Below are 54,918 nucleotides of genomic sequence, written 5' to 3'. Positions count from 1 at the left end.
AGACCCAGAAGCGGTTGCGGGTGCCGTGGAAGACCGCGAAGTCCGAGCGCCGCCCGCCGGTCGAGGCCGAGCCGACATGGCGCACCACGGCGTCGGGGACCAGCAGGGTCGGCTCGCCGATCAGCCGCAGGCGATAGCCCAGGTCGACGTCCTCGCAGTAGCAGAACAGCCGCTCGTCGAAGCCGCCGAGGCTCAGGAACAGCTCGCGGTCGATCATCATCGCCCCGCCGCAGGCCGAGAACACCCAGCCGGGCCCGATGGGGCCTGGGTCCTTGTGGGTGTAGCCGCCGCGGAACGGATAGCCGGCCAGGGCCATGACGTCGCCCAGGCCGTCGAGCCGCGTGGGGTCCTCGGCCATGAGCTGGCGGGAGGTGAAGCAGCGGACGGCGGGGTTGGCCTTGGTCGCCGCGACCAGCCGCTCCAGCCAGGCCGGATCGGCATAGGCGTCGGGATTGAGGAGGGCGAGCCAGCGGCCGGTCGCGGCCGTCGCCCCCTGGTTCACCGCCGCGGCGAAGCCCAGGTTCTCGGCATTCTCGATCAGGCGCAGGCCGGGGTCGGCCGCCGCCGCGGCCTGGGCCGTGCGGTCGCTGGAGGCGTTGTCGACCAGGATCACCTCATAGCGGGCGAAGGTCTGGGCGCGCAGCGCCGCCAGGCACTCCGCCAGGGTCGGGCCGCTCTCGTAGACGACGATGAGGACGCTGACCTCTGGGCTGACCGCGGGCGCCACGGCCTTCGAGGGCTTGCCATTCGCCGCGGCGCGCGCCATCCGAAAGGTAACTCCCACGTTTCCGAGCCGACATGACGACGATCACGCCCCTGGCCCTCGCCGAGGTCCTGCTTATCACGCCCAAGCGCCATGGCGATGCGCGCGGCTGGTTCGCCGAGACCTGGAGCCGCAAGGCGATGCTGGCCGCCGGCGTCGACACGGTTTTCGTGCAGGACAACCAGGCCTTCAACGCCAGGAAGGGCACGGTGCGCGGCCTGCACTTCCAGAAGGCGCCGCACGCCCAGGGCAAGCTGGTGCGGGTGCTGAAAGGCGCGATCTTCGACGTGGCGGTGGATGTGCGCCCCGGTTCGGCCACCTACGGCCGGTGGGTGGGCGCGACCCTCACCGCCGAGGCGGGCGAGCAGATCTGGGTGCCGCGCGGCTTCGCCCACGGCTACATGACCCTCGCCGACGACACCGAGCTTTTCTACAAGGTCGACGGCGACTACGCGCCTCAGCTCGAGGGCGGCCTGATCTGGAACGACCCCGACATCGGCGTCGCCTGGCCGCTGGATGTGGAGCCGGTGCTGTCGGAGAAGGACAAGGTCCTGCCGCGGCTGAAGGACATGCCGGCGGCGGACTTTTAGCCCCAAAATCCCGCTCATCCCCGCGCAGCGTACCTCAACATAAAACGCCTGGGTCCCCGCTTCCGCGGGGACGAGCGGAGTGGGGTGTCGACCACTCCGCCAGGACATCGGCATCTGCCTCATGGCTTGCGCGCCGAAGTCGTTGGAAGTCCTTCAAGCTCACCAGCCGCCCCAGCGCCCACACCGCCGCCCCGCGGACCAGAGGCGAGGGATCGCCCAGCAATCGCTCCGCCGCCCCCGCCAGCGCCGGGTCGCCGGAGTTGCCGACGGCGTACAGCACGTTCCGCACGAACCGATCGCGGCCGATGCGTTTGACGGGGCTCTTGGCGAAGAGGGCGCGGAATTGGGCGTCGTCGAGGCGGGCGAGGTCGGCGAGGGACGGCGAGCGCAGGGCCTCGCGGGCGGCAAGCTTCTGTTCGGCGGCGACGGCGGCGAACTTGTTCCAGGGGCAGACGGCCAGGCAGTCGTCGCAGCCGTAGATGCGGTTTCCCAGGCTTGCGCGGAACTCGCGCGGGATCGGCCCCTTCAGCTCGATGGTCAGGTAGGAGATGCAGCGGCGCGCATCGAGCTGGTAGGGCGCGGGGAACGCCCTGGTGGGGCAGATGTCGAGGCAGGCCTGGCAGGAGCCGCAGTGGTCCGCCTCGGCGGCGTCGGGCGCGAGATCCAAGGTCGTCAAGATCGAGCCCAGGAACAGCCAGGAGCCGAACTCGCGGCTCACCAGATTGGTGTGCTTGCCCTGCCAGCCGAGGCCCGCCTGCTCGGCCAGCGGCTTTTCCAGAAGGGGCGCGGTGTCGACGAACACCTTCAGCTCGCCGCCGAACCGGACCTGCAGCCAGCGGGCCAGCGCCTTCAGGCGGGCCTTGACCAGTTCGTGGTAGTCGTCGCCCTGGGCGTAGACGCTGATCGCGCCCTTGCCGGTCTCGGCCAGCACGGCCAGCGGGTCGCGGTCGGGGCCGTAGTTGACGCCCACCACGATGGCCGAGCGGGCCTCGCCCCACATGGCGCGCGGATGGGATCGGCGCTCCCGCGTGTCGGCCAGCCAGTCCATCTCGCCATGGCGGCCGGCCTCGACGAACTCGCCCAGCCGGGCCGAGGCCGGCCAGGGCGTGGTGACCGCGGTGAAGCGGCAGGCGTCGAAGCCGAGCCCAAGAGCTTCGGCGCGGATCAGGTCTTCGGGGGCGTCAGAAATCGAGGTCGTCATAGTGCCTGGCGGGCGTCAGACCCGGCCAGCGGTCGGCCAGCAGTGGCCTGAAACAGGGCCGGGACTTCAGCTTCATGTACCAGGTCTTCACGGCGGGAAAGTCCGCCCAGGGCATGTCGCCGCAATAGTCGATCACCGACAGGTGGGCGGCGGCCGCGAAATCGGCCAGCGACAGGCGGCGGCCGGCCAGCCACTCGCGCTCCTGCAGCAGCTTGTCGATGTAGAACAGGTGGACGCGCAGGCCGTCGCGGCCCTGGCGCAGGTTGGCGAGGTCCGGCGCGCCCAGGCCCAGCAGCCGCTTTTCCATCTTCTCGTGCAGGATGTAGCCGCCGGCCTCGTACTCGAACTTGCGGTCGAACCAGGTGAGCAGGCGCCGCGCCTCGGCGCGCTCGGCGGCGTCGCGGCCGAGCAGCGGCGGCTCGGGCACGGTCTCCTCCAGATGGTCGAGGATGGCGCGCGCCTCGCACAGCACCAGATGGCGGCCGAGGTCGGTGTCGGTCTCCTCCAGGACCGGGATCATGCCCGACGGGTTCAGCGCCGTCAGCTCCTTCGGCCGCTCCCAGTAGCGGACCTGCACGTCGGTGAAGGGCAGCCGCTTTTCGCCCAGCACCAGGCGCACCTGGCGCGAGGCGGGATCCAGCGGGAAGTGATGCAGAATGCGTTCGAGGCTCATGTCCGGCTAACGCGAAGCGGGGCCACTTCGATCTGAGGCGAATCGTTGGCCCCAATGGACGCCGGACCCCTTAAGGGGCCGTTTACTACGCTTTTGAAACCTGGGCCTCGGCGAAGGCCCCGCCGTGCGGTTCGGCGCGGCCGCGCGGGTCGGCGTGGATGATGATGTCCGCCGCGGGGAAGGCGTCCAGCACCCGGTTTTCCGCGGCGACGATGACGTGGTGGGCGGCTTCCAGGGTCAGCTCGGGGTCCAGGTCCACGTGCATCTGGATGTGGACGTAGGGGCCGGCGGCGCGGGTGCGCAACTGGTGGACGTCGGTCAGGCGGCGGTCCTCGGTCATCAGCTCGACGATGCGGGCGCGCACCTCGTCGGGCAGTTCGTGGTCCATCAGTTGGCCCGAGGCCTCGCGGAACACCCCCACCGCGCCCCAGAGCAGCAGGGCCGCGATGGCCAGCGCTGCGGTCGCGTCGAGCCAGACGATCCCCAGCCAGGCGGTGGCGGCGATGCCGATCAGGGCGATCACGTTGGAGGCGAGGTCCGCGGCGTAGTGGGCGCGGTCGCCCGACACCGCCACCGAGGAGGTCTGCCTCAGCACCCGGCCCTGGGCGACGATCAGCAGGGCGGTCAGCACGATGGAGGCGCCCATCACCGCGAGCGCCCAGGCGCCCTGCTGGATGGGCTTCGGCGCCATCAGGTCGACGATCGCCTGCTGGGCGATGAGCGCGGCGGAGGCGAACACCAGGCCCGCCTGCAGCAGGCTCGCGAACCCCTCGGCCTTGCCGTGGCCGTAGCGATGCTCGGCGTCGGGCGGGGTCACCGCGAACCGGACCGCATAGAAGGTGGTCAGGGACGCCAGGAGGTCGAGGCCGGAATCGGCGGTGGAGGCCAGGAGCGCCAGCGACCCCGAGGCCAGCCAGGCGGCGACCTTGATCGCCACCAGCACCGCCGCCGTCGCCACCGAATAGAGCGTCACGCGCCGGGTCAGGGCGGCGGTCTGCTGCGCGGTCAGGCCATGGACGTCGGTCATGCCGGCGAATCTAGTGGCGCCGCCCCTGCAAGCCAGCGCGAACGACTCTCAATGCGCCTCATCCCTCCTCTTTAGGGGAGGGATGGCGCGATTACGCCGCCACTCTCGGCATTGGCCCCACATAGCGCGACTGGGGCCGGATCAGGCGGCCGCCGGCGAGCTGTTCGCGGGCGTGGGCGATCCAGCCGGAAACGCGGCCTGTGGCGAAGACGCAGGTGAAGGCCGAGGGCGGATAGGCCAGGGCCTCCAACAGGAGGGCGGTGTAGAACTCCACATTGGTCTGCAGCGACCGGTCGGGCTTGCGCGCCTTGAGGATCGCCAGCGCCGCGCTCTCCACCGCTTCGGCGAAGGCCAGGCGGCCGGGCATGGCGTTGGAGCCCTCGGTCAGCTTGCGCACCGCGGCCTTCAGCGCGTCGGCCCGCGGGTCGCGGACCCGGTAGACCCGGTGGCCGAAGCCCATCAGGCGGTCGCCGCGGTCCAGCGCCTCCTCGATCCAGGCGCGGGCATTCTCCGGCCGGCCGATGGCGTCCAGCATGTCGATGATCGGGCCCGGCGCGCCGCCGTGCAGCGGACCCTTCAAGGCGCTGATCCCGCCCAGCACCGCCGAGGTCAGGCCCGCGCGGGTGGAGGCGATGACCCGGGCGGCGAAGGTCGAGGCGTTGAGGCCATGGTCGCTGACCGTGACCAGATAGGTGTCGAGCGCGTCCACCTCGGCGCGGGTCGCGGGCTTGCCGCGCAGCATCCGCAGGGTGTCGGCGGCGTGGCCGAGCGCCAGGTCGGGCCTGACCGGCGCCTCGCCCGCCTGGGCGCGCACCACCGCGGCGGTGAACACCGCCGGCGCGGCCACCAGGCGCAGAGCCACCTTCAGGTCGTCGCCGTCGGCCAGCCGCGCGGTCAGAGCGCGCATGCCCTCGATCGGCGTGCGGTCCAGGAGGCCGGTGTCGAGGGCCGAAACCTCGGCGAACACCTCCAGCCGCGCCGCGGCCAGGGCCGGCGTGAGGTCGGCCGGCAGATTGTCGAAGAAGCCGTCCCAGAGCAGGTGCGTGACCTCCTCATAGGTCGTGCGCCCCGCCAGCTCGTCCAGCGAACGGCCGCGGATGATCAGGCGCCCCGCCTGGCCGTCGACCTCCGACAGCACCGTGTCCGCCGCGACCACGCCTTCCAATCCATCCGACATGGGAAACCCTCCAGATCCGACTTGCCGTCATTCCCGCTTGTTCGCGGGACAGAAATGCCTTCAAACTGGCATCGTCAATCTTGATCAATATAATCAACCTATGGCCGCCGCAGCCGACTGGATCGCCGCCGAGGAAGCCCGGGACCGCCTGGGGGTGCGCCCGCAGACGCTCTACGCCTATGTGAGCCGCGGCCGGGTGCAGGTGCGCGCCGACCCGCGCGATCCGCGCCGCAGCCTCTACCGCGCCGCCGACATCGCCGCGCTCGCCCAGCGCAAGTCGCGCAGCCGCAAGGTCTCGGAAGTCGCGGCCGGCGCCATCGCCTGGGGTGAGCCAGTGCTGGCTTCTGAGATCACCACAGTTTCCGGCGGACGGCTGTTCTATCGCGGCCGCGACGCCATCCGCCTGTCCGACACCGAGACCCTGGAGTCGGTGGCCCGGCTGCTGCGCGGCGGCCACGGGGCGGCGCTGAAGCGCACGGAACGTCCGGAGCCTCCGAAGCATCCCGATATGCGCACGCGGGCCTATCTGGCGCTGGCGCTGCGGGCCGGCGCCGACCCGCCGGCGCGGGGCCGTCACCCCCTGGTCCTGGCGGTGGAGGCCGCGACCCTGCTGGACGTGCTGACCGACGCGGTGGCGGGCGAGGCCTGGGGCGGGGCGATCCACAACCGCCTGGCCCTGGCCTGGGGCGTCGGCCCCGGCGGCCCGGGCGCGGACCTGATCCGGCGCATCCTGGTGCTGGTGGCCGACCACGAGCTGAACGCCTCGGCCTTCGCAGCCCGGGTGGCGGCCTCGACGGGGGCTTCGCTATCGGCCTCGGCCCTGGCGGGGCTGGCGACGCTGTCCGGCCCGCGCCACGGCGGGGCGACGGCGGCGGTGCGCACCTTCGCCGCCGAGGCCGCCCGGCTCGGCCCGCGCCAGGCCATCGCCAACCGGCTGGTGGAGGACCGCCTGCTGCCGGGGTTCGGCCACATGCTCTATCCGGACGACGACCCCCGCGCCGCCGCCCTGCTGGAGCGCTTCACCCCGCCGCCGGACCTCAAGGCGTTGCAGCAGGCGGTGAAGGCGGTCACGGGCCTGGCGCCCAACGTCGACTTCACCCTGGTGGCCGGCTGCGAGGCGTTGAAGCTGCCGGCGGACGCGCCCTACGCCCTGTTCGCCGTGGCCCGCTGCGCCGGCTGGATCGCGCACGCCATCGAGCAGGGGCAGGCCGACACCCTGATCCGCCCGCGGGCCAGGTACGTGGGGCCCGAGCCGGAAATGCTCTGACCCATCCCTCCTCTTTAGGGGAGGGTGGCCGAGGCGAAGCCGAGATCGGGTGGGGGTGTGTGGGCCAGGCTGAGAGTCTGCTGCTTGAACGCGGCTCCCCCACCCTGGCCGCTGCGCGGCCTGTCCCTCCCCTAAAGAGGAGGGATTACGCCTCGTAAAACTCCTTCCGCGCCGCCAGGAGAGCGCGGACCAGCGCCTTCTCGCCTTCGTCGATGAACGGGTTCCAGATGTCGAAGATCAGGATGACGCGCAGTTCGTCGGCGTCGTTCCAGGCCTCGTGCTCGATGGTGTCGTCGAACACCCAGGCCTCGCCCATCTTCCATTCGCGGGTCTCATTGCCCACCCGGAACCGCGCCGGACCGGGCAGGATCAGCGGCAGGTGGCAGAGCAGGCGCACATTGGTCGAGCCGGTGTGCGGCGGAATGTGGGTCTTCGCGTCGAGGGCCGAGAACATGGCGGTCGGCGCATAGCCCGGCTGGTCGGAGAGCGGCAGGGCCTCCAGCAGCGCCGTGGTCTTCGGGCAGAGCCGGCAGGCGTCGGCCTGGCGCTCGCCGTCGCGCCACAGGTGCAGCGAACTCCAGCGCGGCGAGTGGTTCAACTCGCCCCACTGGTTGACCGGGACGCCCTTCGGATAGGCGATATAGGGGGCGAAGTCGCCCCTGGCGGCCTCCAGGGCGCCTTCCAGCTCGCCGCGGATAAGCTCGGTGGCGGCCTCCAGCTCGGCGAACCAGGGGAACAGGGCGCGGTCGTAGAACGGGATGGCCGGCAGCCGCGGATAATGCAGCAGCAGCGGCTCCTGGCTGTAGACCTTGGTGCGGCCGGAAAAAATGCCGAGGCTCTCGTCGAAGCGCCGGCGCGTGGCGTCGGACACCTCCGCCTTCACCGCGTCGGTGCGGGCCTTCAGGTGCGCCTCGAGCGCCTCGCGCGTGCGGGCCACCACCTCTCGGGCGCGCGCCGTAGGGGCGCGCAGCGGCGGCGGCAGCTCGTCGTCCGGCGGGGCGATGGTGAGCGCGTTCTTGTAGATCGCCGCGGCCGCGCGCTCGCCGCCGGTGCGCTCGATGAGCGCCCCCTTCGACAGCAGGGCCACGAAGTCATAGGGGTCGAGGCTGAGCGCCTCGTCGAGCGCCGAAAGCGCGCCCGGCAGGTCGCCCAGGGCGCGGCAGACCATGGCGCGCTGCATCTTCAGCGCCTTGTCGGCGGGCGCCGCGCGCTCGGCCTCCCGGAGCAGGGCCAGGGCGCCCTGCCGGTCGCCCCGTTGCAGCGCCGCCTGCACCGCGGCGCTCATGTCCGATGGGCGGCTGTCCGCCGAAGTCATGCCACAAATCCCCAAGACGCTGGCCTGCGGATGGATATACACCGCCAGGGTGGGCTGCGAGGGCAGAAAGGCGGTAAACGCCTTGTTCACTCTCGTTCCGCATTCCTAAACGGAAGCGTCGGGGGAGCGTCATGGCGGACTGGATCTACGCGATCATCCTTGGGATCGTGGAAGGCCTCACGGAGTTCATCCCGGTCTCCTCGACGGGCATGCTGCTGCTGACCAAGAAGGCGCTCGGCCTGCCGGACGGCTTCTGGGACACCTTCACCGTGCTGATCCAGCTCGGCGCCATCCTGGCGGTCGTGGTGCTCTACTTCGGGCGGCTGTGGAGCGTGGTGATCCGCCTGCCCTATGACGCGCGGGCCCAGAAGTTCGCGCTCAGCGTCATCGTGGCCTTCATTCCCGCGGCGATCGCGGGCCTCCTGCTGCACGACATCATCAAGCAGGTGCTGTTCGAGAGTGAGAAGATGATCTGCATCGCCCTGATCCTGGGCGGCATCGTGCTGCTGCTGATCGACCGGTTCGCGCCCTATCCGACCCGCCAGGACCCCTTGGCCCTGCCGCTCGGCACCTCGCTGATCATCGGCCTCTTCCAGTGCCTGGCCCTGATGCCCGGCGTCTCGCGCTCGGGCGCCACCATCGTCGGCTCCATGCTGATGGGGGTCGAGAAGCGCGCGGCGGCCGAGTTCTCCTTCTTCCTGGCCATACCGGTGATGGCCGGCGCCTTCGTGGTCGACGGCTGGAAAAGCCGCCACGACATCATGAACGCCGGACACGCCGGCCTGATCGCCGTCGGCTTCGTGGTCTCGTTCCTGGTGGCGTTGGGGGTCATCCGGGCCATGCTGACCATCGTCACCCGCCGCGGCTACGCCCCGTTCGGCTGGCTCAGGATCGCCATCGGCGGCATCGGCCTGGCGCTGCTGATGGTTCGCTAGTTAGCGCGCCGAATTCCGTTCCTGCGGCCAGCCCCCGTCAAAACTCCGCTTGAGCCCTGCGCCTGCGGGCGCTACCGCCAGCCCCCATGGCGTCCCACCCCACATTGCATGGCCTCTCCGCCCAGGCGCGCGAGGCCAAGAGCTGGCCGTTCGAGCAGGCGCGCCTGCTTCTCCAGCGCATCGTCCGCCTGCGGCTGAGCGGCGCCGAGCGCGACCTGGCGGCGGCGCTGTTCGCGCAAGGCAAGTTCGCGGAAGCCGCGGCGACCCTGCCGGCGCTGACCCGGCCGGTGATCTTCCAGTGCGGCTACGGCGCCTCGGGCCTGCCGCACATGGGCACCTTCGGCGAGGCGGCGAGGCCGACCATGGTGCGCAATGCCTTCCGCGCCCTGACCGAGGACGCGATCCCGACCCAGCTCATCGTCTACTCCGACGACATGGACGGCTTCCGCAAGATCCCCGACAACGTACCCAACAAGGCGATGCTGGAGGAGGACCGCGACAAGCCGGTGACCTCCGTGCGCGACCCGTTCGGCGAGTACGAGAGCTTCGGGGCGCACAACAACGCGCGCCTGCGCGCCTTCCTCGACGGCTTCGGCTTCGACTACACCTTCATGTCGTCGACGGAGACCTACAGGTCCGGCCGCCTGGACGAGATGCTGCTGCGCATCCTGGAGCGGTTCGACGCCGTCCAGGCGATCATGCTGCCGACGCTTGGCGAGGAGCGGCGCGCCACCTATTCGCCCTTCCTGCCGATCAGCCCGAAGTCGGGCCGCGTGCTGCAGGCCGCCACGCTCAGCCGCGACGTCGCCAAGGGCACGATCACCTACGAGGACGAGGACGGGACGATCACCGAGACGCCGGTCACTGGCGGCCATGTGAAGCTGCAATGGCGGCCGGACTGGGCGGCGCGCTGGGTGGCGCTGGGCGTCGACTTCGAGGCCTCGGGCAAGGACCTGGTGGATAGCGTCCGGGTGTCCAACAAGATCGTCAGGGCGCTCGGCGGCGAGCCGCCGGAGGCCTTCCACTTCGAACTGTTCATGGACGAGAACAACCAGAAGATCTCCAAGTCCAAGGGCAACGGCCTCAGCATGGAGGAGTGGCTGCGCTACGGCACGCCGGAGAGCCTCGCCTACTACATGTACCAGTCGCCGAAGTCGGCGAAGCGGCTCTACTTCGACGTCATCCCCAAGGCGACGGACGAGTACCTCCAGCAGCTCGACGCCTTCAACCGCGCGCGGGCTGACGGCGCCAATGCGCCGGCCATCGACAACCCGGCCTGGCATGTCCACCGCGGCGCCCCGCCGGAGCGCGGCTCGCCGGTGAGCTTCTCGTTGCTTCTGAACCTGGTCTCGGCGGCCGACGCCTCGACCAAGGACATCCTGTGGGCCTTCGTCGAGCGCTATATCCCCGGCGCCACCCCGGCCAGCGAGCCGGTGCTGGACCAGCTCGCCGGCTATGCGATCAACTACTACGAGGACTTCGTGAAGCCCGCGAAGAAGTTCCGCGCGCCCACCGACCAGGAACGCGCGGCCATGGTGGCGCTGGTGGAAAAGCTGAAGGCCCTGCCCGCGGGCGCCGACGCCGAAGCGATCCAGAACGAGGTCTTCGAGGTCGGCAAGGAGGCCGGCTTCGAGCCCCTGCGCGCCTGGTTCTCGGCCCTCTACGAGGTGCTGCTGGGCCAAAGCCAGGGCCCGAGGTTCGGGTCCTTCGTCGCGATCTTCGGCGTGGAGCGGACCGTGGCGCTGATCGAGCGAGCGCTGGCGGGGGAACTGGTCGCGGCCTGACTTCGCATCCGCCTCCTCTCCCCCCGCGAAGCGGAGAGGGAGAGGCCGGGAGAGGGCGGCGCAAGCGTCGGACCCTGCTGAATTTCGATCCACGGGCCGTCGAACAGCCATCGGCGCATGCACGTCGCGCGGCGCCGCCCTCTCCCGACCTCTCCCTCTCGGGCTCCGCCCGGGGGAGAGGAGTTCGATGAGCGATGAACCTAGAAATCCCCGTCGTCGTCTTCGCCGATGGGCATGCCGGGCGGGGTTTCGGGGCGCCATTTGGGGTCGGCGAGGACGCGCTTGAGGTCTTCCTTGTCTTCCAGCAGAGCCGCCAGGTGGAGGCGGTGGGCGCGCTCCGACGGGTCGGTCCCGGGCTGGGCCTTCAGCTTGGCGGCCAGGTCGGCCAGGGCCTGGTCGATTTCCGAGGCCGCGCCGGAGGAGGTCGCGGGCAGGCGCGCGGCGTAGGCGAGCTGCAGCGCCGTGCGGGTCTGGGTGCGCCGGGCGATCTCGGCATAGCGGCCGGTCGCCGGCGCGAAGGCGGCGGCCAGCATCCGGTCGGCCAGTTCGCCGACGCCCGGCTCGTTGGGATCGCGGCGGTGCTGGTCGACCAGGCGGTTGAGGCGCGGCGAGGCGGTCAGCGCATCGACCACGACGCCCGCGCCCACGTCGGCGGCTGCCAGGCTGTCGTAGACCGGCCCGCCGGCGGTGGCGAAGACCTCGATGGTGGTCTGCCGATCCGGGCGGCCGGACTGGCCGGAGGAGAGCAGCGGGATCAGCCGCTCGGGCGTGTCCAGGGCCTCGGGCGTGATCGCGGCGAGCAGCGAGGCGAGCGCCGCGCGCTGGCGATCGGCGGGCACGACCTTGGCGGCCGCGTTGGCGTCGCCCTTCACGCCGTAGCCGTAGTCGACGCCGCCCACCGACTTGGCGGCGGCCTCCACCTGGTAGCGGTGCAGCAGGTAGATCGGCACGAACTTGCGGCGCAGCGCCTCCAGCGCCTCGCCGGGCTTCAGCGCCTTTTCGCCGAACTGGTCGATGGCGACCTTGCGCACCGCCATCATCCGGTCGAGCTCGGCGATGGGGTCGGCGCCGTCGTCCCAGATGGCGCCCGCCGGATGGCCGGACTCCACCGGCCGCGCGTCGTCGTCCTGCACGAAGCGCAGGTGTTCGGCAGCCGCCTTGGCCTTGGCCGCCAGGACCTTCTGACCCGCCGCGCCGGGGGGCACATCGGCGTACATCAGGTCGACGATGAATTTGTCCCAGTCGCCGATGTCCTTTCCGTAGGCGTCGGAGAGGTCGATCTTGCCGCCGGTCAGCTTCACCCGCGGCGGCGGGTAGTCCATCACCGAGGCGCGGCCCTGCGTCGAGGCGCCGAAGTTGTGGGCGAAGCCCAGGGTATGGCCGACCTCGTGCGCCGCCAGCTCGCGCAGGCGGGTGATCGAGACCTGGACGGGGTCGTTGCCGCCGCCCCTGCCCTCCTGGTCTGCGCCGACCAGGCCCTCGAAGATCAGCATGTCCTGGCGCACCCTGAGCGCGCCCAGCAGCACCGAGCCCTTGACGATCTCGCCCGTACGCGGGTCGCTGATCGAGGCGCCGTAGGACCAGCCGCGGGTGGCGCGGTCCACCCAGTTGATGACGTTGTAGCGGACGTCCAGCGGGTCGGCGCCCTCGGGCATGATCTCGACGCGGTAGGCGTCCTTGAAGCCCGCCGCCTCGAAGGCCTTGGCCCACCAGGAGGCGCCCTGCTGCAGGGCCGTGCGGACCGGCTCCGGCGCGGCGCGGTCGACGTAGTAGACGATGGGCTTCTTGACCGGCGAGACGGCCTTCGACGGGTCGGTCTTCTCCAGCCGGAAGCGGTGGGCCAGGCGGACCGCGATGTCCTTGTCCAGCGGCGCGGCGTAGTCGTAGACGATCGAGTCGAAGCCGCCCGAGCGCGGGTCGAAATAGCGCGGGACATAGCCCGGCTCCGGCAGCTTGATCAGGCTGTGGCGGACGGTGAGCGTGATCAGCTTGGCGTCGGGGGCGATGTTGCGCACCTCCGGCCCCGGCGTGTCGGAGGCGAAGGTCTGGCGGGCCTCGAACTCCAGGTTCTCCGGGAACACCTTCACCGCCGCCGGGTCGGCCACCGACAGGTCGGGCACGATCTTGTAGCCGCGCTCGCCGGCGCGTTGCAGGTCGCCGGCGATGTCCTCCACGTCGCGGGTGAGGAAGCCCGAGAGGTCCACCAGCACCCGGCCGTCGGCGGTCAGGCCCTCGACCTTGCCGGCCCAGACGGTGGAGACCGCGAAGGCGTCGTGGGCGGCCGCCTGCTCGTCGGCCGAGGCGTTCGCCGCGACGAAACGCGGGTTCTCATATTCGGCGATCACCTTCTGGCCGATGCGGCGGAAGACGAGGATCTGGCTGCGGCCGAGCCGGGCGCGGTCCAGGCCCACGGGCGCGGAGCCCAGGCCGGTCTTCAGCGAGGTGACATAGAGGAAGCGGCCGCTGACGCCCGCGGCGTCGGCCTTGGGCAGGGCCACCAGGATGCGGCCCTTGTCCCGGTCCACATAGACCGGCAGCAGGCCGTCCTGGCGCGCGAGGCCGGCGACGGGACCTGCCTCGGCCGCCTTCGCCGGCGCCGCCTGGGCCAAAACGCTGGTCGGCCCGACGGCCAACAGGAAGGCGGCCATCGCGGCCGCACCGAACAAAGCCGATTTCACCTACGCATCCCCCGAAACTGCTCGGGCGCGACACTAGGCCGGGTCAGGCGCTCCGGCCAAGCCGTGCGTCGGCAAATCGTGACAGGGCGCCGCAGGGGCAGCCGCCTTGACGCAAACGTAAGCATAGTTTTACGGTGTCAATCACAGATCGCGCACCTGGAGGACTTGAGGATGCCGACAGACCTTCGCCGTCCCAACCGCACATTCACCATCCGCCAGCTCTGCCTGGAGTTCAAATGCACGCCGCGCGCCTTACGCTTCTATGAGGACAAGGGCCTCCTGGCCCCGGCCCGCGACGGCCTGAACCGCGTCTATTCCTACAAGGATCGCGCCCGCCTGCAGCTCATCCTGCGCGGCAAGCGCGTGGGCCTGGCCCTGGCCGAGATCGGCGAGATCCTGGACCTCTACGAGGTCGACGACGGCGGCGCCCAGCAGGCGGCCAAGAGCCTGCGCAAGTTCCAGGAGCGCATCGTCGCGCTGGAGAGCCAGAAGATCGACATCGACAACGCCATCCAGCAACTGAAGGACGGTTGCGTCGCGATGGAGAAGCGGCTGGCCAAGACCCGTCCGGACCTGCTGCCCCGCGCCGCCGACTACGACCAGGTATTGCGCCGGCAGCTAGACGGCGCGGAACTCAGCGAAGCAAAGTAACCGGGACGGCTGACCGCGCGCTCCGGTTCGCCTAAAAGCGTTCGCGACCGGAGACCCCGACATGCCCTATCAGCCGCCCGTCCGCGACTACGCCTTCATCCTGCGCGACGTGCTGGAGCTGGAGCGCTACGCCAACCTGCCCGCCTTCGCCGATGCGTCGATGGACACCGTCGACCAGATCCTGGAGGAGGCCGCGAAGTTCACCTCCGAGGTGCTCGCGCCCCTGAACGGCGTCGGCGACAAGGAGGGCTGCCACTGGGCCCCCGACAATTCGGTGACCACGCCCAAGGGCTTCAAGGAGGCCTACCGCCAACTGGTGGACGGCGGCTGGCCGGGCCTGGGCTCCGACCCGGCCTATGGCGGCCAGGGACTTCCCCACGTCGTGAACCTGGCCTTCTCCGAGATGAGCTCGGCGGCCAACATGGCGTTCTCGATGTACCCGGGCCTGACCCACGGCGCCTATTCGGCGATCCACGCCGCGGGGAGCCAGGCGCAGAAGGACCTCTACCTGCCGAAGCTGGCCTCGTTCCAGTGGGGCGGGACCATGAACCTGACCGAGCCGCAGTGCGGCACGGACCTGGGCCTGCTGCGCACCAAGGCGGTCCCGCAAGGCGACGGGACCTACAGGATTTCCGGCCAGAAGATCTGGATCTCCAGCGGCGAGCACGACCTCACCGAGAACATCGTCCACCTGGTTCTGGCCCGCATCGAAGGCGCGCCGGCGGGCACGCGCGGCATCAGCCTGTTCATCGTGCCCAAGTTCCTGCCCGATGCGGACGGCAACCCGGGCGAGCGCAATGCGGTGAAGTGCCTGGGCCTGGAAGAGAAGATGGGCATCCACGGCAACGCCACCTGCGTGATCAGCCACGAAGAGGCCACCGGCTGGCTGATCGGCGAGGAGAACCGGGGCCTGTCGATCATGTTCATCATGATGAACGAGGCGCGCCTGGGCGTCGGCATGCAGGGGATCGCCCAGGCCGAGGCCGCCTACCAGGCCGCGGCCGCCTTCGCCAAGGACCGCCTGCAGGGCCGCTCGCTCACCGGGCCGAAGAACCCGGACGGGCCGGCCGACCCGATCATCGTCCACCCCGACGTGCGCCGCATGCTGATGGACGCCAAGGCGATCATCGAGGGGGGCCGGGCCTTCCTGTTCTGGACCGCCCTGCACGGGGATCTCGCCGAAGCGAGCCCCGACGAGGCCGTGCGCCGGAAGGGCCAGGACTACATGGCGCTGATGACCCCGGTGCTGAAGGGCTTCCTGACCGACCGCGGATTCCAGGTCTGCTCCGACGCCATGCAGGTTCACGGCGGGTCCGGCTTCACCGAGCACTTCCCGGTCAGCCAGTACCTGCGCGACTGCCGCATCGCGCTGATCTACGAGGGGACCAACGGCATCCAGGCGCTGGACCTCGTCGGCCGCAAGCTGGCCGCCGACGGCGGGCGCGGCGTCATGGGCTTCTTCGCCGAGCTCGACGCCTTCGTCGCCGCCCACGAGGGCGAGGCGCAGATGAAGCCCTTCACCGAGGGCCTCGCCAGGGCCAAGGCCGAACTGCAGGAGGCCACCCTGTGGCTGATGCAGAACGGCCTGGCCAACCCCGACAACGCGGGCGCGGCGTCCACCGACTACCTGCACCTGTTCGGCCTGACGGCGCTCGCCTACATGTGGTCGATGATGGCCAAGACCGCCCAGGGCAAGATCGCCGCCGGGTCGCACGATCCGATCTATGCGGAGAAGCTGGCGGTGGGCCGCTACTACATGGCCCGCGTGCTGCCGGAGACCTCGGGCCGCCTGGCCAAGCTGAAGACCGGGGCGGAGACCCTGATGGCCCTGCCGGCGGACGCTTTCTGAGGAGGGTCCGATGGCGACCTACCGCGCCACCGCCGACTGGAGCCTGAAGGAGGGCGAGGACTTCGCTACGGGCCGCTACAGCCGCGGCCATTCCGTGACGTTCGACTCCGGCTTCGAGGTCCCGGGCACGGCCTCGCCGCATGTGGTGGGGAACAAGTGGTCCGTGCCCGGCGCGGTCGATCCGGAGCAGATGCTGGTGGGCGCCATCGTCACCTGCCACATGCTGAGTTTCCTCCACATCGCCCGCGAAGCCGGTTTCCTGGCGACCCGCTACCGCGACGAGGCGGTGGGCGTGATGACCCGGCGCGAGGACGGAGAGATGTGGGTGAGCCTGGTCACCCTGCACCCGGAGATCACCTACCTCGGCCGCCAGCCGACGCCCGCCGAGCGCGACGACATGCACCACAAGGCCCACCACGTCTGCTTCATCGCCAACTCGGTGAAGACGGAGATCGTGGTGGAGGAGGTTGTGGCGACTTGAGCCTCCTCTCCCCCGCGCAGCGAGAGGGAGAGCATGGAGGAGAGGGCGGCGCACGCGATGGAACGGCTGCGGCGGCGGGCCGTGGGCCCTTGATCGATCGCCCGATGACGATCGGATTTCGAGCCGCCCTCTCCTCTATCCTCTCCGTCTCTTCGCTTCGCTCGGGGGAGAGGCCTTGAGAAGCTGGCCGAGCCTCGCCTCCAGCGCCACGGCGTCCTTCAGGTCGCATTCCCAGATCGTCTCGACGCGCCAGCCGAGGGCGGCCAGGGCCTCGCGGCTCGTCGCGTCCCGCGCGCGGTTGCGGTCGACCTTGCCGACCCAGTAGTCGCGGTTCTGCTTGGGGACGCGGGCGCCGCGGGCGCAGTCGTGGCCATGCCAGAAGCAGCCGTGGACGAAGAGCGCCAGCTTGCGGCCGGGCAGGACGATGTCGGGGTTACCCGGGAGGTCCTTGCGGTGGAGGCGATAGCGGGCGCCGAGGGCGGTCAGGGCCTTGCGGACCACAAGCTCCGGCGAGGTGTCCTTGCCCTTCACCCGGCGCATCACCGCCGAGCGCTTTTCGGGGGAGTAGACGTCGGTCATGGCGCGACGCGGCAGAAAAAGCCTGGGTCCCCGCTTTCGCGGGGATGAGCGGAATTTGGCAAGGCTGAGTGGAGGAGCGCCGTGAGGTGCTTTCCGGTCATTGATCTCATGGTTGATGCGAGCCCGCCGGGTTCAGCAAGTCAAGGAGCGGCCCTTGGCCGCCCGCTTCGCGGCGCGCCGTTGGCGCGTCCTTGAGTTGCTGAACCCGGCGGGCAAACTGGCTGCCATGAGTTCCATGGCGCAGCCTGGCCGCTGCAGAATCGGCAGCGACGGGCTGGCCGGCCCCTACAGCCCTTCGAACAGCGCCGTCGAGACGTAGCGCTCCGCGAAACTCGGGATGATGGCGACGATCAGCTTGCCCTTCATCTCGTCGCGGCCGGCGACGTCGAAGGCGGCGGTCAGGGCCGCGCCGGAGGAGATGCCCACCGGGATGCCCTCCTCGGCGGCCACGCGCCGGGCCATGGCGAAGCTGTCGTCGTTGGAGACCTGCACCACCTCGTCGATCACGCCGCGGTCGAGGATCGAGGGGACGAAGCCTGCGCCGATGCCCTGGATCTTGTGCGGGCCGGGCTGGCCGCCGGAGAGCACCGGCGAGGATTCCGGCTCGACGGCGATCATCCTCACCGAAGGCTTGCGGGCCTTCAGCACCTGGCCGACGCCGGTGATGGTGCCGCCCGTGCCGACGCCGGAGATGACGGCGTCAACGCCGCCCTGGGTGTCGTTCCAGATCTCCTCGGCGGTCGAGACCCGGTGGATCAGCGGGTTGGCGACGTTGTCGAACTGCTGCGGCATCACCGCGCCGGGGGTGGCCTCGACGATTTCGCGGGCGCGGGCCACGGCGCCGGCCATGCCGCGCTCGGCCGGGGTCAGCTCCAGCTTGGCGCCCAGGATCAGCAGCATCTTGCGCCGTTCCATGGACATGCTCTCGGGCATCACCAGGGTCAGCCGGTAGCCCTTGGCGGCGGCCACGAAGGCCAGCGCGATGCCGGTGTTGCCGCTGGTCGGCTCGACGATCATGCCGCCGGGCTTCAGCACGCCCTGGGCTTCCAGGTATTCGATCATCGCCACGCCGATTCGGTCCTTGACCGAGCCGATCGGGTTGAAGAACTCCAGCTTGGCGAGCACCTCGCCCTTGGGCTTCAGGGCCGCGGTCAGGCGCGGCAGGCGTACGAGCGGGGTGTCGCCCACCGTGTCGAGGATCGAGTCGAAGACCTTGCCACGCCCGGCGCGCTGGTAGCGCGCGGCGTCGTAGACCTTGTCGGGGGTGGAATCCATACCAACGGACCTTTCGCGGGAGCGCCCTTTTCGGCCTGCGAACCTAAGGGTTCCCATAGGGATTGGAAGGGGTCGGTTGGCGCCCGGCCGGTCTATTCGGCCGCGATCGCCGAGGCGCCGGCGAGGAGCGGTTCGAGCACCTGCCCCGCGAGCCAGCGCACCACCGGGACCGCCACGCCGTCGCCGGCCACGAGCAGCGCCGAGGTGGCCGCTCGCGGCAGGCCGTAGCTGTCCGGCAGGCCCATCAGCCGCGCCGCCTCGCGCGGGGTCAGCAGGCGCGTGCGGACGCCGGCGTCCTCGACCACGGCGATGGCCTGGCGCGAGGAGCCGCCACGCGGCGTGCGCAGGCATCCGGCCAGGCCGTCGAAACGGACCTCGGCCCGCTGGACGCGGCGGCCGTCCTCGATGCGGGTGCGCCGGAAGATGGCGCCGACCGCGCGGCCGCCGCGGAGCCGCACGGCCTCGAGCCGCGCCCGGTGCAGGGGCGCCATCAGCTCCAGCCAGCGCCCGGTGCGCGCCGGGCTGTGCCATTCCACGGCCCCGTCGGGCTCCAGCAGGGCGCCCAGGTCGATGTTGCGGGCCGGCGGCTCGGCCAGCCGCCACCAGATCCAGCGGCGCGCCAGCTCGGCGGGCAGGCCGGCGGCGGCGGCCTTCACCGCGCGGCTGTGGAAGGGGCTCGCGCCGGTGAGCGCCGCCGGTGGCGGTTCCAGGGTGGCGATCACGAAGACCCGGGGCCGCGACTGCGGCAGGAAGGCCGCCGCATCGATCTCCAGGGCGCCGAAGCTGTAGCCCTGGTCGGCCAGCGCGGCGGCCAGGGCCGTGAAATCGGCGCCGCCATGCGAGGTCAGCAGGCCGCCGACATTCTCGATGACGATCGCCCGGGGCGCGCGTCCCTGGGCCGCCAGGCCCTCGACCAGCCGCCAGAAGCCGAAGAAGGCCGAGGAACGCCCGCCGGCCAGCCCGGCCCGCGCGCCTGCCAGACTGAAGTCCTGGCAGGGGCTGGACGCCCAGGCGAGGTCGGCGCGGCCGGGCAGGTCCTCCGGCCCCAGGGTCCAGACGTCGCCCGCCCGGAAGTGCTGGGCGGCGTCGGCGAAATTCGCCCGGTAGGTGGCCGTCTTCACCGGGTCGAAGTCGTTGGCGAAGGCGCAGGTCCAGGACGCGCCCAACCCCAGGCGCGCCATGCCGCCGCCGGCGAAGAACTCATAGAAGGTCAAAGGCTGGCCGCTCACACCGATGTCCCGTACCCTGATTTGCCGTTGAAAAGAGAGACGTTCATGCGCCACGCCTGGATCGCGCCGCTTCTGCTGCTGGGCCTTTGCGCCTGCGGCAAGGAGAAGGAGAACGGCGCGCCGCCGCTGCCGCCGGACGTTGCGCTCAACTTCGGCCAGCCGATCGACGCGCACGGCGAGGATCCGGCCTGGCGCCTGAAGGTGCGGGGAACCGCGCTGACGCTGTCGCGGCCGGGCCAGCCCGACGTGACGGCCAACGCGCCCGGCGCGGTGATCACCTCCCACTCGGCCGCCTGGAGGGCCGCCCTGCCCAACGGGCAGACGATGGACGTCAACCTCTACGCCAGCCAGTGCGTCGAATCCCTGGGCGGCCGCGCCTGGTCGATGGCCGCCGTGGTCATCCCGCCCGACGCCAGCCCGCTCGCAGGCTGCGCGGGCCCGGTGGCGAAGCCTTAGGGCGAGACCTATCGCCGGATTTCGAGCTGTTCGATCTGCGACTTCGGCTCGACGCGCGGGCTGAAGGCGGGCAGGGCGAAGCCCACGGCGATGGCGGCGGCCGTCACGGCGGCCCAGATGGCTTTGAGCGTCACGACGGGTCCCTCAACCGATCTTCACGCGAGCTCATGGTCTAGCTTGTTCACGCTTAAGGCCGCCGCAACAAAGGCGGATAATCCTTCGTGAACGCCCGCCACGGGCAGCCCCAAGGGGCGCGTCGGCGAACCGGAGCGCCCCTTGGCCGCCTCGAAGCGGTCTTCCGAAGCTAGCCGATGGCGCTGAAGTCGATGCCGGCCAAGGTCTTTCCGACCAACAGGACGGCGGACTCCACATGGTGCGCGGCCGGTTCGCCGTGGTCGCCGGCCTCGTCGGCGAAGACGACGACGTCAGCGCCCACCTGGACGGCAACGAAGTCGGCCCCGGCCGCCATCTTGGCGTTGGCGTCGGCAACGGCCGTCTGGAAGTCCACAGCCGTATCGGTGGCGAAGTTCGCCGCGGTAGCCACGGGAGCCTCGTGGAACACGAGCCTGTCCTGGCCCTGCGTGAAGTCGGTGATCCGGTCCAGACCGGACAAGGTCTTCGCCGAGCCGCCGACCACGAAGACGTCGGCGCCAGGGCCGCCGGTCAGGACGTCGGGGCCCGGGCCGCCGACCAGGGTGTCATTGCCGGCTCCGCCGTCGAGCGTGTCGGCGCCAGCGCCGCCGAGCAGCCGATCGTCGCCATCCAGACCCGACAGGCTGTCGTCGCCACGGCCGCCCGCCAGGGTGTCGGCCAGTGCGGTTCCGGTGAGCGTCTCGCCTGCGATCACGGGCCGACCGTGGTCGCCGTCGTCCCCGTCGCCACGGCCATTGATATCGCCCTGTCCCTCGAGGTCTCCCTGGGTGTCGCCGTTCTTGGGATGCTGGGAGTCACCATCACCGACGCCGTTGATGTCGCCTCGGCCCATCAGATCGCCCTGGATATCGCCGACGCCGTGGCTCGCCGGGACGTCCAGGTGGCGCTCGTCGCTGTTTGCGTCTCTGCTCGACATGTTTTTCACCCATGAGATCTGCCCGCCAGCCGCCCAAAGGGCGCAACGGTGAAGCCAGGCGTGGGTTCCCCGTCGCGAACACGATTGGCCGAGCCTCGAATCCGAACGGCGGCCGGGCGGCCGGGGGCTGCGTCTTTTCCTTGCCGGGGTCGGGCGGGCGGCGGCAAAGTGGAAGGAAGGCGGAAACGAAGAACGCCAAGGGAAGCGCGCGATGGAAAAGGCCTACGACCTGGTGATCCGGGGCGGGACCGTGGTCGATGGGACCGGCGGCGCGCCCTTCGAGGCCGACGTGGCGGTCAAGGACGGCGCCGTCGCCGCCGTTGGAAGCGGAATTGGGGGCCGGATCGCCGGCGGCGGGTCCGAAGAGATCGACGCGCGCGGCCAGGTGGTGACGCCGGGCTTCGTCGACATCCACACCCACTACGACGGCCAGGCCACCTGGGACCAGCGCATGCAGCCCTCGTCCTGGCACGGGGTCACCACGGTGGTGATGGGCAACTGCGGCGTGGGCTTCGCCCCCTGCCGCCCGGACGACCACGACCGGTTGATCCGGCTGATGGAGGGCGTCGAGGACATTCCCTTTCCTGTTCTGACCGGGGGCCTGCCCTGGAACTGGGAAAGCTATCCCGACTACCTCGATAGCCTGAGCGACCGCCGTTTCGACGTCGACATCGGCAGCCAGTTGCCGCACGCGGCGCTCAGGGTCTTCGTCATGGGCCAGCGCGGCGTCGACCGGGAACCCGCCACCGAGGCTGATATCCACGCCATGGCGGCGATCGCCAAGCGGGCCATGGAGGCCGGCGCCATCGGCTTCGGCACCTCGCGGACGCTCAATCACCGTTCCTCCGACGGCTCGCCCATCGCCACCCTGACCGCCGGCGAGGACGAGCTGACCGGCATCGCCCTCGGCATGGCGGCGGCCGGCAAAGGGGCGGGCTGCGGCGTCCTGCAGGTGGTCAGCGACTTCAACGACCCGGCGGAGGAGTTCGCCATGCTGCGGCGGATCGTCGAGGCGTCCGGACGGCCGCTCAGCTTCTCGCTGCTGCAGAGCCCGCGAGATCCGGAGCAGTGGCGCTTCATGCTCGAGCAGATGAGCGAGGCCAAGGCCGCCGGCCTGCGGATCCGCGCCCAGGTGGCGACGCGGCCGGTGGGCGTGCTGTTCGGCCTGGAGCTGACGGTGAACCCGTTCTCCAGCCACCCCAGCTACCGCGAGATCAAGGCCCTGCCGCTGGCCGAGCGGGTGGCGCGGCTGCGCGACCCCGACTTCCGCGCCCGGCTCCTGAGCGAGGAGGCGGAGAACGCACGCGCGCCCGGCCTGTCGCCGGCGCGGGCCTGGGACCGCATCTATCCGATGGGGCAGGACAACCCGGACTACGAGCCGACGCCGGACCATTCCCTCGCCGCCATCGCCGCCGAGCGGGGCCTGGATCCCTATGCTGTGGCGCTGGACCACATGTTGGACGGCGGGGAAGGAAACGGGCGCGGCATGCTCTATCTGCCGCTGCTGAACTACGCCCAGAACACGCTGGATCCGGCCTACCGGATGCTGCAGCACGACTGCGTGGTCCCCGGCCTCTCCGATGGCGGGGCGCATGTGGGGATGATCTGCGACGGCAGTTTCCCGACCACCAACCTGGTGCACTGGACGCGGGACCGCACACGCGGGCCGAAGCTGCCGCTGGAGATGATGGTCAGGGCCCAGTGCCGCGACACCGCCGAGACCGTCGGCCTCTATGACCGAGGCCTGATCGCTCCGGGCTACCGCGCCGACCTCAATGTCATCGACTACCCGAACCTGAAGCTGAAGGCGCCCTCGGTCGCCTACGACCTGCCGACCGGCGGGCGCCGGCTGATCCAGCGGGCCGAGGGCTATACGGCGACGATCGTCGCCGGCCAGGTCACCTACCGCGACGGCGAGCCCACCGACGCCCTGCCCGGCCGGCTGCTGCGCGGGGCGCAAGGCGCGCCCGCGGCCATGGCGGCGGAATAGGAGCTGCGAGCATGAACGACATCTCCCAAGTCCGCCCGGAGGTCCTGGAGACCGCCTGCGAGTGGACCGCGGCGGAGGTCGCCGATCCTTCGCTCTGGACCGAAACGTTGTCGCGCGCCGAGATCGACGAACTGGACGCCGCCGTCCAGCACGCCTTTGGGATCTCCGACGACTTCCTGGCGATCGGCAAGGCCGAGTTCCCCCTGCCGACCCTGGGGCAGCGCCTGAAGGCGATGGAGCGCGAACTGATCGATGGGCGCGGCTTCGTGCGCATCCGGGGCCTGCCGCGCGCGCGGTGGTCCAACGACGAGATGAGCATGGCCTACTGGGGGATCGGCGCGCACCTGGGCAAGCCCTGGCCGCAGAACGCCAAGGGCCACCTGCTGGGCGACGTCACCGACCACGGCAAGCCGGCGGGCGACCCCACCTCGCGCGGCAACGAGATCGGCCTGGTGGGCCTCGACTTCCACTGCGACGGCTCGGACCTGGTGGGGCTGATGTGCCTGCGGACCGGGGTGTCAGGAGGCCTGTCGGCGGTCTGCAATTCGGTGGCGCTGCATAACCGCCTGGTCCGCGAGCGGCCGGACCTGGCGGCCGAGCTCTACAAGCCCCAGCCCTTCGACTATCGCGGCGAGCAGGCGCCGGGAAAGCCCGGCTGGTACCTGATGCCGGTGTTCAGCCGCCAGGGCGGCCGGCTCTTCGTCCGCCTGATCCGGCCCTACATCCTGGCCTCGCAGCGCCACCCCGACGCCCCGCGCCTGACCGAGGCGGCCATCGAGGCCCTGACCTGGATGCAGGACCAGGCCGAGGGCGGCGCCTATTCCGTCGTCATGGATTTCCAGCCCGGCGATATGCAGTTCATCAACAACTACCACGTCCTGCACGGCCGCACGGCTTACGAGGACGACCGCGCGGCGGGCAAGGTCCGCCATCTGAAGCGCCTGTGGCTGGAGACCGAGGTCCTGACCGAACGGCCCAAGCAGTTCGTCAACCGCATGGGGACCCACTGGGCGAGGAAGCTGACCATCAGCCGGATGGATGCGTAGCGCCGACGCCATTCCTCCTCTTTAGGGGAGGGTGGCCGAGGCGAAGCCGAGGTCGGGTGGGGTTCGTGGGCCAGGACCCGAAGTCCGAACTTGAACGCGACTCTCCCACCCTGGCCGCTGCGCGGCCTGTCCCTCCCCTAAAGAGGAGGATGTGTTCTCGCCGCATGGCGCCTCGGTTGATTCCACCCCATAACGCACCCATGCCTTCCGCTGTCGCCGAACGCGATTCCGACCCGTTGCACGAAGCCCGAGAGATCCTGCGGCGCACCTTCGGCCATGCGGATTTCCGAGGGCTGCAGGGCGATGTGATCGCCCAGGTGCTGGCCGGCGGCAGCGCCATGGCGGTGCTGCCCACCGGCGGCGGCAAGAGCGTCTGCTACCAGATCCCCAGCATGATCCGGCCGGGCCTGGGGCTGGTGGTCTCGCCGCTGATCGCGCTGATGACCGATCAGGTGGCGGGGCTGCAGCAGGCCGGGGTGGCGGCCGCACGGCTCGATTCCAACATCGACACCGAGGAGAAGGCGATCACCTGGCGGCGGATCGAGGCCGGCGAACTCGACATCCTCTACATCTCGCCGGAGGGGCTGATGCAGCCCTGGATGCTGGAGCGGCTCTCCCGCGCGCCCCTGGCCCTGATCGCCATCGACGAGGCTCACTGCGTCAGCCAGTGGGGCCACGACTTCCGGCCCGAGTACCGGATGCTGGGCCGGCTGGCCGACCTGTTCCCCGGCGTGCCGCGCCTGGCGGTGACCGCCACCGCCGACGCCCGCACCCGCGAGGACATCCGCAGCGAGCTGCGCCTGGAGGCCTCGCCGGAATATGTCGCCAGCTTCGCGCGGCCGGAGCTGGTGCTGTCGGCGGAGCGCAAGCGCGGCTCGGCCGCCAAGCGGGTCGTGGAGCTGGTGACCGCGCGGCCCGGCCGCTCGGGCGTGGTCTACGCCGGCTCTCGCGACAAGACGGAGCAGATCGCCCAGGCGCTGCGCGACGCCGGCGTCCCGGCGCTCGCCTACCACGCGGGCCTGGAGCGGCAGGTGCGCACCACGCGGCTGGAGGAGTTCCTGGAGGCCGACGCGGCGGTGATGGTGGCCACCATCGCCTTCGGCATGGGGGTCGACAAGCCCGACGTCCGCTTCGTGATCCACGCCGATGCGCCCGCCTCCATCGAGGCCTACTGGCAGGAGATCGGCCGCGCCGGGCGCGACGGCGACCTGGCCGAGGGCATCACCCTCTATGGCGCGGCCGACATGAGCTGGGCCCTGCGCCGCATCGGCGAGCGGGACATGGACGCCGCGGTCAAGCAGGTGCAGGTCGGCAAGGTGCGCCAGCTCTACGCCCTGCTGGACGGGACCGGCTGCCGCGCGGCCACCGTGCGGCGCTACTTCGGCGAGGAGGGCGTCGAGGCCTGCGGGCAGTGCGACCTTTGTTCGGGCCGCGTCGAACTGTCGGACGCCACCGAAGCGGCGCAAAAGGCCCTGTCGGCCGCCCACCGCCTGGCCGGGCGCTATGGCCGCGGACGGCTGGTCGACCACCTCCTGGGCAAGACCAAGGACGTCAGCGACCACGAGGCCTCGCTCTCGACCTGGGGCATCGGCCAGGACCTGTCGGTGGGCGCCTGGCGCGACCTGGTCGAGCAACTTCTGTTCGAGGGCCTGTTGCGCGAGGACCCCAACGACGGCCGCCCGCTGGTGGGCGTGGGCGACACCGACGAGGTCAAGCGGGTGTTCCGCGGCGAACGGCGGGTGCAGATCCAGACCCGCGCCGAAGAGCCGGCCGGCCGGACCCGCAAGGCGCGCAAAGGCCGCGAGGCGCTCACGACTTCGCCCTCCGACCAGCCGCTGTTCGAGGCCCTGCGCGCCTGGCGCGCGCGGGCGGCCAAGAGCCAGCACGTGCCGCCCTACGTCATCTTCCACGACCGCACCCTGGCGGAAATCGCCGCGACGAAACCCGGCTCCCGCGCCGCCCTCGGCCAGGTCAACGGCGTCGGCGAAGGCAAGCTCGCCCGCTACGGCGACGCGGTGCTGGAGGTGGTCGGGGCGTTCGGGGGTTAGGGCGCGGCGGCCTTGCCGGCCGCGGCGGGCTTGGCGCACTTGCCGACATCGCCGGCCTTGCAGACGGCGACCGCGGCGTTCCAGTCGGCCAGGGCCTTGGCGTAGCCGGCCTGGTCGCGGGCCTTGGCGGCTTCCTGCGCCGCGAGCGTGGCCTGGTAGTCGGCCATCGCCTTGTCGAAGGCCGCGCGCTTGGCGGCGTTGCGCGCCTCGACCTCGCGATTCTTGGCGTTGACCTCGGCGTTCAGCGCCTCGCTCCGCCGGTTCTGGTCGGCGACCTCCGCGGCGGCGGCAAGCCTGGCGGCCAGGGCGTCGTCGGTTGGCGGCGGCGTCTGGGCGTGCGCCGCCGATCCCACGGCCAAGGCCACAATCAGGACAGCAGCGGCGACACGCATCCCAGGCTCCCAAGCTTGGCTATGGCCAAAATATGGGAGCCTGGCCGGTCCGCGCTAGACGTCCACCTCGGCGTCCAGGGCGTTTTCCTGGATGAACTCGCGGCGGGGCTCGACGAGGTCGCCCATGAGGCGGGCGAACATGTCGCCGGCGTCGTCGGCGTGATTGACGCGGACCTGCAGCAGGGTGCGCGCGTCGGCGTCGAGGGTGGTCTCCCAGAGCTGATCGGCGTTCATCTCGCCCAGGCCCTTGTAGCGCTGGATGGAGAGGCCCCGGCGACCGTTGTCCATCACCGCGTTCACCAGGTCGATGGGGCCGCGGACCACCGTGGCGCGGTCGCGGCGGGTGAAGGTCGCGCGGCCGGCGAAGATCTCGGCCAGCTCCTTCGACCGTTCCGCCAGGCGCCGCGCATCGGCGGCGTGCAGCAGGAGCTCGTCCAGCACGATCCGCTCGGAGACGCCGCGCTTCACGCGGGAGAAGACGAAGCTGTTCGCCTCGCCCGGCGCCCCGGTCCAGGAGCCGTCGCCTTCCTCGGCATAGAGGTCGAGGCGCGCGGCGGCCTTGGCCGGATCGCCGCCCTCGGCCAGCAGGCCGGCCAGGGCCGACTGCTCGATGGCGAAGGCCGGGGCGCGGGCCGCCAGGCGCTCGACATTGGCCTTGGCGCCGCGGGCGGTCTGCACCATGGCGAGCAGGTCGGCGCCGGTGATCCGCTCGCCGTTGGAGAGGTCCAGGGTGGCCCCGTCGACGCCCTCGTCGATCAGGTAGATCTCCAGCTCCGCGTCGTCCTTCAGGTAGCGGACCGACTTGCCCTTCGACGCCTTATAGAGCGGCGGCTGGGCGATATAGAGGTAGCCGCGTTCGATCACCTCCGGCATCTGCCGGTAGAAGAAGGTCAAGAGCAGGGTGCGGATGTGGGCGCCGTCCACGTCGGCGTCGGTCATCAGCACGATCTTGTGGTAGCGGATCTTCTCGATATCGAAGTCCTCGCGCCCGATGCCGGCGCCGAGCGCGGTGATCAGGGTGCCGATCTGCTCTGAGCCCAGCATCTTGTCGAAGCGGGCGCGCTCGACGTTCAGGATCTTGCCGCGCAGGGGCAGGATCGCCTGGTTGTCGCGGTTGCGGGCCTGCTTGGCCGAGCCGCCGGCGGAATCGCCCTCGACGATGAAGATCTCCGACTTGGCCGGGTCCTTCTCCGCGCAGTCGGCGAGCTTGCCGGGCAGGGACGAGATATCCAGCGCCGACTTGCGGCGGGTCAGCTCGCGGGCCTTGCGCGCCGCCTCGCGGGCGGCGGCGGCCTCGGCGATCTTCTGCACGATCAGGCGGGCCTCGTTCGGGTGCTCCTCGAACCAGGAGCCCAGGCCTTCCTGCACCAGGCCCTCGACCGCCGGGCGCACCTCGGAGGAGACCAGCTTGTCCTTGGTCTGGGAGGAGAACTTCGGGTCCGGCACCTTGACCGACAGCACGCAGGTCAGGCCCTCGCGCGCGTCCTCGCCACCGACCGAGACCTTCTCGCGCTTGGCCGCGCCGGAGCTTTCCGCATAGCCGGTGATGATCCGCGTCAGGGCCGAGCGGAACGCCGCCAGGTGAGTGCCGCCGTCCCGCTGGGGGATGTTGTTCGTGAAGCAGAGGACGTTCTCGTGGTAGCTGTCGTTCCACCACAGGGAGAGGTCGACCTCGACGTTCTCGCGCCGGCCGCGGATGACGATCGGCTCCTTGAGCAGGGGCGTCTTGGCGGCGTCCAGGTGGCGCACGAAGGCCTCGATGCCCCCCTCGTAGTGCATGACCTCCACGAAGGGCTCCGCCCCGCGGTGGTCCTTCAGCCAGATGGTCACGCCGGAGTTCAGGAAGGCCAGCTCCCGCAGCCGGTGCTCCAGGGTCTTCAGGTCGAAGTCGATGAAGGCGAAGGTGTCGGTGGAGGGCAGGAAGGTGACCTCGGTGCCCGACAGGGGGTCGCCGTTTTCGCGCAAGGGCGCGACGCCGGTCTCCTTCAGCGGGGCCACAGCGTCGCCGTGGCGGAACTCCATCTCGTAGGACTTGCCGCCGCGGTAGATCTTCAGCTTCAGCCACTCGCTGAGCGCATTGACGACCGAGACGCCCACGCCGTGCAGGCCGCCGGAGACCTTGTAGGAGTTCTGGTCGAATTTCCCGCCGGCATGGAGCTGGGTCATGATGACCTCGGCCGCCGAGATGCCCTCGCCCTCGTGGATGTCAACCGGGATGCCGCGCCCGTCGTCGGTGACGGTGACCGAGCCGTCGGCGTTGAGGATCACCTCCACGCGCGTCGCCCAGCCGGCGAGGGTCTCGTCGATGGCGTTGTCGACCACCTCGTAGACCATGTGGTGCAGGCCGGAGCCGTCGTCGGTGTCGCCGATGTACATGCCCGGCCGCTTGCGCACCGCGTCGAGGCCCTTCAGGACCTTGATGCTCTCCGCGCCATAGTCGTCCTGCCCGTTGTTCTCGGGAGTCGGGCCCTGGCCATGGGAAGAATTGGGGCCGTGGAGGTCTTCGTTCTCTTCGCTCATTCGGGGTCCGTTGGGCGGCGGCGCCGAGGACGGGGCGCGCCAGAAGCCGGAGGCCGTCGCCACCAGCGGTTTCGCAGGCTTCTATATAGGGGTCGGGGCCTGATTCTGCACTCTTTTGCGGCCGCGCTGCGGGCTAGCCGCGGACGTGACGTCGGCTAGACTGCGCGGGCTTGCCGGGGGAGGCGCTCATGAGATTGCGACTAGCTGTCGCCGCAGGATTCTTCGCGTTCGCAAGCCATGCCGGCGCCGCGCCGCCGATCATCACGCACCCCGACTGGATCGTTAAGCCGGACGCCGGCGCCTACTCGCGGTACTACCCGCCTCTCGCGAGTGAGCTGGGCGTCTCCGGTTACGCGGTCATCCACTGTAAGGTGGGACGGGACGGCTACCTGTCGGAATGCAGCGTCGGCATGGAACGGCCGGCGGCGCTGGGCTTCGGCCAGGCAGCGATCGGTCTAAGCGCCGAATTTCAGATGAGGCCGCAGACGCTCAACGGACAGCCGGTCGACGGCGCCGGGATCAACATCCCGATACGGTTCAACGCGCCGCGCAACGAGTCGGCGGCCGAGCCGCCGGCGCCGCTGTCGGATGCCGCGGCGCAGCAAGCCTATCGGCTGGTCGATGCGAGCAAGGCGCTCGACAACAATGAAGCGTCCTATGAACAGCATGCCAAACAGATGGAAAGCATGGGCGCCGACAGGGCGATCGCTCGCGCCGCCGCCGAGGCATACCGTCGCGCCAGCCTCGCCCATCGGGACGATTTCCGCAGCGTCTATGCTCGAGCCTTCGCGTCGGTGTTCAGCGAGACCGAGCTGGCTTCCATCGCTGACTACCAGTCCGTAGCCGGCGACCAGAAGGAGGCCAACGAGACCTTCACGACCGTCCAATTTCAGATCGTGAAGGAATACCAGCGCAGCGTCGCGGCCCTGGCCCATGCCGCCTTTTGCGCCAAGACGGCTTGCGGCTCGGCCGCCGACGTCCAGCGCGTCTGGCAGGCGGCCGATCCGCGCGACACCACACGGATCGACAATCCGCAGTGGGCGGCCCAGCCGAGCGCGACAGCCTTGGCGCAGGCCCAGCCGCGACTCGCGGGCCTGCTTGGCTTGAACGGCCTTGTGCGCTTGACCTGCAAGGTCGGGGAACAAGGCAATCTGACCGACTGCTCCATCGACGAAGAGAGCCCGATCGGGCTCGGCTACGGCGCGGCGGCCTTGAAGGTGACCGACGCCTTTCTCTTGAACCCGATCCAGCTCGGCGCCGGGGCAGCCGGGCGCAAGGCGACGGTCCGGGTGGGGTTTCCAGCCGCGCCGCCGTCTGAGTCCTTCCACGTGAAACCTGGTTCCACCCGCGCCGCCGCCCTGGCGCGGCAGATCGGAGCCACTGACAAGGTCGGCGAAACCGGCAGGCTGGAAACCGAGCTTCAGGCCACGGACTTTGCGACCAATCCGCCGAAGGGCTCCGATCCCAAGGTCTATGACGCGGCAGTGGACGCCTATCGCACCGCGACCCGGCAGGCGCTGGCCGACTACCTCCAACAATCGATCGATAACCTGTCCACCGCCTATACCGAGGCGCAATTGCAGGCGCGGGCCGACTTCGCGGCGACGCCGGGAGGCAAGGCGGAGCAGAGCCGGAGCAAGGAACTCGCCCTCGCCCTGGCCGCCGCCCAGGCATTCGTCACCTACAAGATTCGAGACGAGGCCCACGCCGAGTTCTGCAAGACCCGAGACTGCTCCATCCCCCCACCCGCTCAGCCGAGCACCGTCAATTCCGCGCCCTCGACCCCGAGACCCTGAGCCCGCCCCGCGAGCCCTTCGAACAGGTGCTCATCGGTCCCGGTGAGGAAGGCCTGCAGATCGAGCGCCTCGATCTCGTCGAACAGGGCGCCGCGACGCCGGGCGTCCAGGTGGGCAGCGACCTCGTCGAGCAACAGGATCGGGCTGGGCGAGGCCTTGGCGCGGGCCAGGCGGGCAGCTTGCGCCAGGACCAGATTGAGGATCAGCGCTTTCTGCTCACCGGTCGAGCATTCGGCCGCCGGGCGGTCCTTTTCGGCGTGGATGACGGCCAGATCGCCCCGGTGCGGGCCGGTGAGCGCGCGGCCGGCGGCGGCGTCGCGGGGCCTGGCGGCGGCCAGCGCCTGGGCCAGCTTCACCTCGATATCGGCGATCTCCGCGCCAGCGAGCGCCATCTGCTCCCATTCGCCGGTCAGCGACAGCCGGGCCTGCGGGAAAGGGCGCTCCCCTCGGCCGTCGATCTCGGCCTGCAGGGCGGCGAGCGTCGTGGCGCGGGCCTCGGCCATCAGGGCGCCGGCCTCCGCGAGGCGGGCCTCCAGGGCGTCGAGCCAGGCGGCGTCGGGCGCCTGGGCCTCGTCGGTCAGCAGGCGCATGCGTTCGCGTTGCGCCCGCTCATAGGCCTGGGCGTGGGCCGCGTGGCGCGGGATGGCCGCGAACACCAGGCGGTCGAAGAAGCGGCGGCGGTCCGAGGCGCCTTCCAGGAAAAGGCGGTCCTGCGCCGGCGTCAGCCAGACCTGGCGCAGGTGGTCGGCGAGGCGGCCCGGCGGCACCGTCTCGCCGGCGATCCGCACCGTGCGTCGCGCGGCGCCGGGCTCTCCGGTTCCCGTGCCGAGCTGCGTCTCCTCTCCACCGGCGGAGACGATCGCCGAGACGGCCCAGGCCCGGCCCACCGCCTCGCCCGGCAGCCGGCGGCCGACCTCGGCCAGGCTCGCGCCGCGCAGGCCCCGTCCCGGCGTGAACAGGCTGACCGCCTCCAGCAGGTTGGTCTTCCCCGCCCCGTTCGGCCCGACGAGGAACACCGGGCGCCCATCCAGAACGAGGTCCGCCCGCGCATAGGAGCGGAAGTCGGTCAGGGTCAGGCGGGCCAAAGTCTGGCGAAAGGGGGCCGTGGCGGTCACGGCGGCGTTCTACAGGGTTTCGCGGGCGACACGAAAAGTCGGTATCGAGGCCAGCGTCGACGTCCGCTTTCCGCCAGCGGTTGTCACCGACGCGCGCCACCTTACGTCTAGGCTCGGGAAGCCAAGCGGAGGGACACCATGGACCAGAAGGGCAAGGCCGAGGCGTTCGGCGCGCTGCATCACACCGGGGGCATCCTGATCCTGCCCAACGCCTGGGACGCGGCCAGCGCCGCGGTGATGGAGGACGCCGGCGCCAAGGCCGTCGCCACCTCCTCGGCCGCGGTGGCCTGGGCGCACGGCTATCCGGACGGCGACATCCTGCCCCTGCCGCTGTTGCTGGAAACGGTGCAGGCGGTGGCGCGGGTGGTGAAGGTCCCGGTCACCGCCGACATCGAGGGCGGCTACACCGACGACCTGGACCGGCTGGCCGAGACGATCCGGGCGGTGATCGGCGTCGGCGCCGTGGGGATCAACCTGGAGGACGGCCGGCGCGACCCGGACCTGCACGCGCGCAAGATCGAGGCCGCGCGCAAGGCCGCCGACGGGGCCGGCGTCGCCCTGTTCATCAACGCCCGCACCGACGTCTACCTGAAGAGCCTGGCCGAGGGCCACGCGGCCTATGTCGAGACCACGGCGCGGGCCGAGCGCTACCGCGACGCCGGGGCCAGCGGGATCTTCGTGCCGGGGCCGAGCGACGCCGACCTGATCGGCCGCCTGGCCGATGAGATCCGCCTGCCGCTGAACATGATGCTGGTCGCGGGCCTGCCGGGCGCCGAGCAGCTTCAGGCGCTGGGCGTGCGCCGGGTCAGCTCCGGCGGCGGGGCGTTCCGCGCGGTCTACGCCCGCCTCGCCAAGGCGGTCGCGGGCTACCTGGCCGACGGCAAGGCCGACAACTTCGCCGGCGATCCCGACGGCCTGGGCAACCTCAACAAGCGGTTCAGCTAGCTCGCCATGCGGTGCAGGCCGCAGAGCTTGTTGCCGTCCGGGTCGCGCAGATAGGCGAGGTACATCTTGCCGTTGGCGCCTTCGCGGACGCCCGGCGGGTCCTCGCAGGTCGTGCCGCCGGCGGCGAGGCCCGCCGCATGCCAGGCGTCGGCCTGGTCCGGAGAGGCGCAGGCGAATCCGATGGTGCCGCCGTTGGGGGCCGTGGCCGGCTCGCCGTTGATCGGCAGGGACACCGAGAACACCCCGCTGGGCGTGCGGTAGAAGATGCGGTGGCGGTCGACCATCGCCGGCGGGACGCCGAGGGTCCCCAGGACGGCGTCATAGAACGACTTGGCGCGGTCCAGGTCGTTGGTGCCGATCATGATATGCGAGAACATCGGTCGCTTTCCTCAGTTGGCGTGCAGTTGGCGACGGATGTGCGGGAAGTTCGCGGCGGTGGCAATCCTGGGGCCGATCAGCATCATTCCTTGGCCGTGCCGCGCCCCCTCCGTCGGCTGCGCCGACACCTCCCCCGAAGTGTTCCCTTCAGGAGAGGCGCGAGAGCTGTCGCTCCTTCCCCTGCGCCGAAGAGCGCGGGGGAGGTGGATCGGCGCGGAACGCGACGAGACGGAGGGGGCGTCGAAACCTGCCCGTGGGCGGCCTTCTGGCGGGTGACCTCACGTCCGCGAGGTCCTATCTTGCCGTCCATGACCGACACCCTCGACGCCGATCCGCAGACGCTCGACGAGATCCCGCGCGAACCGACGCAGGACGGGCCGAACGTGCGGCTCTATCTGGTGGACGGCTCAGGCTTCATCTTCCGGGCCTTCCACGCCCTGCCGCCGCTGACCCGCAAGTCGGACGGCCTGCCGGTGGGCGCGGTGGCGGGCTTCTGCAACATGCTGTGGAAGCTGCTGGTGGACATGAAGGCCTCGTCCGAGGCGCCGACCCACCTGGCGGTGATCTTCGACCATTCGGAAGAGACCTTCCGCAACAGGCTCTACGACCAGTACAAGGCCCACCGCCCGCCGCCGCCGGAGGACCTGATCCCGCAGTTCCCGCTGGTGCGCGATGCGACGCGGGCGTTCGGCGTGCCCTGCCTGGAGCTGCCCGGCTACGAGGCCGACGACCTGATCGCGGCCTACGCCTGCAAGGTGCGCGACGCCGGCGGCGAGGTGGTGATCGTCTCGTCGGACAAGGACCTGATGCAGCTCGTCGGCCCCAAGGTCTCCATGCTCGACACCATGAAGACCCCGAACCTGGTGATCCGCGCCGAGCAGGTGTTCGACAAATTCGGGGTGACGCCGGACAAGGTGGTCGACGTCCAGGCCCTGTGCGGGGACTCGGTCGACAACGTGCCGGGCGCGCCGGGCATCGGCGTCAAGACCGCCTCGGCCCTGATCAACGAGTACGGCGACCTGGAGACGCTGCTGGCCCGCGCCGGCGAGATCAAGCAGGACAAGCGCCGCCAGACCCTGATCGACTTCGCCGACCAGATCCGCCTGTCGCGCCAGCTCGTGCAGCTCGACTGCGACACGCCCCTGCCCAGCCCCGTCGACGAGCTGGCGGTGGCCGAGCCCGACGCCCAGATCCTGGCGGGCTTCCTCGACCGGATGGAGTTCCGCACGCTGGCGCGCCGGGTGGCCGAGGCCCAGGGCGGGGCCGCGCCCACCGCCACGCCGACGCCTTCGGAGACCAAGGCGCCGGAAGCGCCGAAGCACGGGGCCATCGACGTCACCGCCTACCAATGCGTCCGCGACGTCGAGACGCTGGACGCCTGGATCGCCAAGGCGTTCGCCAAGGGGCTGGTGGCCTTCGACACCGAGACCGACGCCCTGTCGTCCTCCGCCGCCAACCTCTGCGGCGTATCGCTGGCGACCGCGCCGGGCGAGGCCTGCTACATCCCGCTCGGCCATGAGCACGAGCAGGAGGGCGGGCTGCTGCTGGAGGCCCCGGCCGCCCTCGACCAGATCCCGATCGACGAGGCGCTCGCGCGGCTGAAGCCGCTCTTGGAATCCCCCGCAGTCCTGAAGGTGGCGCAGAACGGCAAGTACGACATGGCCGTCCTCTCCCGCTACGGGATCGAGGTCGGGCCGATCGACGACACCATGCTGATCGCCTTCGCCCTGGAGGGGGGCTTGCACAAGAGCTACGGCATGGACGAGCTGTCCAAGCGCCTGCTCGACCACGAGCCGATCAGCTTCAAGACCGTGGCGGGCTCCGGCAAGGGGCAGAAGAGCTTCAAGCACGTGGAACTGCAGTCAGCCACTTGCTACGCAGCGGAAGACGCCGACGTCACCCTGCGCATCTACGAGCACCTGAGGCCCCGCCTCAGCCACGAGAAGCTGCTGACCGTCTACGAGACCCTCGAGCGGCCGATGCCCAAGGTGCTGGTCGAGATGGAGCTGGCCGGCGTCAAGGTCGACCCCGAGCGCCTGCGCCTGCTCTCCAACGACTTCGCCGTGCGCATGGGCGAGCTGGAGGCCGAGGCGCACCGGGTGGCCGGACGGCCCTTCAACCTGGGCTCGCCCAAGCAGATCGGCGACATCCTGTTCGGCGAGATGGGCCTGGCGTCGGGCCGCACCACCGCCACCGGGGCGCAGTCCACCGACGCCTCCATGCTGGAGGACCTGGCCGCCCAGGGGCACGAACTGCCGCGCATCCTGCTGGACTGGCGGCAGCTCTCGAAGCTGAAGGGCACCTACACCGACAACCTGGTGGCCGCGATCGATCCGAAGACGGGCCGGGTGCACACCTCCTATTCGCTGGCGGCGGCGACCACCGGGCGCCTGGCCTCGTCCGACCCCAACCTTCAGAACATCCCGGTCCGCACCGAGGAAGGCCGCAAGATCCGCAAGGCCTTCATCGCCGAGCCGGGCCATGTGCTGATCAGCGCCGACTATTCGCAGATCGAGCTGCGCCTGCTGGCCCACATCGGCGACATCCCGCAGCTCAAGAAGGCCTTCGCCGAAGGGATCGACATCCACGCACTCACCGCCTCGGAAATGTTCGGCGTGCCGGTGGAAGGCATGCCCGCCGAGACCCGACGGCGCGCCAAGGCGATCAATTTCGGCATCGTCTACGGCATCTCGGCCTTCGGCCTCGCCAACCAGCTTTCGATCCCGCGGGAAGAGGCCGGGGCCTACATCAAGACCTATTTCGAGCGCTTCCCCGGCATCCGCACCTACATGGACCGCATGCAGCGCCAGGTGCGCGCCGAGGGGTTCGTCACCACCGTCTTCGGCCGCAAGATCTACATCCCCGCCGCCCAGGGCAAATCCCCCGCCGAGCGGGCCTTCGGCGACCGCGCCGCGATCAACGCGCCGATCCAGGGCGCGGCGGCCGACGTGATCCGCCGGGCCATGGTGCGGATGCCGGCCGCGCTGCGCGACGCAGGCCTGACGGCGAAGATGCTGCTGCAGGTGCACGACGAACTGATCTTCGAAGCGCCGGAGGCCGAAGCCGACGCCGTGATCGCCGTGGCGCGCAGAATTATGGAGAAGGCTCCGGAGCCTGCGGTCGCCCTGACCGTTCCCCTGGTGGTCGACGCGCGCGCGGCGGCCAATTGGGACGACGCCCATTAGGGACTCATCGATGGCCGGAGAGGCCGCCGCGATCTCGCCGGAACGGCCTGGGAGCCGGGTTCTGAGCCGCCTGCGCCGGCGCTTTGCGACCCAGCCCTGGGCCGCGGCGGCCGAGATGGCGGCGCGGCTGGGCTACATGGCCCGCGGCGTCGTCTACCTGAGCGTCGGCCTGATCGCCCTGCTGGCGGCGGCGGGCTTGGCGCCCCGCCCGGCCGACACCCTGGACGCGCTGAAGGCCTGGGCCCGGTGGCCGCCGGGCGTGGCGCTCCTGTGGCTGACGGGCCTGGGGCTCTACGGCTTCGCGGGCTGGCGGGCCCTGCAATCCCTCTTCGACGCCGACCGTCAGGGCTCCGGCGCCAAGGCCGCCGCCAGCCGCCTGGGCCAGGCGATCAGCGGCTTGATCTACGGAAGCCTGGCCGTGTCGGTGTTCGGGCTGATCGACACCTTGCACGACCTGCGCCACGCCGAGGTCGAGAAAACCAGCGACCGGGTGGCCACGGTCATGGCCTGGCCGCTGGGGCCGAAACTGGTGATCGCCCTGGGCCTGTTCATCCTGGCCTGCGGCGCCGGCAACGCCGTGCGCGCCTTTGTCGACAACTTCGGCTCGACCCTGAAATGCCAGCCGAACGTGACCCGCTGGGCCTGCAACCTGGCCCGGGTGGGCTATTTCGGGCGGGGCGTGGCGATGATGCCGGTGGGCTTCTTCATGCTGCGGGCCGGCTGGCACCAGCGCGCCGCCGAGGCCCGGGACGTGGGCAGCGCGCTCTGGGCGTTGCATTCGCAGGTGTTCGGCGACGGGGTGCTGGCGCTGGTCGCCCTGGGCGTGGCGGCCTTCGGCGCCTTCGCCTTCGTGGAGGCCTGGTACCGCCCCATCCGCCCGGAGGCGGCGCTGCAGGATTAGCGGATTGGGGGGGTCCTGGTGGAGCCGAGGGGAATCGAACCCCTGACCTCCTCATTGCGAACGAGGCGCTCTACCATCTGAGCTACGGCCCCCAGGGAAGACCCAGGAAGGCGCGGAATAACCCTTTTGCGCCCGCCTCTGTCAAGCCGCTGCGGCGCGCGCGATCGCCGCGGCGGCGACAGCTCGGCCTTGCCAGCCCCGCAAAGCCCGCTAGAACCGCGCCATGGGCTCCTTCCTCTACTTCATCGTCGACGGGCTGCTGGGCCTGCTGGTGGTCGCGATCATCATCAGCGCGATCCTGTCGTGGCTGGTGGCCTTCGACGTGATCAACCTGCGCAACCAGTTCGTCTATAATGTCGCCCGCTTCCTGGACGCCCTGACCCGGCCGATCCTGCGGCCGGTGCAGAAGGTGATTCCGCCGATCGGCGGGGTCGACATCAGCCCGATCATCGTCCTGCTGGTCATCCAGGGGATCCGCCAGTTCCTGCTGCCGCTGGCGTTCGGGCCGATCATCGCAGTCCTTCACTAGGCCCGGCCCCGACGGGCCGAGCGAATTCCGACCGGCGTTCGGAACCTATCGGACAGGCGTCGGTTTAGGCTTGCGATCCTTCGGCCTTCCCCCCGCCGGAGCGATCAAGAGCCGGCCCGGCGACACCCTGGCATCCCCCCGACCAACGTCGGGCCGGCCACCTTCCTCCCCCTCCACCGCCTCTGGCTGACCGCGCCGCCGGGCGCCAAGATGCGCCATGTCCCGCGCCGATCTCGCCCGCCTGATCGCCGACGCCCGCCGCCTGGTGGTGTTCACCGGCGCGGGCATCTCCACCGAATCCGGCATCCCCGACTTCCGCAGCCCCGGCGGCGTGTGGAGCAAGATGAAGCCGATCTACTTCCAGGACTTCGTCTCCGACCCGGCGCGGCGGCGCGAGGCCTGGGAGCGGGCCTTCTCCGGCCGCGCCGGCTGGACCGGCCGCGAGCCCAACGCCGGCCACTACGCCGTCGCGCGGCTGGTGGCTCAGGGCAAGGCTGTGGCGGTGATCACCCAGAACGTCGACAACCTGCACCAGGACTCAGGCGTGCCCGCCGACCGGGTGATCGAGCTGCACGGCAACGCCAGCTACGCCAAATGCCTGGAGTGCGAGGAGCGGCATGAGCTGGCCGAGCTGAAGGAGAGCTTCCTGAAGGCCGGCGAGATCCCCTATTGCCGCCGCTGCGGCGGGCTGGTGAAGACCGCGACCATCTCGTTCGGCCAGGCCATGCCGGCCGAGCCCATGGCCCGCGCCGAGGCCGCGACCCTGGCCTGCGACGCGTTCCTGGTGCTGGGCTCGTCCCTGGTGGTGCATCCGGCCGCGGGGTTCCCGCTGCTGGCCAAGCGCAACGGCGCGCGGCTGGCCATCGTCAACCGCGAGCCCACCGACCTGGACGGCTTCGCCGACCTGGTGCTGCACGACGAGATCGGCCCGACGATGAGCGGCGCGGTCCCGGCGAACTGAGGAGCGCCTATTTCGGCGGCGCGGCGGCCGGCGGCGGCGCGAGAGGCGCGGGGGCCGGCGCGGGCGCGGCGCCCGGCGCGGCGGGCGGCGGGCCGCCAGGGCCGGCGAAGCTGTTGCGCAGGCTTGCCGCCGCGGCCTGGATCATGCCGCCGCAGCGGGTCAGCTCGGGCTGCAGGTCGTTCTTGGTGAACTTGGCCTCCTCCGCCTTCACGGCGGCGGGCAGGTCGAGACCCGGGGCGCGGGCGCTGATCCGCCCGGCGAAGAAATAGGAGCCGATCAGCGCCGGCTGCTGGCGCGCCTTGTCCTGGCTGAGCAGGGCCATGGTCAGCAGGCAGCGGACGTCGGAGGAGACCCCCTCGGACTTGGCCGGCGCATGGGCGGCGGCGGGGTGAACGGCCGTGGCCGCGGCCGCGGGCGATCCGGCCGCGACGAGGGCCGCCAGGAGCAACGGCGCGGGAAAGGCTTGCATCGGAATACCTCGAAACGGGGGAAAGGCCCTGGCCCCAGCCGCAAACGCGCGGGACCGCACTCGGATCAACTCTATAGAGGCCCGCCTGACCGGCGGTAACCCGCATTCCGAGGCCTGGCTACAGCGCCCGAAGGCGACGGGGCTGGGAAAGCGGCCGAGAAAACGCCGGCGGCCTGTCGGGGCCGCCGGCGTCGTCTGGCTTGCCGTGGGTCTCAGAGGTCCCGCAGCGTCGGGTCCGTCGGCCGCGCCATCGGGTCGGCGGGGCTGCCGTCCCGGGGTTCGGTCCGCATGCTGTCCCCGGGGGTCATCGGCTCGCGGTCCGCGAAGGAGCGGCCCTCGGCGAAGCTGCTCCGTTCACGGGCGATCTGGTCGGCGCTGTAGGGCGCGGCGGCGGGATCGAAGCTCTGCCATCCGGCCGCGCGATAGGCCGCGCCGCGCTCGGTGGCGTCCACGCCGCGCTGCTCCGCCAGGATCCGCTCCGCCGTCGCACGGTCCGTGTCGTTGCGCGGCCTGACGCTGATCAGCGTGCCGCCGCGGCGGACGCCCTCGGCGTAGACGTGGGCCTCCTCCTCCGTGTGCCCCGCATCCTTAAGCGCGCCCAGCAGACCGCCGGTGGCCCCGCCGGCGGCCGCGCCGATCGCGGCGCCGACGGCGGTGGAAACCAGCCAGCCGGCGGCCACCACGGGCCCAAGCCCGGGAATGGCCAGCATGCCGAGGCCGGCCAGCAGGCCCGCGCCTCCGCCGACCAGGCCGCCCGTGGTCGCGCCCTTGGCGGCGCCGTCGCCCGCGTGGTCGCCGTCGAGCCGGTGGCGGCCGTCGGCGTTGTTGGCGATCAGGCTGATATCCTCATGCGGTATGCCCGCCTGCTCCAGTTGGCGGACGGCGGCGACGGCGTCCTCGTGACGGTCGAATAGGCGTGTGATGGCTTGAGCCATGGTCTTTCCTCCTGGCGATTGTGGGTGGGCCGCAGCCCTATTTGGCGGTGACGGCGCCCTTGAAATCGACGGTGACGCTGACCGGCTTGCCGGACATCTTGGCGGTCGCCGTCCACATGCCGTCCGGTGTCTTCACCAGATTGCCGACGTCGGTGTAGCCGGCGTTCTCGATGTGGCCCTTCGCCTGGCCCTGGGTGAACGAGTTGGAGGCGGAGGCGACGTCGGCCGAGGTCTTGTTGGCGTCGGTGTTGACCGCGCCGTTGCTCTGCGGCGGGGAAACCACCCCGCCGCCGCTGGCGGCGTTGGCGGTGGCGTCCGCCGCATTGGCCGTCGCCGTGTTGGCGGCGTTGGCGGTGTCCGCGACGGGCGTCGCCGGCTTCGAACAGGCGCCCAGCAGCGACAGCGCGATCGCGGCCGCGATCGGCGCAGTGGAAAGGGATTTCATGGGATATCCTTCATCTGGAGAGCCAGCGGAGCGCGCGTGGGCGACGGCGGTTCCCAGGGCGGAGCTTCAGATGCAAGTTCTTGGGTTCAGGGCCGTCCCGCCCCGCCGGTTCGGCGCGGGGCGTCGGAAGGGTGGTGCCGCCTGGGTGACTCGAACACCCGACCTACGCATTACGAATGCGCCGCTCTACCGGCTGAGCTAAGGCGGCCCATCGGGCCTGGATTCCGGCCGAGCCCGAGAGGCCGGGCGCGAAGGAGCGCCTATTTAGCGGCTCTCGGCGCGCTCGCCAAGCGGCTGGCGCCGCGGCGTCTTCGACCGGGGGCCGGCGCGGGCTCGGCGGCGGCGGCCTCCTCGTCCTCATAGCCCTGCTCGTCATGGGAAAAGAGCGCCTGGGCGCCGCCGTCGGGGCTGAGGAAGGCGGCCGCGTCGGCGTAGGCGATGGGCAGCTCCGGCAGTTCGCTCAAGGTCCGCTCGCGGCGCTCGTGGCGCGGGTGGATGAGCTCGCCGGTCTCGGCGTAGGTGATCACCAGGCGGGCCCAGTCGGCGGTCTGGTAGGCGAAGGCGCGGCCCTCGGGGTCGAGATCGGACCAGTCGGGCTCCGGCGGGGCGTTCATCCCCTGGGCCAGCCACAGCCGCGCCTCGTCCGGCTGGCCGCAGGCGTAGGCGACCCGCGCCCGCAGGCCCGCGATCCGCGCGGTCACCGGCTCGGCGTCGAGGGCCGCCATGGCCAGGCCCGCGCCCGCGGCGTCGCCGACGATCAGGGCGCGTTCGACGCCCAGGATGCGACTCTCGCGGTGGCTGGGGTTCTGGGCCGCCAGCTCGGTGAGCCGCCGCGCGCGCTCGGCCGGAGTCTCGTTGGTCTTCAGGTCGCGGAAGGCGAGCCAGAGCGCCGGGTGCGGCGCCGCCTTCCAGGCGTTTTCCAGCACCGCGGTGGCGCGGCCGAGCTTTCCGTCCTCGGCCAGCAGGCGCGCGGCCATCACCACGCCGGGCGCGAACCCCGGCTGCAGCTTGGCGGCCTCGACGGCGCTGTCCAGGGCCTGGCCGCGGGCCTTGGGCTCCGGGGCGCCGGAAAGCTGGGCGGCGAGCGCGGCCAGCAGGGCGGCGCGGGCCCGCTCGGCGGTGACCGGCGGGACGATCTTGCGGTCGGCGGCGTTCTTGACCAGCTCCAGGCCCGCGCTCCATTCGGCGGCCGAGAGGCGGGCTTCCAGCAAGGCGCGCCAGGCCCAGCGCGCGCTGCGGGTCTCGCTGAAGGCCTCCTGGGCGTGGCGCAGCGCCGTCTCGCGCTCGCCCTGCGCCAGGGCGAGCTGCATCAGCCCCTTGTGGCCGGCGAGCCGCATGTCGGGGAAGCCCAGCATGGCGGTGTAGGCGGCCTGGGCGGCGGGCGCGTCGCCCGCGGCCTCGGCGGCCTGGGCGGCCAGGATGCGGACCAGGCCCGGGGTCTCGTCGGCGAGGTCGGCGGCCTTCTGCGCCAGCCTGCGGGCCTCCGAGCCGTCGCCGGCCGCCGCCGCCAGGAAGCCACGGGTCAGGGTGTCGTTGGCCTGCCGCCGCCGCGCCTCGGCGCGGGCGCGCGCGGCCCGTTGCGGCGCCGCCAGGATCCACAGGAGGGTGCGCCAGAAGACGGTGGTCAGGAGGGCGCCGAACAGGACGATCAACACCGCCACGGCCGCGGTCATGTCGGCGCGCCAGCCCAGCCAGACCACGCTGGCGCGGCCGGCGTCGCCGGTCAGGGCCAGGGCCGCGACGGCCGCCGCCGCGACGATCAGGATGGTGAGGCTGGCGCGGATCATGCGCCGCCCCTCGCCTCGCTGGCCAGGGTCTGCAGGGCCCGGGCGCGCAGCGCGAAGGCGTTGCGGTCGATCTCGGCGCGCCGCTCGGCGCGGTTGCGCCAGGGGCCCATGGCGTCCTTGGCCCCGGGCGGCAGCTTGTCGAGGGTGCGCAGCGCGCGGTCGAGGTCGCCGTCCTCCACCTGCCGCTCGGCGCGGGCCAGGACGGCGTCCACCCCGTCGCCGGCCACATCGCCCACCCGGCGCAGGGTCACGACGCGCGACAGCTCATAGACGATGCGGTCGCCCAGGCCCGCCTTTTCGCCCGGCGCGCGGGCGGCGCTGGCGGCGCGGGCGGCGTAGTCGGGGAAGCTGGCGGCCAGCGCCGTGCGGCTGGGCGCCCCGGCCGCGGCCAGGCGGGCCAGCGCCTGCAGCTCCGGCGCGGGCGGGGAAATGGCGCGCAGGCTGGACAGCTCGTCGGCGAAGGGGCCGGAGCCCTGGGTCGCCTCGACCACGGCGGAGGCGGCCAGGGCGGCGGCGGCGGCCTGGGAGGCGTGGGTCTGCTGGGTCTCCAGCGTCGCCACGCGGGCGCCCAGCCTCGCCACGTCCGCAGAGGGCGCGGCGGGCGCGGCGGCGACGGCGGGCGTCGCGCTGGGGGCGGGCGCTGCGGGCGCGGGCTCGGCGGCCGGCGGGGCCTCGGCGGCCGGCCTCGCCAAGGGCCTGGGCCCGAACCACTTCGGCCCGAAGTTGGCGATCGCCACCCCGGCCAGGACGCAGAGCAGCATCAGCGCGATCATCGCCCAGAAGGTCACCCCCAGCAGCGGGCGCGGGCGATAGTCGGCCGGATCCTTCGGCGCGGAGAAGTCGGGGGCGTCGGTGGGCGGGATCATGGGTTGCGGTCTATCAGATTCAGCAACGCCCCTTCGAGGGGCATGGACGGAAAGACCTTGGCGCCCAGCTTGGCCCGCAGCAGGGGCTTGAGCACCGCCTTGGAGAGGGCCAGCGCCCGCAGCTTCGGCGCCGGACGGGTCTTCAAGAGGGCCGCCAGCACCTGGGCGGCGCGCGGCGAGTGCAGCAGGACGGCGTCGCAGGTCGTCAGTTGGGCCGCGGCCTCGTCTTCCAACTTCAGGGGGACGGTCTCATAGAGCACGACGCGGCGGGCGGGGACGCCCTGCCTGTCCAGCGCGCCCACGAGGTCGCCGGCCGGCTCGGCGGCGCTGGGATTGAGCACCACGCCGCGCAACTCACCGCGCCGCTGGCCGATGCCCTCCGCCAGGGCCTCCACGTCGCCGTCGGCCGAGAGCACCAGCTTGAACCCCGCCGACCGCGCCGCCTGGGCGGTCGCCGCGCCGACCGCGAAGACCCGCAAGGACCGCTCGGCGCTGATGTCTGCGAAGGCGCGCACCCCGTTGGCGCTGGTGAAGGCCAGGGCGGCCACGCCTCCGAGGTCGATCTGCACGTCCGGCAGGGCGCGCACGACCAGCAACGGGGCGACGACCGCCTCATGCCCCAGCGCCCGCACCCGCTCGGCGGTGGCGTCGGCGCCCGGCTGGGCGCGGGTGATCCAGATCCTTTGTCGTCGGCGTGCCATGCCCCATCTTGTGCGCCAGAGCCTTAACCTTCTGCAAACCGTGTTACGGGGCAATCGCACTCAAGGACCCGCCTCCAGGACCGCGCCATGACCGACGACGAACGCCCCGACGAGACCCCGATCCAGCGGGCGCTGCGCCTGAAGAAGGCGGCTATCGCGGCGCGCCCCAAGCCGCCGCGCGGCGGCAAGTTCCAGCGCGAACAGGCGGCTGCGGCGCGGTCGTCGTCGAAGTCGAAGCCGTGGATGTCGCGGTAGAGCTGATGCGTCAGCTCATGAAGCCCTGAAAGACGGCGCCTTAAGTCCATGGCGGTCGGATTTGCCTGTGGGTCCCGGTGTTCGCGTCGCGAAACCGGGATGACAGCCTTGCAGAGGCGGCCGCCCTAGATCTCGATCGCGTCGCCGGCGTCGGCCTTGACCGCCAGGCCCAGGGACAGGCCGAGGTCGCGGGCCGAGGCCTGGGGGTCGGCGAGTTCGGTCATGTCCGCCTCGCCGGCGTGACGGAAGCGCCTCTGGCCGTCGGTCGACAGGGCCTCGACGATCAGCTTCAGGTGCGCGCCCTCGAACCAGGCGTGGGCGCCGATGGCGGTCTTGCAGGACCCCTCCAGGGCGGCCAGCGCCCCGCGCTCGGCCGCGACGGCGATGGTGGTGGGCGCGTGGCTGATCGCCTGCACCCAGGCCGCGTCGCAGTCGCCGACCCGGGTCTCGATGGCGAGCGCGCCCTGGCCCGGCGCCGGCGGGCACTCGATCGGGTCGATCAGGCTCTGCGCCCGGTCGCCCAGGCCCAGGCGCTTCAACCCCGCATAGGCCAGCAGGATGGCGTCGGCGTCGCCGGCCGCCAGCTTGGCCAGCCGGGTGTCGACGTTGCCGCGCAGCATCCGGACGTCGAGGTCGGGGCGGCGGTGCAGCATCTGGGCCTGGCGGCGCAGGCTGGCGGTGCCCAGGACCGCGCCGAGGGGCAGGTCCTCCAGCCGCTCGGCCTTCAGGCTGAGGAAGGCGTCGCGCGGGTCCTCGCGCTCCGGGATGGCGGCGATGCAGAGGCCGTCGGGCACGAGGGCCGGCATGTCCTTCAGCGAATGGACGGCGCAGTCGATGCGGCCGTCGAGCAGGGCCTCCTCGATCTCCTTGGTGAACATGCCCTTGCCGCCGATCTCCAGCAGGCGGCGGTCCTGCACCCGGTCGCCGGTGGTGGTGATGACGATCAGCGGGGCGGCGGCCTCGACCTGGGCGGGCTTGTCCGGGTCGGCGCCGAGGGCGGCGGCGATGCGCCGCTGCATGTGGCCAGCCTGGGCCAGGCTGAGCTTGGAGCCGCGCGCGCCGATCCGGACAGGTGGTTGCGTGGGCACGGGCGGAGGGCTACCTCGGAGGGGACTTCAAGATGCGCCTGCTACAGGAGCCGGCGCCCCCCGGCAACCGGATGAACCCCGACACCCAAACCGTCCCCCAATTGGTCCTGGGCCTGGAGACGAGCTGCGACGAGACCGCGGCGGCCGTGGTGCGCCTGGGACCGGACGGCGCGGTCGAGGTCAAGTCCTCGGTGATCGCCAGCCAGATCGCCGCGCACGCCCCGTTCGGCGGGGTGGTTCCGGAGATCGCGGCGCGGGCGCACGTGGAGAGCATCGACGCCATCGCAGCCGAGGCCCTGCGCGAGGCCGGCGTCGGGTTCGACGCCCTGACCGGCGTGGCGGCCACCGCCGGCCCCGGCCTGGTCGGCGGGGTGATGGTGGGCCTGTCCTTCGGCAAGGCCATTGCGCTGGCCCGCGGCCTGCCGCTGGCGGCCGTGAACCACCTGGAGGGCCATGCGGTCTCCGCCCGCCTGGCGGCGCGGGTGGACTATCCCTTCCTGCTGCTGCTGGTCTCGGGCGGTCACTGCCAGCTCCTGGCGGTGGAGGGCGTCGGGGCCTGCCGCCGCCTGGGCTCGACCATCGACGACGCGGCCGGCGAAGCCTTCGACAAGATCGCCAAGACGCTCGGCCTGCCCTATCCCGGCGGCCCGGCGCTCGAGGCCCTGGCGGCGACCGGCGACGCGAGCCGCTTCGAGCTGCCGCGCATGCTGCTGGGGCGCAAGGACTGCGACTTCTCCTTCTCGGGCCTGAAGACCGCCGCGGCGCGGCTGGCCGAGGGCCTGACCACCGACGCCGAGCGGGCCGACCTGGCGGCGAGCGTCCAGGCCGCCATCGCCACCCAGCTCGCCGAGCGCAGCGACCGGGCCATGGCGGCCTACGCCGCCGCGCAGGCGGGCCCAGGCCTTCGGTTCGTGGTGGCGGGCGGCGTCGCCGCCAACCGGGCGGTGCGGGCGCGCCTGCAGGCCGTGGCCGAAGCGCGCGGCTTTTCCTTCACCGCCCCGCCGCTCGCCTACTGCACGGACAACGCCGCCATGATCGCGCTGGCCGGCGCGGAGCGGCTGGCGCTGGGGATGTCCGACCCGCTGGATGCAGCCGCCCGGCCCCGCTGGCCGTTGGATGAGGCCGCGGCCAGCGCCAACCCGACGCACGCGCCCGGCCGCAAGGGCGCGAAGGCATGACAAAAGCAGGCGTGATCGGCGGCGGCGCCTGGGGCACGGCCCTGGCCCAGGTCTGCGCCCGGGCGGGCCTCGAGACCACGCTCTGGGCGCGCGAGGCCGATGTGGTGGCGTCCGTGAACACCAGCCACGAGAACACCAGCTTCCTGCCGGGCGTGGATCTTGACGCCGGCATCCGCGCCACCGGCGACTTCGCCGATTTGGCCGGCAGCGACCTGGTGCTGGCCGTGGCGCCGGCCCAGCACCTGCGCGCGACCCTCGCGGCCTTCGCCCCCCACGCCCGCGAGGGCTTGCGCATCCTGCTCTGCGCCAAAGGGATCGAGCAGGGCTCCCTGAAGCTGATGACCGAGGTGCTGGCCGAGACCCTGCCGCACGCCCAGCCCGCCGTCCTGTCGGGCCCGAGCTTCGCCGGCGAGGTGGCGCGCGGCCTGCCGACCGCGGTGACCCTGGCCTGTCCCGATCCCGGCTGCGCCGAGGATCTGGCCGAGCTGATCGCCACGCCGACGTTCCGGCCCTACTTCGCCACCGACATGATCGGGGCCGAGGCCGGCGGGGCGGTGAAGAATGTGCTGGCCATCGCCTGCGGCATCGTCGAGGGCCGGGGCCTCGGCCGAAGCGCCCACGCCGCCCTGATCACCCGGGGCTTCTCCGAGCTGACCCGGATCGCGGTCGCCCTGGGCGGCGAGGCCGAGACCGTGGCAGGGCTCTGCGGCCTGGGCGACCTGGTGCTCACCTGCTCCAGCCCGCAGTCGCGCAACATGAGCGTCGGCCTGGCGCTCGGCCGCGGCCAGTCTCTGGACGACGCCCTGTCCGGCAAGCTCTCCGTGGCCGAAGGCGTCGCCACCGCGCCCGCCGTGCGCCAGCTCGCCCGCAAGCTCGGCGTCGACACCCCGATCTGCGAGGCCACCGCCGCGATCCTGGCCGGCGAGGTCGGCGTCGACGACGCCATCCGCGGCCTGCTCTCCCGACCCCTACGCGAGGAATAGATGGCGCTCTTCATCCTGGCCTGTTTCGACAAGCCCCATTCGCTCGACCTGCGCATGGCCACCCGCGAGGCGCACCTGGCCTATGCGCGGGACCGGGCCGCGATGATCAAGGTGGCCGGGCCGATGTTGGGCGACGGCGAGGCCATGGCCGGCTCGCTGTTCATCCTGGAGGCCGAGGACCGCGCCCAGGTCGAGGCGTTCAACGCCGCCGACCCCTATCAGCAGGCCGGGCTGTTCGGCCAGGTCGAGATCCGCGGCTTCCGGGCATCCATTGGTCAACTCTGAGGACAATCCCGCGCGGCCGGCCCCAGGCCAGCGCCTCTGCGCGCTGACCGACCTGGCCGACCCCGGCTCCAGGGGCTTCCGCTTCCGGGCCGACAGCCGGCTGTTCGCGGGCTTCCTCGTGCGCGAGGGCGAGGCGGTGCGCGGCTTCGTCGACCAGTGCCCGCACGCCGGCTGGCCCCTGGGCTTCGACGACCGCTACCTGACCAGGGCCGGCGACCACATCCTCTGCGCCGGCCACGGGGCCTTGTTCAACCTGCAGGGCCTGGGCGTCACTACCCCCTGCGTCGGCGACCGCCTGACCGCCTGGCCGGTGGAGGTCCGCGGCGGCGAGGTGTTCACGGCGTGATTTTTCCCATTCATGGGAAAGGAAGATCAGCCCGGCGCCACTTCCGCACTGAACGCCGCCACGTCCTCGATCAGGCCCGCCACGGCGGCCTTCACCAGTTCGCCGCCCTTGTCCGGGGTGGCCTGGCCCGGGTCGGAGCCCATGCGGCCGTCGGGGTAGCGGGCGCGGAAGTCCAGCGCTTCGCGGATCGGGCCCGTGGGCGCGATCTGGGGCGCGTAGTTGGCCGACTTGATGGCGTCCGGATAGCCCCACTGGGTGACGGCGATCTCCGACGGCGTCGCGTGGCTGCCGTGGCCGGTGGGGAACTGGCGGTTGGCCAGGCTCATCACGCCCTTCAGCTCCCACCAGTTCTTCTGCTTGCAGGCGAAGCCGCGGTTGCGCCGGGCGTAGGTGGCCTCCGCGTAGAGTTCGGAGAAGGCCGCGTCGATGGTGGCGACATTGCCCCCGTGGCCGTTCAGGAAGTAGAGCTTCTCGAAGCCCGCGAGGCCCAGGCTGCGGCACCAGTCGCCGATTGCCGCCATGAAGGTCGAGGGCCGCAGCGCGATGGTGCCCGGGAAGCCCAGGTGATGCTGGGCCATGCCGATGTTGAAGGTGGGCGCGACCAGCAGGTCGGCGGTCTTCTGCGCCTCGTGGGCGATGATCTCGGGACAGAGCCAGTCGGTGCCGAGCAGGCCGGTCGGCCCGTGCTGCTCGTTGGAGCCGATGGGGATCACCACCGTCTTCGAGCGCTTCAGGTAGTCCTCGATCTCTTGCCAGGTCGAGAGGTGCAGCAGCATGGGAGCCTCGTGGTCGGCGTCTGTCCCCGCATAGGCGTTTGGGGGCCGCGAGGCTAGGGCGCGCCGGTCAGCGCGTTGGCCGCGACCGACCGGGCGGGCATGCCGACCAGGCGCCAGACGCCCTTGCGCCGGGCGAACTCCAGCAGGCACTTCTTCGTCGCCGCCTGTTCCAGGCAGACGTGGTTCAGGTCGCGGACCTTCATGCGCGGCGTGACCTGGGCGGGCGTCGGCGCGGCGGGCCAGCCGGGCGCGGTCTGGGCGGCGGCCAGGCGCACGGCCTGCGGGCTGATCATCCGGTCGAGCGCGAACTCCGAGGCGCCGCCGTCGACGTCCATGCCCCGCGACTTGCCCACCTCGGCCAACTGGTCGCGCAGGTCCGATCGCAGGGCGGCGCGGTCGACGCCGGCCTCGAAGGCCGTCAGGTCGTCCCGCTGGACCGCGGCGAGGAAGCCCGCGATGGCCTTGGACGCATCGCTGCGCTCGCCCAGGCCGCAGGCGCTGAGCAGGAACGCCAGCGCCGAAAGCGCCGCCACGAATCCCCGGGTCTGCATCGGCCGACCATGGCCGGACCCGCCGTTCCGGGCAAGCGTGACCAGTGGCGGGAGTTGCGCCCGCATGGCCTCTCCGCATACTCCAGTGAGAAGCCGTCTTCCGGAGTGTTCAGGTGTCCGACAACGAGGTCTTTCCGGTTCCCGAGGCCTGGGCGAAGAACGCCCGGATGAACGCCGCGGCCTATGACGCCGCCGTCGCCCGGGTGGAAAGCGACCCCGACGGCTACTGGACCGACGTGGCGGGCCGCCTCGACTGGATCAAGCCGTTCACCCAGGTGAAGGACGTCTCCTTCGACGCCAAGGACTTTCGGGTGCGCTGGTATGCCGACGGCGTGCTGAACGTCTCCGTCAACTGCGTCGACCGCCATCTGCCGGAGCGCGCCGACCAGACGGCGATCATCTGGGAAAGCGACGACGGCCAGACCAGCGACAACATCACCTATGGCCAGCTGCATTCCGAAGTCTGCCGCATGGCCAATGTGCTGAAGGCCAAAGGCGTCAAGAAGGGCGACCGGGTCACCATCTACCTGCCGATGATCCCGCAGGCGGCCTACGCCATGCTGGCCTGCGCGCGGATCGGGGCGATCCATTCGGTGATCTTCGGCGGCTTCTCGCCGGACTCGATCGCCGGGCGCATCCAGGACTGCGATTCCAGGATCGTCATCACCGCCGACGAGGGCCTGCGCGGCGGCAAGCCGGTGCCGCTGAAGAAGAACGTCGACGAGGCGCTGCGTTCCTGCCCCGGCGTCAGCGACGTGATCGTGGTCCGCCGCACCAAGGCCGAGGTGCCCATGACCGCCGGCCGCGATGTCTTCTATTCGGAGATCAAGGCCACGGTCTCCGACCAGTGCGATCCCGAGCCGATGAGCGCCGAGGATCCGCTGTTCATTCTCTACACCTCCGGCTCGACGGGGAAACCGAAGGGCGTGCTGCACACCACCGGCGGCTACCTGACCTGGGCCAGCCACACCCACGAGCTGGTCTTCGACTATCGGCCTGGCGAGGTCTTCTGGTGCACCGCCGACGTGGGCTGGGTGACCGGGCACAGCTATGTGGTCTATGGCCCGCTGGCCAATGCGGCGACCACGGTGATGTTCGAGGGCGTGCCCAACTACCCGACCTCCTCGCGGTTCTGGGAGGTCTGCGACAAGCACAAGGTGGAAATCTTCTATACCGCGCCCACCGCTATCCGCGCCCTGATGCGCGAGGGCGACGAGCCGGTGAACCGCACCTCGCGCAGCTCCGTCCGCCTGCTGGGCACGGTGGGCGAGCCGATCAATCCGGAGGCCTGGCTCTGGTACCACCGCGTGGTGGGCGAAGGCCGCTGCCCGATCGTCGACACCTGGTGGCAGACCGAGACCGGCGCCTGCCTGATGAGCCCGCTGCCGGGCGCCACAGCCCTGAAGCCGGGCTCCTGCGCCAAGCCGTTGCCCGGCGTGAAGCCGCAACTGGTGGACGCCGACGGCAAGGTTCTGGAGGGCGCGGTGAGCGGCAACCTCTGCCTGACCGACAGTTGGCCCGGCATGATGCGCACCGTCTATGGCGACCACCAGCGGTTCATCGCCACCTATTTCACGACCTATCCCGGGAAGTACTTCACCGGCGACGGGGCGCGGCGGGACGAGGACGGCTATTACTGGATCACCGGCCGCGTGGACGACGTGATCAACGTCTCCGGGCACCGCCTGGGCACCGCGGAGATCGAGAGCGCCCTCGTGGGCCACACCTCGGTCGCCGAGGCCGCGGTCGTGGGTTACCCGCATGAGGTCAAGGGCCAGGGCATCTATTGCTATGTGACGCTGAAGGCCGACGTGGCCGCCAGCGCCGCCCTGGAGGTGGAGCTGCGCAACTGGGTGCGCCGCGAGATCGGCCCCTTCGCCTCGCCCGACGTGATCCAGTTCGCGCCGGGCCTGCCCAAGACCCGCTCCGGCAAGATCATGCGCCGGATCCTGCGCAAGGTCGCCGAGGGCGACGTGGGCAACCTGGGCGACACGACCACCCTGGCCGATCCCAGCGTGGTGGACGATCTGGTTCGCAACCGGGCCGACGACAGCGCCCCGGACGTCATCGCGGTCGGCGGCCATAAGGTCCCGGCCGGCGAGATCGAGCAGATCCTGGAATCCTTCGACGGCGTGCTGGAAAGCGCCTGCGTCGCCGGGACGGACGGCGTCCACGCCTATGTGGTCCTGGCGCCGGGCACGGCCGCCACCGACATCCTGGAGGCCGAGCTGAAGGGCCTGGTGCGGCGCGAGGTGGGACCCGCGGCGGTTCCCGGCCGCGTCCGCTTCGTGTCCGAGCTTCCGAGGAGCAAGTCCGGCCACCTGGCCCGCCGCGTGCTGCGCAAGCTTGCGGCCGGCGACGTGGCCGACCTCGGCGATCCGGGCGCGCTCGCCAATCCGCACGTCCTCGACGAACTCCTGAAGGCCCCGGCGAGCGCCTAGGCCCGGCGCCTGGCAGCCTGTTGGCGAGATGCGAGGGACCTTCATCATCGCCGCGGTAGGGGCCATGCTTGGCGCCGCTCCGGCGCTCGGCGTCGAGCTGCCGGAACGCGCGCAGGCGGCGCTGGAGCGCGGGCGGCCCTATGTGGAAGTCAAGCCCGGCCCCGACGGGTCCTCCGGGGTGATCCTGGCCGCCATCGACGTGGCCGCGCCACAGGCGGTGGTCTGGAGCGTGATGACCGACTGCGACCTGGCGCCGAAGATGGTCGCCAACCTGAAGAGCTGCCGTATCCTGGACCGCGATCCGCAGGGCCGCTGGGACATCCGCGAGGAGATCACCAGGATGACCTTCATGCCCTCGGTGCGCACGGTCTATCGCGAGGATTTCGACCCGCCGGACGGCATGGCTTTCCACCGCACCGACGGAGACCTGAAGGTGCTGGAAGGCGAATGGCGCCTGGCCCCGCACGGCGACCAGGTGCGGGTGACCTACGAGGCGCGCGTCGCCGCGCCCTTCGCCGTGCCCGGCTGGGTGGCGCGCATCGCCCTGCGCCACGACGTGCCCATGGCGCTGCTGGCCCTGCGCCGTGAGGCCATGGCTCGAACCCCATGAAATGGGCGCCATGACGCCCGACCTGCCCGCCGCCCTGCGCACGGCGCTGGACCGCGCCCTGGAGGGCGTGCCCCGCAAGGGGCTGGCGGAGCGCGCCGCGCGCACGTCGGAAGCCTACCGCGCCGGCCGCCCGTCCTCCGGCGTGATCCGCGAGGCCGAGGACGCCTTGGCCTACGCGCTCACCCGCCTGCCCGCGACCTACGCGGCCTGCGCCCGGGCGTTCGCCGAGGCCGCGGCGCGGGCGCCGGGCTTTGCGCCGAGCCGCCTGCTGGACGCCGGCGCGGGGACCGGAGCGGCGAGCTGGGCGGCGATGGCGGCCTGGCCCGGCTTGGCATCGCTGACATGGCTGGACGCCAGCCCGCCCTTCCTCGAGCTGGCCGTCCGGCTCGCGGCGGACGGACCGCCGGCGCTGCGCGCGGCCGAGGCCCGCCGCGCCGACCTGACCGCCGCGGGCCCGTGGCCCAGGGCCGACCTGGTCGTGGCCAGCTACGCCCTGGCCGAGATCGCGCCCGACAGGCAGATTTCGACAATCAACGAGTTATGGGCCGCCTGCGAGGGCGTCCTGGCGCTGGTCGAGCCCGGAACCCCGGCCGGCTACGCCCGCATCCTGGCGGCGCGCGAGGCGCTGATCGCCGGCGGCGCGGCCATCCTGGCGCCCTGCCCGCACGAGGCCGCCTGCCCGCTGACCGGCCAGGACTGGTGTCATTTCAATGTCCGCCTGCCGCGCAGCCGCGACCATCGCCTGGCCAAGGGCGGCGAGGTCCCCTTTGAGGACGAACGGTTCAGCTACCTGATCGCCGCACGCCCGGGGATCGCCGCCGGGCCGCCGCGCCCGCGGGTCCTGGCCCCGCCGCGCACCGGCAAGCCGGGCATCGCGCTCAAGCTCTGCGGCCTCGACGGCCGGGTCGAGGTGCGGCTGGTCGGCAGGCGCGACAAGGCCGCCTACGCGCTCGCCCGGCGCCTCGACTGGGGCGACGTCCTCTAATCGGCGTGGGGAAGCGCCCCGGGGAACGGATGACCAAGCCGTAAGCTTCCTCCGGAGAGCGCCGGTGCTAAGGATGGCGGCTGTTTATTCTCGGAGCCGTCCATGCCCCGCTCGACCCTCAGCGTCCTCGCCCTCAGCCTGACCCTGGCCTTCGCCGCACCGGCCCTGGCCGAGCCCGCCAGCGTCGTCCCGCCGATCGTCTACCATCAGCGGACGCTGCCCAACGGGCTGCAGGTCTACACCTCGCTGGACCGGGCGACGCCGAACGTGACGGTGCAGCTCTGGTACGGCGTGGGGTCGAAGGACGACCCGGCCGGCCGCTCGGGCTTCGCCCACCTCTTCGAACATCTGATGTTCAAGGCCACCAAGGACCTGCCGGCCGAAAGCTTCGACCGGCTGACCGAGGACGTGGGCGGGCTGAACAACGCCTCCACCGCCGACGATTACACCAACTACTACGAGGTCGTGCCGGCCAACCACCTGGAGCGGCTGATCTGGGCCGAGGCCGAGCGGATGGGAACGCTCGTGGTCGACGAGGCGGATTTCAAGTCCGAGCGCCACGTGGTCGAGGAGGAGCTGCGCCAGCGTGTGCTGGCCTCGCCTTACGGGCGCCTGTTCTCGCTCTACCTGCCGCAGGCGACCTATACGACCCATCCCTATCATCGCCCCGGGATCGGCTCGATCGAGGACCTGGACGCGGCGACCCTCGACGACGTGCGGGCCTTCCACGCGGCCTACTACCGGCCCGACAACGCCGCCCTGATCGTGGTCGGCAACTTCGACGAGGCCCAGCTCAACGCCTGGATCGACAAGTATTTCGGCCCGCTCCAGGACCCGGCCCAGCCGGTCAGCCGCGTCACCGCCGTCGAACCGCGCCGCCTCAAGCCCGGGGTCTACGAAGGCTATGGCCCCAATGTGCCGTTGCCGGCGGTGGCGATCACCTGGCTGGGCGCCAAGGCGTCGGACCCCGACGCGCCGGCCCTGAAGGTGCTCGACGCCATCCTGTCGACCGGCAAGTCCTCGCGGCTCTACGACAGCCTGGTCTACGAGAAGCAGATCGCCGCCGAGGTCTATTCCAACGCCGACCTGCCGGCCCAGCCCGGGAACTTCGCGGTGGGCGCGATCATGGCGTCGGGCCACAGCCTGGCGGAGGGCGAGGCCGCCCTGCTCGCCCAGGTGCAGCGCCTGCGCGACGCTCCGCCCACCCAGGCCGAGCTGGACACCGCCAAGAACCAGCTCATCACCGGCAAGCTGCGCGAGCGCGAGACCATTGAGGGCCGCGGCTTCGCCCTGGGCTACGCCCTGCGCATCGACGGCGACGCGGCAAAGGCCAACACCGAACTCGCCGACCTGCAGGCGGTGACCGCCGCCGACGTGCAACGGGTGGCGAAGGCCTACCTCGACCCGAACCT

The 54,918-nt window shown here is 71.3% G+C and carries 51 protein-coding genes, 2 tRNA genes and 1 pseudogene (1 of these 54 only partly in view); 27 read left to right on the top strand and 27 right to left on the bottom strand.

Annotation, left to right across the window (positions count from 1 at the left end; all coding sequences use genetic code 11):
• Positions 1-766 carry the 5' portion of a glycosyltransferase family 2 protein gene (locus VNW53_RS13280; RefSeq protein WP_325556149.1) on the bottom strand. Its footprint begins 308 nt before the window's first position, so the window shows 766 of its 1,074 coding nt (coding positions 1-766); it begins with the start codon at positions 764-766; its stop codon lies beyond the left edge, outside the window.
• A gap of 32 nt (positions 767-798) precedes the next feature.
• Here VNW53_RS13280 and rfbC point away from each other — a divergent pair, with 32 nt between their 5' ends.
• A complete protein-coding gene (gene rfbC / locus VNW53_RS13275) occupies positions 799-1,353 on the top strand; it encodes a dTDP-4-dehydrorhamnose 3,5-epimerase (RefSeq protein WP_325556148.1) in 555 nt (184 codons plus the stop codon).
• 34 nt (positions 1,354-1,387) lie between these two features.
• On the opposite strand, the gene queG is transcribed toward rfbC, so the two are convergent.
• The 4 genes from queG to VNW53_RS13255 form a co-directional block, all read right to left on the bottom strand.
• Positions 1,388-2,554, bottom strand: a complete 1,167-nt coding sequence (queG, locus tag VNW53_RS13270) for a tRNA epoxyqueuosine(34) reductase QueG (RefSeq protein ID WP_325556147.1) — start codon at positions 2,552-2,554, stop codon at positions 1,388-1,390.
• A complete protein-coding gene (locus VNW53_RS13265; RefSeq protein WP_325556146.1) occupies positions 2,535-3,227 on the bottom strand; it encodes a glutathione S-transferase family protein in 693 nt (230 codons plus the stop codon). The genes queG and VNW53_RS13265 overlap by 20 nt, the downstream gene beginning before the upstream one ends.
• Positions 3,228-3,312: 85 nt before the next feature.
• Positions 3,313-4,254 carry a cation diffusion facilitator family transporter gene (locus tag VNW53_RS13260; protein ID WP_325556145.1) on the bottom strand — a complete coding sequence of 314 codons (942 nt, stop codon included), beginning with the start codon at positions 4,252-4,254 and terminating at the stop codon, positions 3,313-3,315.
• Positions 4,255-4,345: 91 nt separating this feature from the next.
• Entirely contained in the window at positions 4,346-5,431 is a 1,086-nt protein-coding gene (locus tag VNW53_RS13255) for a citrate synthase/methylcitrate synthase (RefSeq protein WP_325556144.1), read from the bottom strand.
• Between the two features lie 100 nt (positions 5,432-5,531).
• Between VNW53_RS13255 and VNW53_RS13250 the strand changes: the two genes are divergently transcribed.
• Positions 5,532-6,698, top strand: a complete 1,167-nt coding sequence (locus tag VNW53_RS13250) for a citrate synthase (RefSeq protein ID WP_325556143.1) — start codon at positions 5,532-5,534, stop codon at positions 6,696-6,698.
• 145 nt (positions 6,699-6,843) lie between these two features.
• Here VNW53_RS13250 and VNW53_RS13245 read toward each other — a convergent pair whose 3' ends face one another.
• Entirely contained in the window at positions 6,844-8,013 is a 1,170-nt protein-coding gene (locus tag VNW53_RS13245; RefSeq protein ID WP_325556142.1) for an aspartyl/asparaginyl beta-hydroxylase domain-containing protein, read from the bottom strand.
• A 131-nt stretch (positions 8,014-8,144) separates the two neighbouring features.
• Here VNW53_RS13245 and VNW53_RS13240 point away from each other — a divergent pair, with 131 nt between their 5' ends.
• Positions 8,145-8,948 carry an undecaprenyl-diphosphate phosphatase gene (locus VNW53_RS13240; RefSeq protein WP_325556141.1) on the top strand — a complete coding sequence of 268 codons (804 nt, stop codon included), beginning with the start codon at positions 8,145-8,147 and terminating at the stop codon, positions 8,946-8,948.
• Between the two features lie 86 nt (positions 8,949-9,034).
• A complete protein-coding gene (locus VNW53_RS13235; RefSeq protein ID WP_325556140.1) occupies positions 9,035-10,732 on the top strand; it encodes a lysine--tRNA ligase in 1,698 nt (565 codons plus the stop codon).
• A gap of 200 nt (positions 10,733-10,932) precedes the next feature.
• Here the strand turns inward: VNW53_RS13235 and VNW53_RS13230 are convergent, their stop codons facing one another.
• On the bottom strand, positions 10,933-13,410 hold the full coding sequence (locus VNW53_RS13230) for a zinc-dependent metalloprotease (RefSeq protein WP_325556139.1): 2,478 nt from the start codon (positions 13,408-13,410) through the stop codon (positions 10,933-10,935).
• Positions 13,411-13,581: 171 nt separating this feature from the next.
• Here VNW53_RS13230 and VNW53_RS13225 point away from each other — a divergent pair, with 171 nt between their 5' ends.
• From VNW53_RS13225 to VNW53_RS13215, 3 genes are all read left to right on the top strand, one after another.
• Entirely contained in the window at positions 13,582-14,061 is a 480-nt protein-coding gene (locus VNW53_RS13225) for a MerR family DNA-binding transcriptional regulator (RefSeq protein ID WP_325556138.1), read from the top strand.
• A 61-nt stretch (positions 14,062-14,122) separates the two neighbouring features.
• Positions 14,123-15,910 (top strand): acyl-CoA dehydrogenase C-terminal domain-containing protein, encoded by a 1,788-nt coding sequence (locus VNW53_RS13220; protein ID WP_325556137.1) that lies wholly within the window; start codon positions 14,123-14,125, stop codon positions 15,908-15,910.
• A 10-nt stretch (positions 15,911-15,920) separates the two neighbouring features.
• Positions 15,921-16,391 carry an OsmC family protein gene (locus VNW53_RS13215; protein ID WP_325556136.1) on the top strand — a complete coding sequence of 157 codons (471 nt, stop codon included), beginning with the start codon at positions 15,921-15,923 and terminating at the stop codon, positions 16,389-16,391.
• A 135-nt stretch (positions 16,392-16,526) separates the two neighbouring features.
• Here the strand turns inward: VNW53_RS13215 and VNW53_RS13210 are convergent, their stop codons facing one another.
• From VNW53_RS13210 to VNW53_RS13200, 3 genes are all read right to left on the bottom strand, one after another.
• Positions 16,527-16,970 carry a DNA mismatch endonuclease Vsr gene (locus VNW53_RS13210; RefSeq protein ID WP_325556135.1) on the bottom strand — a complete coding sequence of 148 codons (444 nt, stop codon included), beginning with the start codon at positions 16,968-16,970 and terminating at the stop codon, positions 16,527-16,529.
• Positions 16,971-17,255: 285 nt separating this feature from the next.
• A complete protein-coding gene (cysK, locus tag VNW53_RS13205; protein ID WP_325556134.1) occupies positions 17,256-18,245 on the bottom strand; it encodes a cysteine synthase A in 990 nt (329 codons plus the stop codon).
• A 92-nt stretch (positions 18,246-18,337) separates the two neighbouring features.
• Complete coding sequence (locus VNW53_RS13200) at positions 18,338-19,474, bottom strand: DNA cytosine methyltransferase (protein WP_325556133.1); 1,137 nt, start codon at positions 19,472-19,474, stop codon at positions 18,338-18,340.
• A 45-nt stretch (positions 19,475-19,519) separates the two neighbouring features.
• Here VNW53_RS13200 and VNW53_RS13195 point away from each other — a divergent pair, with 45 nt between their 5' ends.
• Positions 19,520-19,930 (top strand): hypothetical protein, encoded by a 411-nt coding sequence (locus tag VNW53_RS13195; protein WP_325556132.1) that lies wholly within the window; start codon positions 19,520-19,522, stop codon positions 19,928-19,930.
• Between the two features lie 8 nt (positions 19,931-19,938).
• Here the strand turns inward: VNW53_RS13195 and VNW53_RS13190 are convergent, their stop codons facing one another.
• Entirely contained in the window at positions 19,939-20,064 is a 126-nt protein-coding gene (locus VNW53_RS13190) for a hypothetical protein (RefSeq protein ID WP_325556131.1), read from the bottom strand.
• 170 nt (positions 20,065-20,234) lie between these two features.
• Positions 20,235-20,999 carry a calcium-binding protein gene (locus VNW53_RS13185; protein WP_325556191.1) on the bottom strand — a complete coding sequence of 255 codons (765 nt, stop codon included), beginning with the start codon at positions 20,997-20,999 and terminating at the stop codon, positions 20,235-20,237.
• Between the two features lie 211 nt (positions 21,000-21,210).
• Here VNW53_RS13185 and VNW53_RS13180 point away from each other — a divergent pair, with 211 nt between their 5' ends.
• From VNW53_RS13180 to recQ, 3 genes are all read left to right on the top strand, one after another.
• Positions 21,211-22,989 (top strand): N-acyl-D-amino-acid deacylase family protein, encoded by a 1,779-nt coding sequence (locus VNW53_RS13180; RefSeq protein WP_325556130.1) that lies wholly within the window; start codon positions 21,211-21,213, stop codon positions 22,987-22,989.
• An 11-nt stretch (positions 22,990-23,000) separates the two neighbouring features.
• Complete coding sequence (locus VNW53_RS13175) at positions 23,001-24,035, top strand: TauD/TfdA family dioxygenase (RefSeq protein ID WP_325556129.1); 1,035 nt, start codon at positions 23,001-23,003, stop codon at positions 24,033-24,035.
• Between the two features lie 200 nt (positions 24,036-24,235).
• Positions 24,236-26,083 (top strand): DNA helicase RecQ, encoded by a 1,848-nt coding sequence (gene recQ / locus VNW53_RS13170; protein WP_325556128.1) that lies wholly within the window; start codon positions 24,236-24,238, stop codon positions 26,081-26,083.
• Here the strand turns inward: recQ and VNW53_RS13165 are convergent.
• Entirely contained in the window at positions 26,080-26,475 is a 396-nt protein-coding gene (locus VNW53_RS13165; RefSeq protein ID WP_325556127.1) for a hypothetical protein, read from the bottom strand. The two genes, recQ and VNW53_RS13165, sit on opposite strands and share 4 nt — an antisense overlap.
• A 54-nt stretch (positions 26,476-26,529) precedes the next feature.
• Positions 26,530-28,995: a DNA topoisomerase (ATP-hydrolyzing) subunit B gene (gyrB, locus tag VNW53_RS13160; protein WP_325556126.1), complete on the bottom strand. Its 2,466-nt coding sequence runs from the start codon at positions 28,993-28,995 to the stop codon at positions 26,530-26,532.
• Between the two features lie 188 nt (positions 28,996-29,183).
• Here gyrB and VNW53_RS13155 point away from each other — a divergent pair, with 188 nt between their 5' ends.
• Entirely contained in the window at positions 29,184-30,791 is a 1,608-nt protein-coding gene (locus VNW53_RS13155; protein ID WP_325556125.1) for a TonB family protein, read from the top strand.
• On the opposite strand, the gene recF is transcribed toward VNW53_RS13155, so the two are convergent.
• Complete coding sequence (recF, locus tag VNW53_RS13150) at positions 30,746-31,906, bottom strand: DNA replication/repair protein RecF (RefSeq protein ID WP_325556124.1); 1,161 nt, start codon at positions 31,904-31,906, stop codon at positions 30,746-30,748. The two genes, VNW53_RS13155 and recF, sit on opposite strands and share 46 nt — an antisense overlap.
• Positions 31,907-32,044: 138 nt before the next feature.
• On the opposite strand from recF, the gene VNW53_RS13145 reads away from it, so the two are divergent.
• Complete coding sequence (locus VNW53_RS13145; protein ID WP_325556123.1) at positions 32,045-32,851, top strand: isocitrate lyase/phosphoenolpyruvate mutase family protein; 807 nt, start codon at positions 32,045-32,047, stop codon at positions 32,849-32,851.
• On the opposite strand, the gene VNW53_RS13140 is transcribed toward VNW53_RS13145, so the two are convergent.
• Positions 32,848-33,228 (bottom strand): VOC family protein, encoded by a 381-nt coding sequence (locus tag VNW53_RS13140; RefSeq protein WP_325556122.1) that lies wholly within the window; start codon positions 33,226-33,228, stop codon positions 32,848-32,850. The genes VNW53_RS13145 and VNW53_RS13140 overlap by 4 nt on opposite strands.
• A gap of 309 nt (positions 33,229-33,537) precedes the next feature.
• Here VNW53_RS13140 and polA point away from each other — a divergent pair, with 309 nt between their 5' ends.
• Entirely contained in the window at positions 33,538-36,414 is a 2,877-nt protein-coding gene (gene polA, locus VNW53_RS13135; protein WP_325556190.1) for a DNA polymerase I, read from the top strand.
• 10 nt (positions 36,415-36,424) lie between these two features.
• Positions 36,425-37,315 carry a DUF1206 domain-containing protein gene (locus tag VNW53_RS13130; protein ID WP_325556121.1) on the top strand — a complete coding sequence of 297 codons (891 nt, stop codon included), beginning with the start codon at positions 36,425-36,427 and terminating at the stop codon, positions 37,313-37,315.
• Positions 37,316-37,331: 16 nt separating this feature from the next.
• On the opposite strand, the gene VNW53_RS13125 is transcribed toward VNW53_RS13130, so the two are convergent.
• Positions 37,332-37,407: transfer RNA gene (locus tag VNW53_RS13125), tRNA-Ala, on the bottom strand.
• Between the two features lie 131 nt (positions 37,408-37,538).
• On the opposite strand from VNW53_RS13125, the gene VNW53_RS13120 reads away from it, so the two are divergent.
• Positions 37,539-37,844 carry a YggT family protein gene (locus tag VNW53_RS13120; protein WP_325556120.1) on the top strand — a complete coding sequence of 102 codons (306 nt, stop codon included), beginning with the start codon at positions 37,539-37,541 and terminating at the stop codon, positions 37,842-37,844.
• Between the two features lie 217 nt (positions 37,845-38,061).
• Complete coding sequence (locus tag VNW53_RS13115; protein ID WP_325556119.1) at positions 38,062-38,805, top strand: Sir2 family NAD-dependent protein deacetylase; 744 nt, start codon at positions 38,062-38,064, stop codon at positions 38,803-38,805.
• Between the two features lie 7 nt (positions 38,806-38,812).
• On the opposite strand, the gene VNW53_RS13110 is transcribed toward VNW53_RS13115, so the two are convergent.
• The 7 genes from VNW53_RS13110 to VNW53_RS13080 all read right to left on the bottom strand — a co-directional run bounded on the left by VNW53_RS13110 (position 38,813) and on the right by VNW53_RS13080 (position 44,008).
• On the bottom strand, positions 38,813-39,274 hold the full coding sequence (locus tag VNW53_RS13110; RefSeq protein WP_325556118.1) for a hypothetical protein: 462 nt from the start codon (positions 39,272-39,274) through the stop codon (positions 38,813-38,815).
• 212 nt (positions 39,275-39,486) lie between these two features.
• Positions 39,487-40,209, bottom strand: coding sequence for a hypothetical protein (locus VNW53_RS13105; protein ID WP_325556117.1), 723 nt, complete (start codon positions 40,207-40,209; stop codon positions 39,487-39,489).
• 37 nt (positions 40,210-40,246) lie between these two features.
• Positions 40,247-40,654, bottom strand: a complete 408-nt coding sequence (locus VNW53_RS13100) for a hypothetical protein (protein WP_325556116.1) — start codon at positions 40,652-40,654, stop codon at positions 40,247-40,249.
• 132 nt (positions 40,655-40,786) lie between these two features.
• Positions 40,787-40,862: transfer RNA gene (locus tag VNW53_RS13095), tRNA-Thr, on the bottom strand.
• Between the two features lie 52 nt (positions 40,863-40,914).
• On the bottom strand, positions 40,915-42,441 hold the full coding sequence (locus tag VNW53_RS13090) for a heme biosynthesis HemY N-terminal domain-containing protein (RefSeq protein WP_325556115.1): 1,527 nt from the start codon (positions 42,439-42,441) through the stop codon (positions 40,915-40,917).
• Positions 42,438-43,307: a COG4223 family protein gene (locus VNW53_RS13085; RefSeq protein WP_325556114.1), complete on the bottom strand. Its 870-nt coding sequence runs from the start codon at positions 43,305-43,307 to the stop codon at positions 42,438-42,440. The genes VNW53_RS13090 and VNW53_RS13085 overlap by 4 nt, the downstream gene beginning before the upstream one ends.
• A complete protein-coding gene (locus VNW53_RS13080; RefSeq protein ID WP_325556113.1) occupies positions 43,304-44,008 on the bottom strand; it encodes a uroporphyrinogen-III synthase in 705 nt (234 codons plus the stop codon). The genes VNW53_RS13085 and VNW53_RS13080 overlap by 4 nt, the downstream gene beginning before the upstream one ends.
• Before the next feature lie 87 nt (positions 44,009-44,095).
• On the opposite strand from VNW53_RS13080, the gene VNW53_RS13075 reads away from it, so the two are divergent.
• Positions 44,096-44,263: a hypothetical protein gene (locus VNW53_RS13075; protein WP_325556112.1), complete on the top strand. Its 168-nt coding sequence runs from the start codon at positions 44,096-44,098 to the stop codon at positions 44,261-44,263.
• A 125-nt stretch (positions 44,264-44,388) separates the two neighbouring features.
• On the opposite strand, the gene hemC is transcribed toward VNW53_RS13075, so the two are convergent.
• Positions 44,389-45,351 (bottom strand): hydroxymethylbilane synthase, encoded by a 963-nt coding sequence (hemC, locus tag VNW53_RS13070; RefSeq protein WP_325556111.1) that lies wholly within the window; start codon positions 45,349-45,351, stop codon positions 44,389-44,391.
• A gap of 71 nt (positions 45,352-45,422) precedes the next feature.
• Here hemC and tsaD point away from each other — a divergent pair, with 71 nt between their 5' ends.
• From tsaD to VNW53_RS13050, 4 genes are read left to right on the top strand one after another with little or no spacing between them, the layout of a single operon-like run.
• Complete coding sequence (tsaD, locus tag VNW53_RS13065; protein WP_325556189.1) at positions 45,423-46,529, top strand: tRNA (adenosine(37)-N6)-threonylcarbamoyltransferase complex transferase subunit TsaD; 1,107 nt, start codon at positions 45,423-45,425, stop codon at positions 46,527-46,529.
• On the top strand, positions 46,526-47,512 hold the full coding sequence (locus tag VNW53_RS13060) for an NAD(P)H-dependent glycerol-3-phosphate dehydrogenase (RefSeq protein WP_325556110.1): 987 nt from the start codon (positions 46,526-46,528) through the stop codon (positions 47,510-47,512). The genes tsaD and VNW53_RS13060 overlap by 4 nt, the downstream gene beginning before the upstream one ends.
• Positions 47,513-47,797, top strand: a complete 285-nt coding sequence (locus VNW53_RS13055) for a YciI family protein (RefSeq protein ID WP_325556109.1) — start codon at positions 47,513-47,515, stop codon at positions 47,795-47,797.
• Positions 47,784-48,143, top strand: coding sequence for a Rieske (2Fe-2S) protein (locus tag VNW53_RS13050; protein ID WP_325556108.1), 360 nt, complete (start codon positions 47,784-47,786; stop codon positions 48,141-48,143). Before VNW53_RS13055 ends, VNW53_RS13050 begins: the two co-directional genes overlap by 14 nt.
• 26 nt (positions 48,144-48,169) lie before the next feature.
• On the opposite strand, the gene VNW53_RS13045 is transcribed toward VNW53_RS13050, so the two are convergent.
• Together VNW53_RS13045 and VNW53_RS13040 are read right to left on the bottom strand one after the other, a co-directional pair.
• On the bottom strand, positions 48,170-48,919 hold the full coding sequence (locus VNW53_RS13045; RefSeq protein WP_325556107.1) for a creatininase family protein: 750 nt from the start codon (positions 48,917-48,919) through the stop codon (positions 48,170-48,172).
• A gap of 53 nt (positions 48,920-48,972) precedes the next feature.
• Positions 48,973-49,536 carry a hypothetical protein gene (locus VNW53_RS13040; RefSeq protein WP_325556106.1) on the bottom strand — a complete coding sequence of 188 codons (564 nt, stop codon included), beginning with the start codon at positions 49,534-49,536 and terminating at the stop codon, positions 48,973-48,975.
• Positions 49,537-49,637: 101 nt separating this feature from the next.
• On the opposite strand from VNW53_RS13040, the pseudogene acs reads away from it, so the two are divergent.
• From acs to VNW53_RS13015, 5 genes and pseudogenes are all read left to right on the top strand, one after another.
• Positions 49,638-51,515, top strand: a pseudogene (gene acs / locus VNW53_RS13035) (acetate--CoA ligase); the annotation flags it as partial.
• Positions 51,489-51,911 carry an AMP-binding enzyme gene (locus tag VNW53_RS13030; protein ID WP_325556188.1) on the top strand — a complete coding sequence of 141 codons (423 nt, stop codon included), beginning with the start codon at positions 51,489-51,491 and terminating at the stop codon, positions 51,909-51,911. The pseudogene acs and the gene VNW53_RS13030, both read left to right, overlap by 27 nt.
• Before the next feature lie 64 nt (positions 51,912-51,975).
• Complete coding sequence (locus VNW53_RS13025; RefSeq protein ID WP_325556105.1) at positions 51,976-52,521, top strand: SRPBCC family protein; 546 nt, start codon at positions 51,976-51,978, stop codon at positions 52,519-52,521.
• Between the two features lie 10 nt (positions 52,522-52,531).
• Positions 52,532-53,506, top strand: a complete 975-nt coding sequence (locus tag VNW53_RS13020) for a small ribosomal subunit Rsm22 family protein (RefSeq protein WP_325556104.1) — start codon at positions 52,532-52,534, stop codon at positions 53,504-53,506.
• Positions 53,507-53,608: 102 nt separating this feature from the next.
• Positions 53,609-54,918 (top strand): pitrilysin family protein (locus VNW53_RS13015; protein WP_325556103.1); only part of this gene is annotated, 1,310 nt, incomplete at its 3' end.

It is taken from the genome of Phenylobacterium sp. (genome assembly GCF_035569475.1).
Taxonomy (GTDB): Bacteria; Pseudomonadota; Alphaproteobacteria; order Caulobacterales; family Caulobacteraceae; genus Phenylobacterium.
The sequence above is the reverse complement of the archived record's forward strand: the minus strand, read 5'-3'. Positions and strand labels throughout refer to the sequence as shown.

Coding starts and splice junctions, on each gene's coding strand:
- cysK (WP_325556134.1), bottom strand. CDS start 18,245: ATGGATTCCACCCCCGACAAGGTCTACGACGCCGCGCGCTACCAGCGC.
- VNW53_RS13075 (WP_325556112.1), top strand. CDS start 44,096: ATGACCGACGACGAACGCCCCGACGAGACCCCGATCCAGCGGGCGCTG.
- VNW53_RS13220 (WP_325556137.1), top strand. CDS start 14,123: ATGCCCTATCAGCCGCCCGTCCGCGACTACGCCTTCATCCTGCGCGAC.
- VNW53_RS13255 (WP_325556144.1), bottom strand. CDS start 5,431: ATGTCGGATGGATTGGAAGGCGTGGTCGCGGCGGACACGGTGCTGTCG.
- VNW53_RS13140 (WP_325556122.1), bottom strand. CDS start 33,228: ATGTTCTCGCATATCATGATCGGCACCAACGACCTGGACCGCGCCAAG.
- gyrB (WP_325556126.1), bottom strand. CDS start 28,995: ATGAGCGAAGAGAACGAAGACCTCCACGGCCCCAATTCTTCCCATGGC.
- VNW53_RS13115 (WP_325556119.1), top strand. CDS start 38,062: ATGTCCCGCGCCGATCTCGCCCGCCTGATCGCCGACGCCCGCCGCCTG.
- VNW53_RS13250 (WP_325556143.1), top strand. CDS start 5,532: ATGGCCGCCGCAGCCGACTGGATCGCCGCCGAGGAAGCCCGGGACCGC.
- recQ (WP_325556128.1), top strand. CDS start 24,236: ATGCCTTCCGCTGTCGCCGAACGCGATTCCGACCCGTTGCACGAAGCC.
- VNW53_RS13185 (WP_325556191.1), bottom strand. CDS start 20,999: ATGTCGAGCAGAGACGCAAACAGCGACGAGCGCCACCTGGACGTCCCG.
- VNW53_RS13240 (WP_325556141.1), top strand. CDS start 8,145: ATGGCGGACTGGATCTACGCGATCATCCTTGGGATCGTGGAAGGCCTC.
- VNW53_RS13215 (WP_325556136.1), top strand. CDS start 15,921: ATGGCGACCTACCGCGCCACCGCCGACTGGAGCCTGAAGGAGGGCGAG.
- VNW53_RS13130 (WP_325556121.1), top strand. CDS start 36,425: ATGGCCGGAGAGGCCGCCGCGATCTCGCCGGAACGGCCTGGGAGCCGG.
- VNW53_RS13120 (WP_325556120.1), top strand. CDS start 37,539: ATGGGCTCCTTCCTCTACTTCATCGTCGACGGGCTGCTGGGCCTGCTG.
- VNW53_RS13245 (WP_325556142.1), bottom strand. CDS start 8,013: ATGACTTCGGCGGACAGCCGCCCATCGGACATGAGCGCCGCGGTGCAG.
- VNW53_RS13040 (WP_325556106.1), bottom strand. CDS start 49,536: ATGCGGGCGCAACTCCCGCCACTGGTCACGCTTGCCCGGAACGGCGGG.
- VNW53_RS13175 (WP_325556129.1), top strand. CDS start 23,001: ATGAACGACATCTCCCAAGTCCGCCCGGAGGTCCTGGAGACCGCCTGC.
- VNW53_RS13210 (WP_325556135.1), bottom strand. CDS start 16,970: ATGACCGACGTCTACTCCCCCGAAAAGCGCTCGGCGGTGATGCGCCGG.
- VNW53_RS13195 (WP_325556132.1), top strand. CDS start 19,520: ATGCGCCACGCCTGGATCGCGCCGCTTCTGCTGCTGGGCCTTTGCGCC.
- VNW53_RS13100 (WP_325556116.1), bottom strand. CDS start 40,654: ATGAAATCCCTTTCCACTGCGCCGATCGCGGCCGCGATCGCGCTGTCG.
- VNW53_RS13265 (WP_325556146.1), bottom strand. CDS start 3,227: ATGAGCCTCGAACGCATTCTGCATCACTTCCCGCTGGATCCCGCCTCG.
- polA (WP_325556190.1), top strand. CDS start 33,538: ATGACCGACACCCTCGACGCCGATCCGCAGACGCTCGACGAGATCCCG.
- VNW53_RS13225 (WP_325556138.1), top strand. CDS start 13,582: ATGCCGACAGACCTTCGCCGTCCCAACCGCACATTCACCATCCGCCAG.
- VNW53_RS13260 (WP_325556145.1), bottom strand. CDS start 4,254: ATGACCGACGTCCATGGCCTGACCGCGCAGCAGACCGCCGCCCTGACC.
- VNW53_RS13045 (WP_325556107.1), bottom strand. CDS start 48,919: ATGCTGCTGCACCTCTCGACCTGGCAAGAGATCGAGGACTACCTGAAG.
- VNW53_RS13080 (WP_325556113.1), bottom strand. CDS start 44,008: ATGGCACGCCGACGACAAAGGATCTGGATCACCCGCGCCCAGCCGGGC.
- VNW53_RS13145 (WP_325556123.1), top strand. CDS start 32,045: ATGGACCAGAAGGGCAAGGCCGAGGCGTTCGGCGCGCTGCATCACACC.
- rfbC (WP_325556148.1), top strand. CDS start 799: ATGACGACGATCACGCCCCTGGCCCTCGCCGAGGTCCTGCTTATCACG.
- queG (WP_325556147.1), bottom strand. CDS start 2,554: ATGACGACCTCGATTTCTGACGCCCCCGAAGACCTGATCCGCGCCGAA.
- VNW53_RS13020 (WP_325556104.1), top strand. CDS start 52,532: ATGACGCCCGACCTGCCCGCCGCCCTGCGCACGGCGCTGGACCGCGCC.
- VNW53_RS13090 (WP_325556115.1), bottom strand. CDS start 42,441: ATGATCCGCGCCAGCCTCACCATCCTGATCGTCGCGGCGGCGGCCGTC.
- tsaD (WP_325556189.1), top strand. CDS start 45,423: ATGAACCCCGACACCCAAACCGTCCCCCAATTGGTCCTGGGCCTGGAG.
- VNW53_RS13155 (WP_325556125.1), top strand. CDS start 29,184: ATGAGATTGCGACTAGCTGTCGCCGCAGGATTCTTCGCGTTCGCAAGC.
- VNW53_RS13055 (WP_325556109.1), top strand. CDS start 47,513: ATGGCGCTCTTCATCCTGGCCTGTTTCGACAAGCCCCATTCGCTCGAC.
- VNW53_RS13105 (WP_325556117.1), bottom strand. CDS start 40,209: ATGGCTCAAGCCATCACACGCCTATTCGACCGTCACGAGGACGCCGTC.
- VNW53_RS13085 (WP_325556114.1), bottom strand. CDS start 43,307: ATGATCCCGCCCACCGACGCCCCCGACTTCTCCGCGCCGAAGGATCCG.
- VNW53_RS13165 (WP_325556127.1), bottom strand. CDS start 26,475: ATGCGTGTCGCCGCTGCTGTCCTGATTGTGGCCTTGGCCGTGGGATCG.
- VNW53_RS13235 (WP_325556140.1), top strand. CDS start 9,035: ATGGCGTCCCACCCCACATTGCATGGCCTCTCCGCCCAGGCGCGCGAG.
- VNW53_RS13110 (WP_325556118.1), bottom strand. CDS start 39,274: ATGCAAGCCTTTCCCGCGCCGTTGCTCCTGGCGGCCCTCGTCGCGGCC.
- VNW53_RS13060 (WP_325556110.1), top strand. CDS start 46,526: ATGACAAAAGCAGGCGTGATCGGCGGCGGCGCCTGGGGCACGGCCCTG.
- VNW53_RS13180 (WP_325556130.1), top strand. CDS start 21,211: ATGGAAAAGGCCTACGACCTGGTGATCCGGGGCGGGACCGTGGTCGAT.
- VNW53_RS13025 (WP_325556105.1), top strand. CDS start 51,976: ATGCTTGGCGCCGCTCCGGCGCTCGGCGTCGAGCTGCCGGAACGCGCG.